Below are 57671 nucleotides of genomic sequence, written 5' to 3'. Positions count from 1 at the left end.
AAAGTAGATAAAATACTTCTAAATGATAGAATAGTCATTTAGAAGTGTTTTTATTTTTTTAATGACAAGACTCATATTAAGAAGCTGAACCCTTTAAACTGCGCGCTTTTTGGGGTATAATATATAGGTGTTGCAAGGAGTCTGGTACTTTGACTATAGATTAGAATTATTATAAACTATAAGAGTATTAGAAAATCTTAAATTTCAATTGGAGGATTAGACATGGCATCTGTTTTAGAAATTAAGAATCTACACGTTGAAATAGACGGTAAAGAAATATTAAAGGGTGTTGATTTAACACTTAAGCAGGGTGAAATCCACGCTGTAATGGGACCAAATGGTACTGGTAAGTCTACACTTGCGCAAGCTATCATGGGTCACCCGAGTTATGACGTTACAGAAGGTGAAGTTCTTCTTGACGGTGAAAACATTCTTGAAATGGAAGTAGACGAGCGTGCTAAAGCTGGTTTATTCCTCGGTATGCAGTATCCATCAGAAATCTCTGGTGTAACTAACTCTGACTTCCTTCGTTCTGCAATTAATGCACAGCGTGAAGAGGGCGACGAGATTAACTTAATGCAGTTCATTAAGAAATTAGATAAAAACATGGAATACCTTGAAATGGATCCGGATATGGCTACACGTTACCTTAACGAAGGATTCTCAGGCGGAGAGAAGAAACGTAACGAAATTCTTCAGTTAATGATGCTCGAGCCTAAATTCGGTATTTTAGATGAGATTGACTCCGGTCTTGACATCGATGCTTTAAGAGTTGTATCTGAAGGTATCAACAAGCTTCGCGGCCAGGAATTCGGTTCTTTAATCATCACTCACTACCAGCGTTTACTTAACTACATTACACCTGACGTTGTTCACGTAATGATGAGAGGTAAAGTAGTTAAATCAGGCGGGAAAGAACTTGCTGAACGCCTTGAGTCTGAAGGTTACGACTGGATTAAAGAAGAACTTGGCATTGACGACGAAACTGTCACTGAAGACAAATAAGACGGGAGGATCACTATGGCTACTGAATTAAATGCATTCGAACTGAACAAGGAAGAGATTATTGCCACTGCAAATAACAGAGGCGAATCTGAGTTCCTGCTCGGTAAAAGAAAAGAAGCAGTAGAACAATTTGATAGTCTTGACATGATTAAACCTGACAAGACTAAGGTAGACAAATGGGATTTCTTTAACGTAACTTCACCAGTTGTTGAGAGCAGTACTTACAACTCTCTTGACGAACTGCCGGAAGCTGTTAAAGGATTAATTGACCTGGATAACAGTAAAAATATATATGTACAGCACAACAACACACCAGCTTACCTTCGTTTAGATGAAAAACTGAAAGCAAAAGGTGTTATTGCTGAAAACATCATCGACGCAGCAAATAATCATCCTGAACTTCTTGAGAAGTACTTTATGACTGAAGGCGTTAAAATTGATGAGAACAAACTAACGGCATATCACGCTGCATTATTAAACGGCGGTATTTTCATTTATGTGCCTAAAGATGTTCACATTGAAGACCCGATTCAGATGGTAGTACTCCACGACGACAAAGATGCTTCATTATTCAACCACGTTCTGATTGTTGCAGATGAAGGTTCTGAAGTAACTTACGTTGAGAACTACTTTACCAACCTTGAAGCGTCAACTGAAAAAATTAATATCGTCTCAGAAGTTATCGCGTTAAATAACTCTAAAATCACTTACGGCTCTGTAGATTTCCTGCCGAAAGAAATGACTGGTTATGTTAACAGACGCGGTGTTGCAGCAGATGATGCAAATATCGACTGGGCTTTAGGGCTGATGAACGATTCAAATATCATTTACGACAACACAACTTATCTGAACGGAGACCGTTCTGAATCAGATCTTAAGATTGTAACTGTAGGCCGCGGTGAAACGAAAGCGAATTTCACTACGCAGATTATTCATTACGGTAAAGATTCAAACGCTCACATTCTTAAGCACGGTGTTATGAAAGACAGCGCTACTAGTATCTTTAATGGGATCGGCTACATTAAGCATGGTGCCACAAGAGCTGACGCACAGCAGGAATCACGTATTCTGATGCTGAGTGAAAAAGCGCGCGGTGATGCTAACCCGATTCTTCTTATTGACGAAGACGACGTTACAGCAGGGCACGCAGCTTCAGTCGGCCGTGTTGATGATCTGCAGCTCTTCTACCTGATGAGCCGGGGTATCGCGAAGAAAGAAGCAGAACGTCTTGTAATTCATGGTTTCTTAGATCCGGTAGTTAAAGCATTGCCTATCGAATCTGTCAGAAAACAACTCAAAGAGATTATCGAGCTTAAGGTACTATCTTAAGGAAGGGAGGGCTCTGACGAATGGATATACAAAAAATCCGTCAGGATTTCCCGATACTTGGTGAACAGGTAAACGGAAAAGACCTCATATATCTAGATACATCAGCAACGAGTCAGACACCATTAAAAGTAATCGAGGCTATGAACGATTATTACAGAGAGTATAACTCAAACGTTCACCGCGGTGTGCATACACTCGGAACGAAAGCGACAGATGCGTATGAAAAAGCGCGTATGAAAGTACGCAGTTTTATCAATGCAAAACGCTTTGAAGAAATCGTTTATACGCGCGGAACTACGGCGGCAATTAATTTGGTTGCCCGCAGCTTCGGCGATTTGGTTATTGAAGAAGGCGATGAAATCGTCGTTAACGAAATGGAACACCACGCTAACATCGTCCCCTGGCAGCAGCTTGCCAAGCGAAAAGGTGCGGAACTTGTCTTTATTCCCCTGGAAGAAGACGGAACGATAGCGCTTGAAAGTGTGAAAAAAGCGATGAGCGACAAAACAAAAATCGTTGCGATTACACATGTATCAAATGTACTCGGCACGATTAATGATATTAAGCCGATTGCTGAAATAGCCCATGCTCACAATGCGTATATTTCTGTTGACGGTGCACAGGCTGTACCTCATATGGCAGTTGACGTGCAGGACTTGGACGTCGACTTCTACGCATTCAGCGGACACAAAATGCTCGGACCGACAGGTATCGGTATTTTATACGGCAAAGCTGAGTTGCTTGATAAAATGGAGCCGATTGAATACGGTGGAGATATGATCGATTATGTTTATAAAACCGAATCGACATGGACGGATCTTCCTGTGAAGTTTGAAGCGGGAACTCCGATGATTGCCGAAGCTGTCGGTTTAAATGCAGCAATCGATTATATTACCGAGCTCGGCCTCGATAATATTTATCAGCATGAGAAAGAGCTTGTTCGCTATGCCTATGACAAAATGTCTGCAATCGAAGGAATTGAAATATATGGTCCCGGCAAGGACGACCGTGCAGGACTTATCACTTTCAATCTTAAAGGCATACACCCTCACGACCTCGCAACTGCGCTGGACTCAGAAGGAATTGCTGTTCGCGCCGGTCATCACTGCGCTCAGCCGCTGATGAAATGGTGCAAGGCATCGTCGACAGCAAGAGCAAGTTTTTATATATACAACACGATTGAAGAAATCGACCAGTTTATTGAAAGTCTGGAAAAAACGAAGGAGTTTTTCTCGTATGAATTTTAACAACCTGAATCAGCTGTATCGCTCAGTTATTATGGACCACTACAAAAATCCCCGGAATAAGGGTGTAATTGAAGATGGTTCGATGACAGTTGAAATGAATAACCCGACTTGCGGTGATGAGATTCAGCTCACATTGAACGTTGAAGAGGGCATCATTAAAGATGTTAAGTTCCAAGGAGAAGGCTGCTCAATTTCCATGTCCAGCGCATCTATGATGACAGAAGCTATTATGAATCAGCCTGCAGACAAAGCGTTAGAAATGGCTGCTGAGTTTTCGAATATGATGCTTGGTGAGGACTACCATATTACTGACGATATGGGCGACATTGAAGCGCTGCAGGGAGTAAGTCAATTCCCTGCACGTATTAAATGTGCAACACTCACTTGGAAAGCACTGGAAAAAGGGTTTAAAGAATCCGATAAAAATTAGTATTGAGGAGCGATCATATATGGTTAAGCAAGCACCGGATATTGGCGATTACAAATATGGTTTCCACGATAAGGACGTTTCTATTTTCCGTTCTGACAGAGGATTAACTGAAGAAATCGTCCGTGAAATATCTAAAATGAAAGAAGAGCCGCAGTGGATGCTGGACTACCGTCTCAAGTCTCTGCAGCACTTCTATGACAGACCAATGCCTTTATGGGGCGGAGATTTATCGGAACTTGATTTCGATGAAATTACGTATTATGTAAAACCGTCTGAACAGACTGAACGTTCATGGGATGAAGTACCTGATGAAATTAAACGTACGTTTGACAAATTAGGTATTCCTGAAGCTGAACAGAAGTACTTAGCAGGGGTTTCTGCTCAGTATGAATCTGAAGTTGTTTATCACAACATGGAGAAAGATCTTGAAGATAAAGGTGTTATCTTTAAAGATACTGACTCCGCATTAAAAGAGAACGAAGAATTATTCAAAGAATATTTCGGTACAGTTGTTCCGTTTTCAGATAATAAATTCTCAGCACTAAACTCGGCTGTATGGTCGGGCGGATCATTTATCTACTGCCCTCCGGGAGTTAAGCTTGATACACCATTACAGGCATACTTCCGTATCAACTCTGAAAACATGGGTCAGTTTGAGCGTACTTTAATCATCTGTGATGAAGGCTCAAGTGTTCATTATGTTGAAGGTTGTACAGCACCGACTTATACGACAAACTCACTGCACTCTGCAGTAGTTGAAATCATCGTTAAACGCGATGCATACTGCCGTTACACGACAATCCAGAACTGGGCAAACAACGTATATAACCTGGTTACAAAACGTACTTTCGTTGATGAAAACGGAACTATGGAATGGGTTGACGGCAACATCGGTTCTAAGATTACAATGAAATACCCGTCAATTTTCCTTAAAGGTGAAGGTTCACGCGGTATGACATTATCTATCGCTTTAGCAGGTAAAGGACAATTGCAGGATGCTGGTGCGAAAATGATTCACCTTGCGCCAAACACATCTTCTACAATTGTTTCTAAATCAATTGCTAAAGGCGGCGGTAAAGTTTCTTACCGCGGTCAGGTTCACTTCGGACGGAAAGCACACGGTGCACGTTCAAACATCGAGTGTGATACGCTGATTATGGATAATGAATCTACTTCGGATACTATTCCGTACAACGAAATTTTAAATGATAACATCTCTCTTGAGCACGAAGCAAAAGTTTCGAAAGTGTCAGAAGAGCAGTTATTCTATCTGATGAGCCGCGGACTTGGTGAAGAGGAAGCGACAGAAATGATCGTAATGGGCTTCATCGAACCGTTTACAAAAGAACTGCCAATGGAATATGCAGTAGAAATGAACCGCTTAATTTCCTTCGAGATGGAAGGTTCAATCGGTTAATAGATTTAAAAATATTGTCAGCCGCCGCATTAATTTGCGGCGGTTTTTTGTGTTATTTTATTTTTTACAGTATTATTTAAAAAATTCAGAAAAAAAGTGTAGATAGTATTTTATAGGGTATTGGTATAAATATAATTCAGGGGGGATTACATGGGAGAAGATACAAAGACAAAAGGAAAAAGTTCAAAAGACATTAGTCAGAAGTTTCCGCATACATATGCGATACTCCTGTTCATCGTTATTTTAGGAGCAGCACTCAGCTACATAATTCCAGCCGGTGAGTACGAACGCGTGGAAGTGGAGGACAGAGTTGAAGTAATCGGAGGCAGTTTCCATTCTGTTGAACAAAATCCTGTATCGTTTATGGATCTGATTATGGCTATTCCGACAGGGTTAAATGAAGCAGCAGATATTATTTTCTACATATTCCTTATCGGAGGTGCATTCGGAGTGATTCGTAAAACCGGTGCACTGGAAGCAATTATTCAAAAAGTGATGAACAATGTTCAAAAAAATGAACTGCTAGTAATTCCGATAATTATGACGGTTTTTTCTATACTTGGTTTTACTACAGGAATGTCGGAAGAGGCAATTATCTTTGTGCCGATCGGTATTATGCTGTCAGTTGCGCTCGGCTACGATGCTCTGGTCGGAACAGCCATGGTAACACTCGGTGCGGCTGCGGGCTTTATCGGCGGGATGTTTAACCCATTCACAGTCGGTATTGCTCACGGAATTGCAGAACTGCCGATATTTTCAGGATGGGCTTTCAGACTGGCAGTTTATTTTGTAGTGTTGCTGATTGGCATTTTATTTGTTATGTCTTATGCTAAAAAAGTTAAGAAAAATCCAAAAAGCAGTCTGGTTTATGAAGAAAGCCAAACAGGCCAGCTCAATTTCACGGAAGATGCGCTTGTCTTGACCGAACTTAGAAAACGGCACATCGTCATTATAGTTTTATTTGCCCTGACGATCGCAATAAACGTTTACGGTATTTTTGTTCATGGATGGTTCTTAACGGAACTGGCAGCGAACTTCTTTATCGTCGGCATCATTATCGGTTTTGTCGGCGGTCTAAAATTGAATACTGTATTTGATGCATTTATTGACGGTATGAAAATTGTTGTTTACGGAGCGATTATTGTCGGCTTTGCAAGAGCGATACTTGTCGTGCTGGAATCGGGATTGATTATTGATACAATTATTTACAGTCTGAGTGCGGTGCTTGATAATGTACCGACTGCCCTGACGGCAATCGGTATGCTCGGGGTCCAGGTAATTATTAACTTCTTTATTCCGTCGGGTTCCGGTCAGGCGATGACGACGATGCCGATTATGGTACCTATTTCCGATCTCCAGGGAATTTCAAGACAGGTGGCTGTACTCGCCTATCAATATGGAGATGCTATAACTAACAGTATTATACCGACCTCGGCTTCACTGATGGGCGTTCTTGCTGTCGCAGGTATTCCCTATATAAAATGGGTTAAATTCGTCTGGAAATTAATTATTATATGGTTAATCATAGCGGCAATTGCACTGGTGATTGCAACGCTGATTAACTTACAGTAAAACATGAATGGGCAGCGTCTGCTGTCCATCTTTTTTATAATACTTAAGACTGATTATTCTGACATTAAATTGACACATTTATATTTAGTGCTAACCTGTAATTATATACAAAAAATGGGAGGCGTATTAAATGGGTCATACGTGGATTAAATTGTCGGTGCTTTATCTTGTGATTGGTATTTCAGTGGGACTGTTTATGTCGTATACGATTCAGCTTAACTGGGCTGCAGGACATGCGCATGTTAACGTAGTCGGGTGGCTGTCAACACTCGGCATCGGTACAGTGTTATCAATCTACCCTCATTTAGCAGAAAACGGTCTCGGAACAGCCACATTTTGGCTGTACCATATCGGCGTTCCTTTATTTCTCTTCAGTACATTTTTCGTACAGGTTAATCCCGGCGTTGCACATATTTTTACATTTATAGGCGGATCGATGTTCCTCGCCGCAATTATTCTCTTCGGCGTCAATCTCTTCCTCAATTTAAAAGAAGAAGATGTCCGGAAATATAAACGCGTGCCTTAATATTTGTATCATTTAACTTTCAAGTCTTATAATAAGAATAACAACTTATAAAGGCAGGGAGATAAATGGATAATTTACAGGTATTTTATGACAATGCTTTAACACCGGATGATTATCGTGAAAAGCTCACAGATTTAAAAGACGGATTCGATAAAATTTATAACGAACATGACATAACGAAAGATAATGAATTTGAGAACTTCAAGAATAGTGAGATGAAGCTGCTCGTTATCGCTGAACCCTGGTGCGGTCACTGCATGCTTAACCTTCCAATTCTGTTTAAGCTCGCAGAAGAAGCTGGCATAGATGTGAAAGTAGCACTGCGTGACGATAATGAAGAACTGATGAACGGTTACTTAACTAACGGCAACAAAGTAATTCCAAAAGTCATTGCGATTAACAAAGAAGAAAAAGAAGCAGCAGTATGGGGCCCGCGTGCACCGATGACGACAGTTATTCAAAAGGATATTATGAAAGATATGCCGGAAAAAGGCACGGAAGAATACGATGCAGCATTTAAATCTGCAATCACAGAAATGAAGGAAAAGTTCAAGACATCACCAGAACTGTGGGATGCTGTAGAAAAAGATTTAAAAGCAACGTTAATTGTACAATAAGATTAGAACTCCTCTAAAGAAGTTTACTTTAGAGGAGTTTTTATGTGCAGAAAAACCGTATAAATCACGAAGTTTTCTGTGTTTCATTTTTTCTCGTACTGATAAACACGCCTACTCCAAGAATAAGAATAATCCCTGCTGTCTGATAGATGCCGAGACCGACATTTAAGAGGACCACGGATGTCAGTACTGCGGATACAGGCTCAAGGAGTCCTAATATTCCCGCTTCCGTTGAACTGATGTATTTCATACTCGTGATATATAAATAGAAGGCGAGTGTTGTCCCGAGCAGTATGGACAGAACCAGTATAATGACCTGCATTGCCGACCAGTCAAATGAGAAATCAAATACCCATATCGGATGAATGAAGTTCATAATAATACCGCCTGCGAGCATCGAGCCGCCGACGAGCTGCAGGGGATGAATTACCTGCAGCAGCACTGGTGCATGAAGCGTGTAATAAGCAAGTGCAACACCGGATGCAAGACCGAACATCAATGCAACGGGCGAGACTGCAAGGTTCGTCAGATTGCCGTTTGTGGCAATTAGAATAACTCCGATAATCATTGCACCGATTATAAAGGCTTCAGTTTTTGTCCAGGGTCTGTATTTTTTCATCACTGCATACAGAATAATGTATATAGGACCGGTACACTGCAGTACAGTTGCAATTGCAGCATTGCCGTAGCCTATTGTCGCCATAAATGTATACTGAACCATCGTCATGCCGAAGATGGAATATATGGAAAACATGAGCACTGTATGTTTATTCCATACAGTACGATGTTTCTTGCGGAAAAATAAAGTGTATATAGATAATAGGATAATACCGCTGATCGTCAGCCTGGCTGTAACGTACCAGTTGACGTCGACCGGTGTCTCGGTAAATATATAATCGGACGCAGTACCTCCGATTCCCCACAGCGAGGCGCCGATAATAACAAAAATTAATCCTTTAGCATGCAGTGAATTTTTCATAGCAGTCCCGCCTTTTATTCATTTTTCAAACCCATATACTGCAGACGGCTGTTAAACAGCTTCGGATACGATAAATACCCCACCATCACGGAAGCTGCAGTTGCGTTTGTAAGTATTAAAAATAATATGAGCAGCTGATACATGACAGCTTCCATCGGCGCCGCGCCACCGATAATCAGTCCGCTCATCATGCCGGGAAGCTGTACGAGCCCGATTGTTTTCTGTGATTCTATTGTCGGTATCATACTCGTTTGAATCGCTGATTTTAAACTGCGGGAAACCGCGTGTTTCGGCTGGCCGCCGAAGGATAAAATAAGCTCTATCATTTCTTCACTGTTCTCAAGTTCATCGGTAAACTTACTGACGAACAATAACGACAGCACCATGCAGTTACCGATAATCATGCCGCTGATTGGAATAATCTGTTCGGGTTCAAAATCGAGAATACCGAACAGCAGCATAATGCTCATTGAAACAGCTTCGACTGCTGTCAGCGTTAAAATAATAATCCATGTTATGCCGGGAATACGCGTGCCTTTCTTAATCACATTCTGACTGGCGGCACCAATCATCACAATAATCATTAAGATCATATAAATACTGCTGTCACTGTCAAAGACGAAGGTGAGTATCACACCGACAATAAGCAGCTGGACAATTGAACGCACTGAAGCGATTACGATATCTTTCGTTAAACCGAGCTTCAGTACAATCGCAATAGCGAGAGGAATGATAACAAAGACGCCGGACAGGAGAAGTTCCTGAAAACCCATCACCGTTCCCCCTTTAAAAATTGCTGTATAAAAGTATTATTTGAATTATATAAACTTTCTATCGGCCCCTGGAGCAGCAGTTCGCCACTGTTTAAGAACCAGATATCATCACTGACGCGTTCAGCCTGGGCAAGGTCATGTGTTACCCAAATAACAGTCAGTCCGTGTTCTTGCTGCAGCTTCATTACGAGCCGTTCAATCTCTCTGACGAGTGTGTAATCAAGGCTTGATGTAATTTCATCAAGCAGCAGTACTTCCGGACGAGAGACAAAGGTCCGGGCTAATGAAATACGGCTTTTCTCTCCTCCGGATAAGGTGTTTATTTTACGGTATAAAAAATCTTCACTAAGTTCTACCATGCTGAGAAGATTTGCCGCACGTTCCTGACTCAGCTTGTCATTAAATATTTGAAGCGGCAGATTTAAATTATCGTATACGGTGCCTGCGAACATCGGTGCGCTTTGAAATGCCATGCCGGCTCTTTTTCTGAGACCGGTAATATCTATATTTTTAATATCTTCACCGCGGTAAAATACACTGCCGGAATCAGGAGAGAGTAAACCGTTAATATGTTTCAGGCAGGTAGTCTTGCCTGCACCGCTCGGGCCGATAAAAGTCGTAATTTTATTTTCTCTGAAAAAACCCGATATATTACGGAGTATTTCCTGATGGCTGACATTTTCAAACTGAATAATCTCCATGATTAATATCCTCCAATGTAAATGTGCTAAAATGAAGTAAGGTGATTTAATGATTTATATAGGACTGACAGGGTGGGGCGACCACGATTCGCTGTACACCGAGCTTTCAAATAAAAAAGATAAGTTAATTACATATGCTTCACATTTTCCAATCGTTGAGCTTGATTCAACATACTACGCAGTACAGCGGCAGTCAACGATAGAAAAATGGTGCGACCAGACACCGGAAACTTTCAAATTCGCAGTAAAAGCCCACCAATTTATGACGGGGCACAGCGATTACAGAGGTCACTATGATTCTATTAAGGATGTCTTTGCCGCGTACAGGGAAATGCTGATGCCTATGTTTCACAGAAACAAACTCGCATTTGTTCTGCTGCAGTTTCCGCCATGGTTTGACTGCGGCAGCAAAAACATCCGCTATGTAAAATTTGCGGCGGACCTGCTGAAACCTTTTAAAGTCGCAGTGGAGTTCCGCAACCAGACATGGTTCAGTGATGAATATAAGGAAGATACACTGGAATTTCTGCACGACAGCGAAGTAATTCACAGTATATGCGATGAGCCGCAAGCAGGAATCGGTTCAGTTCCTTTTATTAACCGCGTCACAGATGATACTGCATTTATCCGTCTGCACGGCCGCAATCTTCATGGCTGGACGCAGCAGAACCGGACTTCGGAAGAGTGGCGGGAGGTCCGTTATTTATATAATTATAACAGACAGGAACTGGAGTGGTTACAAAAACAGGTCAATATACTCCAGCATAAAACAAAGGATATTTATATCGTTTTTAATAATAACTCAGGAGGGCATGCGGCCGGCAACGCAAAACAGCTGATCAGCATGCTGGGTATAGAGTACAGCGGGCTTGCACCGAAGCAACTGAAATTATTCTAAGGGGCTGGAGTCATGGAATTTATCGTTCTTTTACTGATAGGTCTGCTTTCTTCAATACTGGGCTCGCTCGTCGGTATCGGCGGGGGTGTTATTGTTGTTCCGGCCCTGATGTTTTTTGGTCTTGAGCTCGGCCTGCTGCCGGCAATAACACCCCAGACTGCTGTCGGGACATCGAGTATGCTGCTGATATTCACGGGCATGAGTGCGATGATTTCATATGCGCGCAATAAGCAGGTGGATAGAGAGAACGGCATTTTATTTCTGATTGGACTGATGCCGGGGGCGTTCGCGGGATCTTATGCCAGCAGTTTATTTACGGTGGACAGCTTTAATCTGTATTTCGGTGTATTTCTAATTTTTATCAGTATACTTCTCGTTATCAGAAAGAAAATTAAACCGATGAAAGTATTCCAGAATCCTAAGTACTTAAAACCGCACCGTGATAATATGGGTAACATTTACCATTACGGATTTCCGCCTTATCTTGCAATTACGATAACTTTTTTCGTCGGATTTATAACGGGTCTGTTCGGTATAGGAGGCGGGGTTCTGATGACTCCGCTCATGCTGATGGTTTTCAGAATGCCGCCGACAATTGCTATCGGCACGAGCATGATGATGGTATTTTTCTCAGGTGTATCATCAGCCTTCGGCCACGTGCTCCAGAATAACGTCGTTTATACGTATATACTGATGCTCGTTCCTGCTGCTATCATCGGAGCGACTGCCGGAGTTAAAATTAATCAGCGGTTCAATTCGGACGGTTTAGTAGTACTGCTCCGGACCGTCCTGTTTATACTCGGTGCATACTTGATTTTACAAACAATTCTTTAAGGAGTGCTCGTATGGAAGTGAAAATTTATCATACTAATGATATACACAGTGCATTACATAATTATATGAAGTTTACGAGCTTCATAAAAAATAAAAGACGACAGTACAGAAATAATATGTTTTATGTCGATATCGGCGACCATGTTGACCGTTCACATCCTTATACAGAAGCGACGCTCGGAAAGGGCAATATCGAATTGTTGAATAATGCAACGTGCGACGTAGCGACACTCGGGAATAATGAAGGAATCACGCTGACCAAAGAGCAGCTGAAGCATTTATACGATGATGCAGAGTTCGATGTCATCTGTGCCAATCTGCGTGAAGCAGGAAGTAAACAGCCTTATTTTAAACCGTATACTATAAAGGAAACCGGCGGGATAAAAATCGGATTCATTGCAGCAACAGTTGAGTTTACTCCATTTTATCTGGCACTGGATTGGGAAGTGGCAGATGCTTTTGACTGGATAGAAAAATATTTAAGGGAACTCGAACCAAAGGTGGACGTTATTGTTATGATGAGTCATCTCGGTATGTATGACGACGAGACTCTGGCTAATAGATTTCCTGAAATTGATTTAATTTTATCATCCCATACGCATCACTATTTTGAAAAAGGAGAGCGCGTTAATGGTGTGCTGCTTGCAGCAGCCGGGAGATACGGTGAATATATCGGGGAAGTCACTCTCACTTTTGAAAATGGCAGGCTTACCGCGAAAAAAGCTGCGCTGATTGAATCAGATATCTTATCCCAGGTCGAAAACGATTATTATGATATAGGCAAAGCCAAATTAAAAAATACAGTCATTAAAGAAGCGGCACTGCCGATAGACCGGCGACTTTATTCGGTTGGACGCTTCAGCTCGCTCCTTGCGTATATACTTAAAGATTTTACGGCCAGTGATGCAGGGCTCATTCATACGGGACTTATTGCGAGTCCGTTTGAAGGGGGAGCACTGACTGAATATGACTTGCATAAAGTGCTGCCGCACGCCATTAATGCTGTTCAAATAGAGTTGACTGGACGCGAGATGAAAGAAATATTTACCCAGGCGAACCGTCAGGAGTATAAAGATGAAATCGTGCGCGGTCTCGGCTTCAGAGGAGACATTTTCGGCTGTTTTGTAACGAATAATATCCAGTATATCCAATCGGAACGCGAGTATTATATCGATAACGAACTCATCGATGAGAAGAAAAAATATAAGCTTGGAACGCTTGATATGTACACTTTCGGCAGGATTTTCCCGCAGTTCAGATATTCGAAAAAGGAGTATATTATGCCGGACCTGCTGCGCGATCTTGTAAAAAATTATATAGAATGTTTATAGTTTTTTAAAACCGGGATATGCTATAATGTTAAGTAATCAAATAAATAAAGTAGAGGTTGCTCTTTTCAACAGTAAAGTATTTCAGCAGGCATGCGTTTAAGGATACTTGAAAGGGACAAGAGCCGAAGGATGATACCGGCAGGTATTTGTTCTGGGGTTCAGTTTAACAGGCTGGACACTGTCAGTTACATGATGCGCTACATTTAATAGATAAATCATAAATGCGTGCACTGTCAGCGTATTTATGATTTTTTTTATTGAAAAAATTTAGGAGGAAGAAAAATGGAGTCATTTTTAAATTGGGAATATATGCCGCTGATCCCGCCATTAATTACACTCATACTCGTAGTAATAACAAGAAGAGTAGGCATCAGTCTCGGTGCGGGAATTATTACATCAGCCTTCGTTATTGCGAATGGACACTTTGGAGAATTTTTTAAACTGCTGTTCGATTCGTTTCTCGGCATATTTATTGAAGACGGCGGACTGAACACATGGAATGCCTACATATTAATATTTTTAACACTGCTCGGAATTATGACAGCATTTATGAATATGTCAGGCGGCGCGCGAGCGTTTACGAATTGGGCGCTGACAAAAGTTAAAACGCGCCGCGGTGCAGGTTTTATGACTGCAGTGCTTGGAATTATAGTGTTTATCGATGATTACTTCAGTGCTTTAATTGTCGGACAGGTTGCTAAGCCGATCACTGATAAATATAATATTTCGCGGGCAAAACTTGCTTATTTCGTCGATACGACAGCATCACCGGTAGCCGTTATGTCACCGGTATCGAGCTGGGGTGCAGGTATTATGGGAATGACAGCACCGATATTAATCGGTGCTGGAATGACACATATATCACCCTTTCAGAGTTTTATGTATATGATTCCAATGAACTTTTATGTTATCTCGGCACTTGTTATGATGTTTATCGTTATTTCTTTTAAACTGGATATCGGTCCGATGAAGAAACAGGAGGACCTGGCTATTAACGAAGGAATATTACGTGATAAAGTGCCTGAATTTGCAGAACAGGATGAAGACCTGCCTGTGCATGATGGTGCAGGTGCCAGCGCCTTAATTATTCCGATTGCAGGACTTGCTGTCGGAGTAATCGGAGCGATGTATGTGACCGGTGCGATGGAAGCAGGGACCTGGAGTCTGATGCCTGTGCTGGAAAGTACCCTCGTGACACATTCACTGCTTACAGGAGGCATTATCGGTCTCGTGCTTGCACTGTTCTATTACTTCAGACATACGAGAAATGATAATGAATTCAGCAAGAGACATGTCTGGCTCGGTATTAAAACAGGATTTTTCGCGATGTTTCCGGCTATGCTTATACTGACTTTTGCCTGGATGATCGGCGGGTTAATCAGTGAACTCGGCACCGGCGGCGTTCTTGGTTCAATGGTGGAAAACTCAAGCCTTCCAGTAGCGCTGCTGCCGGCAGTAGTATTTATTGTTGGTTGCTTTATGGCACTTGCTACAGGTACAAGCTGGGGTTCTTACGGCATACTGATTCCTGTTGCTGGAGAAATTATTATTGCACTTGGTGCAACGGAATTACTCCTCCCGTCAATCGCAGCTGTACTTGCAGGCGGTGTATTTGGAGACCACTGTTCACCGATTTCCGATTCGACAATTCTGTCTTCTACCGGTTCCGGCAGCGATCATATTGTCCACGTTATGACACAGTTGCCGTATGCTTTAACTTCAGCTTTAATCGGACTGCTCGGCTTTGTTGTGCTCGGATATACAGCTAACGTATACTTTGGTTTGCTGAGCGTTATAATCGGCTTGCTTGTAGTTTATATTATTGCTAAATTTATCTACCGCCCGGTAGCTAAACAAAACGCATAATGGTAAAAATTGTGATATCATGAATGTATCAGTTTGATTAAAGGGTGTGCGTCTATGATTACAATTGATCATATGAACTTTGAACTCGTGGAGAACTACCGCGATGCATTTAATGAAGAGCTTTTTATCGAAAAATACAGCGAGCTATTGAACAAGTACGATTATATTGTCGGTGATGTCGGTTATGAAAAACTAAGACTTGCCGGTTTTTATAAAAATTCAAAACGTAAAGTGGAACCTGACAAGCGGGTAAATGCCATCCAGGAGTATCTGAATGAATACTGCAACTTTGGATGTGCATACTTTATTTTAAGGAAGGTTTCAAAGCATGAGTTAAAAGAGCAGGCTGAAGAGTCTGGCGAAGAAATTAAAGAAGAGGCGGGGTCGTAAAACCCGGCTTCTTTTTTGTATGATATGATAAGAAAGAATAATAATGATGAGGTGTAGAAATGTATTTTGTGGATAAAAATCTTTTAAACACGCGTCTCGACTACATTGAGGGACTGGCAGAAACGATTGATACCGATAATAACCTGGCGCTCGAGCGGGCATGTCATATGCTTATAGAAGCGACGGTGGATGTAGGCAATATGATTATCGATGCATTTATTTTAAGAGATCCGGGAAACTATCAGGATGTGCTGGATATTCTGGCCCAGGAAAAAGTTATAGGACCAAAAGATGCTGAGAAGTTTAAGAATACACTGAAGTGGAGAAAAGAGCTGACGAGAAATTACCAGTCGGTAGATCATGCCGCAATGCGCGCAGATTTCAAAGAGAATATCAGCGCCTATAAAAACTTTAAGGCGAGTATTGAGCACTTTTATAAAAATGACCCGCAAGCAGTCACAGCTTTCAGCAGTGATACAGATGTATAAAGGGTACTTAATAGATCTTGATGGTACAATGTTTAATGGTGATAAAGTTATTGAGGGCGCCGTGAACTTTATCGACCGTTTAAATAAGGCTGGTATACCCTATTTATTTCTGACAAATAATGCGACAAGACAGCCGTCTGAAATTCTGGAAAAATTTGAAAGTATGGGGTTTACGACGGCAATAAATCATATATATACTTCAGCTGACGCTATGAAAGCTTATCTGCAAGAGGCCTTTGACACACCGTCTGTATATATAATCGGCACGGAAAGTTTTAAAAATACACTGACGTATGATGGAACTGCTGTTTTTAATGATTATGCACCGGATGCTGTTGTAATGGGGCTCGACACATCGATTACTTTCGAGAAAATCCTTACCGCCTGCCGGCTGATCCAAAACGGAGCGCAGTTTCTCGCAACAAATCCTGATATAAAAATTAAAACATCTTACGGCTTCTCTCCGGGCAACGGATCATTCGCTAAACTGGTCAGCGAAGTGACGGGAGTAAGCCCGGTTATCACCGGGAAACCGAACAGCTATATTTTAACCGGGGCTTTAGCGCGTCTCAGCATGCTTAAAGAAGAAGTGGCGATGATCGGCGATAATTACGATACTGATATTATGACTGGAATTAATGGCGGTATCGATACAATTCACGTTAGCACCGGCGTTCATTCAAAAGAAGAAGTGATGAGTAAAAGAGTGCCGCCCGCGTATACGATTAGTACGCTTAACGACTGGAAGCTGTAAACTTATGAACCTTCATGTTAACCTTTAAATTTTTATGGTTAACATGAAGGTGCTTTCCTGTTATGATATAACTAAACTAAATAACAGGAGAAAAGATATGAAAACTAAACACCTTGTTTTTGCTGCTTTATTTACCGCGCTGATTGCAATTGGTGCGCAGATTAGAATACCGCTTGGACCGGTGCCATTTACAATGCAGATGCCGATGGTGCTGCTGGCCGGTATGCTGCTCGGAAAAAAACTGGGCCTCATTTCCATTATAGCTTATATCGGAATCGGCCTGATCGGCATTCCTGTTTTTGCAGGATCAGGCGGGCTTGGTTCTCTCGTTTCACCGTCTTTCGGATTTGTGCTTGGATTCATACCAGGGGTGGTAATCACTGCCATGGGCGGAAGTGAAGATATTAAAAGAATGATTGTTTTTACCCTGCTCGGCATGAGTGCGATATTTATATGCGGCGTATTGTACTTCTCGTTTATTATGAGTGCTGTAATTGGAACTCCGATGTCCTTAACTCAAATACTGATGGCTGCTGTCGTTCCGTTTATAATTAAGGACATTATTCTTGCAGTGCTGACTGTTATGTTTGCAAGGACTTTAATGGGAAGAGGACTGGTTCTGGCGTAAAAATAAGACTTTCAAATGATGGATTTTTAAGTGTCTTTCTATTATAATGTACTGTATACGAAGTAATGCTCATAAATTGATTGGAGTGAACTAAATATGGCAGTCAGTCAGGATACAATGTACGAACAAGTTGAAGAAGTATTAGATAAATTACGTCCGTTCCTTCTGCGTGATGGCGGAGACGTTGAACTCGTTGATGTTGAAGACGGTATTGTAAAGCTCAGACTTCTCGGAGCATGCGGAACATGCCCAAGTTCAACGATTACTCTTAAAGCCGGTATAGAACGTGCACTTCTTGAAGAAGTACCGGGTTTTGTTGAAATCGAGCAGGTATTTTAAATCGCAACTAGAGACAGACTGTCTCTAGTTTTTTTATTTTCAGAGGAGGAGAATGACCAATGTACACAATTGTAGAGTTTTGCAACGCTAATATGCAAAAAGGGACTCACGATGTGTATGCTCAGCTGGATGAAAATCCGGCAATCGATGTCGTCGATTATGAATGCACAAATAATTGCGGTTTGTGCAGCAAAAGTTATTTTGTTCTCGTAGACGGTGAAATCGTGGCTGCTAAAAACAGCGAGCAGCTGCTTGAAAAAACTTATAAGCGAATCGACAAAAATAATCAGGCATTAGATGAGTGAACTCATCGTTGGTGCTAACGTTTTTCGTGTAGTATAATTATGATATTGAGAATTTTGTAACAAAGTATTAAGAACAGGAGTGATTTTTATGTCATCAGTAACACTGACAGAAAGTGCGGCGTATGAAGTTAAAGATATGCTGGAAGCGAATGACATGGCAGAAGGCTTCCTGCGTTTTAAAGTACAGGGCGGAGGCTGCACAGGGTTAACGTACGGCATGGCAGCCGAGCATGAAGCAGCGGAACGGGATGAAGTTTTTGAATTCCACGGTGTTAAAGTGCTTGTTGATAAGTACGACCTCCCTGTCGTAGACGGTACTGTAATTGATTTTAAACAGTCGCTGATCGGCGGCGGTTTTACGATTGAAAATCCGAATGCAAGTCTGTCCTGCGGCTGCGGTTCATCATTTAGAACAAAGGAAAATGCGGGTGCGCCGGGAGACTGTTAAAATTAGTGAAAACGCTTGAAATATTAACATATAGTGCTAATATAATACTTGGTATAGAAACTGAAAGAACAATCTATAATTATATAAATTACATTAGCAGGAAGGGAAATAAATTATGAGCTATGAAAGAAAAAAGGTCTTAGTACTTGGTGCCGGTTATGCAGGCTTATCCACAGTCAGTAAACTGCAGAAAATTATCGGCGTACAAGAAGCGGATATTACTTTAATTAACAAAAATGAATATCATTATGAAGCTACATGGCTGCATGAAACAGCAGCAGGTTCAATGAACTGGGAAGAAGGCGTTTATCCGATTGCCAAAGTAGTGGATAACATGAAAGTCCGCTTTATCCCGGCTGAAGTAACTAAAATTGACCGCGATGCACAAGTGGTTGAAACAACTCAGGGTGAATTCAGCTTCGATACGCTTGTAGTGGCACTAGGTTTTGAAAGTGAGTCATTTGGTATTAAAGGGATGGATGAATTCGCAACGACAATCGTCAGCCCGGAAACTGCTGTAAGAACCCGTGAAGAAATTGAACAGAACTTTATCAATTACAAAACCTCCAAAGATTCTAAAGACCTGTCAATTCTTGTCGGCGGAGCAGGTTTTACAGGGGTGGAATTCCTCGGTGAACTTGTTGAAACACTTCCTGAGCTCTGCAAAGTGCACGGTATAGACTACAATCAAGTTAAAATCACTTGTGTAGAAGCAATGCCGACAATGCTGCCTATGTTCTCTGAGGAGCTAACTCAGCATGCAGTTAACTTCCTGGAATCACGCGGTGTAGAATTCATGCTTGGAACAGCTATTGTTGCTGCTAATGAAAACGGCTTTGTTGTTAAGGTGAACGATGAAGAAAAACAGCTTGAAGCTTCAAGTGTAGTATGGACAGCGGGTGTACGCGGCTCACGTCTGATGGAAGAATCTTTTGAAGGCGTTAAACGCGGACGCATTGTCGTTAAAGATGATTTAACGATTGATGGTTATCCGAATATCTTTGCTATCGGTGACGTAGCAGCTGTGATGAACGGAACAGGAGAAAACGCACGTCCATATCCGACAACGGCTCAAATTGCAATGCAGTTAGGCGAGCACACTGCTAAAAATATTAAGCTTAAGCTAAACGGTGAGAAAATGGAGCCGTTTGCCTATGACGACAAGGGAACTGTATGTTCACTTGGAGCAAAAGATGGCATCGGTGTAGTCTTAGGCCGTGAAATTAAAGGTAAGCCGGCAGCATTTATGAAGAAAGTCATCGATACGCGTGCAGTTCTGAAAATCGGCGGCGCAGTATTAGGTGTAACAAAAGGTAAATTCCTGTAATTTTAAAATTCAGCATTATGCATGGGTATATATAATGCCCATGCTTTTATTTTTTTGGAGGAAACAATTATGGCAATGAATATTGTTCAGCTTTTTATTTCTGTGCTGCTGTATTTTGTTTTATTTTATGGAATCAGTTTTATTTTGAACATGATTTTAAAAATGACATGGATTATGGCGTTCGTTTATCCGGTGATTGTCCTATGGATTATCGGAAGAGTTTCATTATTTGATTACATAGCAAGCCCTGGTGAATCATTCGGTATTTTATGGGAGAACACCGTTGGAATTTCAATTTATGATATTGTTATTTTAGGCAGCGGATTTATCGGAATCATTTTAGCGGGTATGACAATACGCTACTTAAGAAAAGCAGGTTATCAAATGTTTTAGGGGGAAGGCATTTTGAAAATTAAATTTGAAGAAAAATACGTTGCCGATGATTCGGCAATTGTTATCGGGTTACCTGAGAATATAAAAGAGTTAAAGAATTTTGATGAACTGGATACGTTATTAAATGGTCTGACAGAAGAAATGATTTCTGCCGGTGTACTGTCTCATGAATACGGTAAAGTTACGACGACAGGTGTTACTATCCAGCGGGGTTACCGTAAAGTAATAGCGGTCGGATTAGGTGACCCCGGGGAACTAACTGCCTTGAAAATACAAAAGGCTTTGGGTAAGTTATTCCAGTATATGGCTCTTGAGAAAGAAAATAAAGGTCAGTTTATTTTAGATACTTTTGCATTTGAAGCAGAAGAAACTGCTGATGCAGTCGGTATGATGTCCGCTGTCAGCAATCACGAGCTGACAGGTTACGATACATCTGACAACACGCAGTTTTACGATAAATTAGACGTTACTTTAGTGACAAAAGCAGACGTAAAAGAAAGCTTTAACCACGGAGCAGCACTCGGCAGCAGTATAGCACTTGCAAGAGATTACGCAACAATGCCGCCGAATCATTTATATCCGGAAAGTTTTGCCGATCAGCTCGCAATCAACTTCAAAGATCGTCCGTACATCAAAGGTGAAGTAAAAGATTTTGATACGCTGGTGCAGGAAGGATTCGGACTCCTGGCAGCAGTTGGCAAAGCATCTGTCAGAAAACCGCGCCTCGTGACGATTGAATATAAGCATCCCGATGCAGCCGATGATGCACCGATTGCATTAATAGGCAAAGGGATTACGTATGACTCCGGCGGTTATTCTCTTAAAACACGCACAGGAATGCGGTCTATGAAATACGATATGAGCGGAGCAGCGAACGTCGCAGGTATGATGGATGCAGTGTCGAAACTGGAACTGCCTGTGCATGTTGTTGCAGTGCTGGCGCTTGCTGAAAATATGGTGGACGGCAATGGCATGCGTCCAGATGATGTATATCAGTCACTGTCAGGAAAAACTGTTGAGGTATCAAATACAGATGCCGAAGGCAGACTTGTGCTGGCAGATGCTGTATACTATGCATCAACAAAATACAGTCCAAAAGTAATGCTGGATTTTGCTACGCTGACAGGTGCAGTGATACAGGCAATTGGCGAAGACCGCACCGGCGTATTTACAAATCAGGGCAGGAAGTTTATCAACAACCTTTTAATCAGCAGCAAAGTGACAGGTGAAGATATCTGGCATCTGCCGATATCGGATCTTGAAGATAATAGAGTAAAACAATCCGATATCGCCGACTTAATAAATGCGGACTTTAAACCGGGCGGAGCATCTTTTGCGGCTGCATTTATTAACCAGTTTACAGAAGATACACCATGGGTTCATTTTGATATTGCAGGAACGAGCAATACATCAGCTGCCACTCCGTTTGCTAAAAAAGGCTCTACGGGAGTAATGATCCGTACCATTATCGATTTAATAGAATCAGGTACACTGTATGAATAAGGGACTCCTTAAAACACTCGGTATATCTTTGACGGTCGATGAAATAGGGAAATGCGCAGTCGAAATGCCGATTACAGAAAAAGTACTGCAGCCATTCGGCTACGTACACGGCGGAGTGAATGTTGTTCTGGCCGAGACAGCCGCAAGCTTAGGCGCCTTTAAAATGATTGCCGAAGATGAGATTGCCTTTGGCATGGAGATTAATGCAAATCACCTGAAAGCAAAGCGCGAAGGTATACTGACAGCTACAGCGCTGCTTAAGCACGGCGGTTCAACATCACAAGTATGGGAAATTGAAGTGACGGATGAACAGGGTGAACTGATTGCACTCAGCAGATGTACTGTCGCGATAAGAAAAAAAAGATAGAATAAATAGAGATGAAGAGGGAATCCGGTTTCGGGTTCCTTTTTTTGTGTGCGGGAATTTAGTGTGTGGGGTTGGCATGATCGGGCTTCATATGTATCCGGCGGGGGTGCCAGATATAAATAAAACAAAAAAAGACCGGGACGGAAATGTTTCCGTCCCGGTCATAAATATATTAGTCGTCTAATTCTTTGTTTTTACTGCGTTCGATTTTTAATCTTGTAGTTTCTTCCGTTTCTACTTCAGATCCCGTTTCATCACGTTTCAATTCATTAAGAATTGTCAGCTGATACGGTTCAACATCAGAGTGGAAGGCACTTCTCGCGATAAGGTGTGCACCAACAGGTGCTGAAATGAAAATGAAAAGAACGGCCAGCAGCAGCTGTGTATCAAATGCTGCCTGATAGTATGCAAAGTATATAAATACTCCGATTAAAGTCATACCAACTCCAAGTGTCGAGCTCTTTGATGCTGCATGCAGTCTTGTGTATGTATCCGGCAGACGGATAACACCAATTGCAGCAACAAGTGTGAAGAAGGCGCCGGCGAGTAAGAACAGTGCGATAAGACTAACTATTATTATCTCTGTCATTTTCAATAATCACACCTTTCTCGAGGAATTTGGCGAAGCCGATTGTAGCGATAAATCCAATCATACCGATGAGCATAATAACCACCAGCATGTATGATGTATCAAGCGCCATAGATACGAGACCGATCATTCCCATCAGCGTGACACCAAATGCATCGAGTGTAATTACTCTGTCATGCAGGGTCGGCCCCTTTATAACTCTGTATATCATGCCGAGCATTGCAAATGCGAAGATAATAATACTAATGATTACGACTATATTGATAAAGTTTGTCATGGTTTAGCCACCTCTTTGATAACATTTTCAAAAGAAGTTTTAATGTTTTCAATTTCCGCATCTGCATCTTCCATATCCAGACCGTGAATGTAAATAATTGAGTAATCTTCTGAAATCGCTACAACTACTGTACCAGGTGTCAGTGTAATTAAGGTTGACAGCAGTGCAACTTCCCATTCTTCTTCCAAGTCATTCGGGTAAGCATAGAACCCCGGATGAATATCAATTTTAGGAGATACTACAATACGTACCACTTCAAGATTTGCTTTTATCAATTCGATAATAAAAACAAAGAGGAGACGAATCATCCAGTACAGCCGTTTTAAGTAAAAACGACCCGGCAGGAAGTTGCGGAGAATGTAAACAGCAACCAGACCGATAATATAACCAGTAACAAATGTTCCTATAGTGAATTCGGCATTCATAAACACCCATAAAAATGCCAGGACAATATTAATTAAGAGTTGAAATGACAATTATTCCACCCCCATCAAATAGTTAGAATACGATGACGGATTGTAGAATGCTTCAGCCGCCATTTCAAAGGCCGGGAATAAAAAGTCAGCTGAAAGCCCAAAGACAGTTGAAACGATAACGAGACCAATAGCTGAGAACAGCAATTTATCCGATTTAATATCTTTAAGTTCAATCGGCTCTGACGGTTCTCCCCAGAATACTTTAATGAATACTTTCATAATACTGTATAAAACAATCAAACTCGACAGCAGCACGATTATTGCTGAAAAAGTATGGCCGTTGTCAAAAGCAGATTCTACGATATACAGTTTACCGAAGAATCCCGGAAACGGCGGTACCCCTGCCAGGGACAGGCCGGCGATAAAGAATGTCCAGCCCACGACAGGATGCTGTTTTATAAGTCCGCCGAGATCTGCAGCATCGTTCTTCCCTGTACGGTAAATTATAAAACCGACGAGCAGGAACAGCGCTGCTTTAATGATCATATCGTGGATTAAATAATACATGCCGCCGATAGTTCCGGCGTAATCCATCATCGAGAAACCGACGATAATGACTCCGATTGCAATCATAATGTTATAAATAATAACTTTTTTCATATCCGTATATGCTAGTGCTCCTATACAGCCGGCGACAATAGTGAGGAGCGCAAGCAGCAGCAGCACCTGATGGGTATAAGCTGTATCGCTGGTAAAGAACAGTGAAAATGTTCTTGCAATCGCGTAAACTCCTACTTTAGTCAGCAGAGCGCCAAACAGTGCAATGACCGGCATCGGAGGAGCACTGTAAGAACCCGGCATCCAGAAATAAAGCGGGAACAGTCCGGCTTTTGTAGCAAAAACGAATATAAAGACAACTGCAACAAGTGTCATAATAGCGAGGCTGCCATCGTAATTGGATAGTTTAATATGAATATCAGCCATATTTAACGAACCTGTAACTGAATACAGGTAGGCAAGTCCTATAAGAAAGAAGTTTGATGACACGATGTTTACAACGAGATATTTAAAACCTTCCTGAAGCTGGATTTTCCGGCTTCCGAGAGTAATTAAAACATAGGAGGCAAGAAGGAATACTTCGAAAAATACGAACATATTAAAAATGTCTCCTGTTGTAAAAGCACCGTTTATCCCGGTAATCATAAACATGACCATAGGATAATAGTAATATCTTTCTCTCTCGTATCCGATGGACTGGAATGAGTAGATAACAACGAAAAACATTACGAGTGATGTTGTAAAGACAAGCAGCGCGGCAACCATATCATAAACGACACTGATACCGAATGGTGCCGACCAGTTACTGATGAATGTTACCATCGCTCCGTTCTTGTATACATAATAGATGTTAAATGCTGCAATACCAACCATCATGAGTCCGGTGACAGCCGACACCATACGGTGAGGTATCGGACGCTTTCCGATAAACAGCATGATGACGCCGGCTATAAACGGAAGAATGATAGGGAGCATGGGTAATATGTTAGTCGTCATGTGGAACTCCTTTCATATCTTCAGTGTTATCTGTGCCGAGTTCTTTATAATTTCTGAGCAGCAGTACAAGACTGTAAGCAGTCAGTGCGAATGAAATAACAATCGCTGTCAGAATCAAGGCCTGGGGCAGGGGATCTGAATACGTACTTACGGTATCATCCAGAACCGGCACGTTGCCGCGTTTTAGCTGTCCCATTGTCAGAATCATCAAATGTACACCATGTGACAAAATGGATACACCGACGATAACTCTGAGAACACTCTTTGAGAGAATTAAATAGGTCGCACTGGCGATTAAGATGCCCGATAAAATAATAGTGACGAGTTCCATTATTTCTCTGTCCCCCCAACCAATGTGACAATCAGGAGCGATGTGCCCGCAACAGTAAGGAAGACACCAACATCAAAAATTACGGCTGTGTGCAGGGCAACTTCACCAAATACCGGCACGGTTACATAGGTGTGCTGGTGGGTGAAGAAGGGTGCACCGAAGAGAAACAGCAAGGTCGGCACTACAATTGCCAGCGCGAGTCCGAGACTTATCATTAAATGAAAGTTTACCGGAATCATTTTCTTAACTGTTTCATAATCATATGCCATGAGCAGAAGTATAATGGCGGAGGCAGCAAGCAGACCGCCGACAAAACCGCCGCCCGGTGTGTAGTGCCCTGCCAAAAATAAGTTTACCGAGAACAGCAGGATGATGAGAAAAATCACTTTAGAAGTGAACTGGATAAACACATCATTCATCTGGCGCTGTACTTTGTTGTAACCGGCTCTTTTAAGCGTGCTCTTCATTTTCATCATCCTTTCTTGATACTTTAGCTTTCATTAATGCATAAATTCCAATTCCAGCGATTCCGAAGACCAGAGTTTCCATTAAGGTATCGTAACCACGGAAGTCAACGAGTATAACGTTAACCATATTTCCCCCGGCTGCGAGATCGTAGACATGATCGATATGATACTGACTGATGGAATCGAACAGCCTGTTTGAATATGCCGCGAGTCCGAAAAGTATAACGATTGCGCCGACACCGGCAGAAACGATAAAGTTCGTAAATTTAAATTTGATACTTTCTTCGTGTTTTGATTTCTTCGGCAGATGATAGAAACATACAAGGAATAAAGTAGTTGTTACTGTTTCTATAGCAAGCTGAGTCAAAGCAAGGTCCGGTGCCCTGAAGAATGCAAAAAACAAGGCTACTGAAAATCCTATAGCTCCGAGCATAATTATGGAAACCATGCGTGAGCGGGTCATCATTATTATTGCAAGCGAGACGAGGATAATCAGTACAAGAGCCATATCCTGAATACCGACATCAGCGAAATCACCGAATGTAATCGGCAGTCCTGTGTAGAAAGTGGTAACTATGCCGAAGATGACAAAGAATCCGAAAATATAAACCATGTAATCTCTCAGGAAACCAGTCATTACGTTTTCTTCTGCTTTAGCAGAACCAAGCTGGCTGTAGATGAGACCCTGGTCGTATAAATGATTCAGGGTAAATTGTTCTTTATGGTACTCGTAGATAAACATCCAGCTGTTTCTGAATATATAAAGTGCTGTACCGATAACGACTATTGCAACTGTAGCCCACAGGGCAGGATTATTCCATCCGTGCCAGTGTGAAATTTCAGTATTCAGCGCTGTATCCGTTCCCAATATACTCATTGCTGCAGGATCGATAATAGTGCCTGAGAGAATATTAGGGAACAGCCCAAAAATAATCACGAGTGCTGATAAAATAATTGGTGATGCAAGCATCAGCTTCGGTGCTTCATGCGGTTCTTTTGGTGTTTTGTGAGTGCGTTTACCGAAGAAGACCCCGTGAATTAATTTAATAGAATAAACAAATGTAAATACACTGCCGATAATAGCGAGAACTGGGAACAGTATGCTCCAGTCAGCTAAAGCGCTGAAATTTGCCTGGCTAATTTCAAACATAGCTTCTAAAAACAGTTCTTTCGACAGGAAACCGTTAAACGGAGGAATACCCGCCATCGATAAGGCTGTAATCAGCGTCATCGTAAATGAAATAGGCATAAGTGTCATGAGGCCGCCGAGTTTACGCATGCTGCGTGTTCCCGTTTCGTGGTCTAGAATACCCGCAACCATGAACAAGGCGCCTTTAAAAGTGGCGTGGTTAATAATATGAAACACTGCCGCAACCACTGCAACTGTAAAAATCTGTTCGTCCGCGCCTGTTGCAACTGCAAGAGCGCCGACACCGAGAAGACTCATTATCATACCGAGCTGAGACACGGTGGAGAAGGCAAGTATACCTTTTAAGTCATCCTGCTTCACCGCGTTAAATGAAGCCCACAGCAAGGTGACCAGACCGACGGTTAAAATCAGCCATACCCATAATTCGCTGAAGGCGAAAACAGGTGTAAATCTGGCAACCAGGTACAGTCCTGCTTTAACCATTGTAGCGGAGTGCAAGTACGCACTGACCGGTGTAGGAGCTTCCATAGCATCCGGCAGCCAGATGTAGAAAGGGAACTGTGCCGACTTCGTAAATGCTCCGAGCAGCACTAAGATAACCGCGATTGGAGCAAGCGGACTTGCCGTAATTAAATCAACATTGGCAATTATTTCTCTAATGCTGAATGTTCCTGTAATCAGATATAAAATGATAAATCCGCCGAGCATCATAAATCCGCCGAAGAAAGTAATCAGCATTGATTTTTGTGCACCGTATATCGATTTCTCTTTAGTAAACCAGAAAGCGATTAAGAGGAAACTGGAAATTGATGTCAGTTCCCAGAAGAAATACAGCATTAGAATATTATCGCTTAAAACTAAGCCGAGCATAGCAGTCATAAAAATAAGCAGATAGACATAAAAATTGCCAAGTTCTTCTTCTTTGGATAGGTAACTGATAGAATATAAAACTACCAGTGAGCCAATACCAGAAATCAGTATTGCAAATAGTAAGCCGAGACCATCTATGTAAACGTCAAAATTCAACCCGATACGGGGCATTAAATTTAATGTATGATGGAAAACTTGATTATTGGCAATAGAGGGTATTAAGCTAAATAAGTATGCGACTATCACAGTCGGAATAGGCAAAACAAACCAACCGAGATGTACATCTTTAACATACCTGTATATTATTGCGATAGCGACCGCAGCAATAACAGGCAAAAATATTGCTAAATGTATCAATGTCAAAGTGTATCCTCCTCTAACGTTATTATATTTAACCATTATACATTAATATTAATTGTAAATAAACGCTTAGGGTTTGAAATTTTCGACTATTCTCGTATACTGTATATATGGTAGCAAGTGGTATGAGAATTAAAATGTTTAAGTTTTAATTTCAATATTACTGGTGCTTATATGAAATTAATAAAATTTTTCAGGAGGCCAAATTTATGGCATATTCACAATTAACAACTGAGCTTTTAGAAGGCGAAACAAAAGCGGTAATCAAGACTAATATGGGTGACGTAACAGTTAAACTTTTAAATAATGTCGCACCTAAAACTGTAGAAAACTTTGTTACACATGCGAAAAATAAGTATTATGATGGTTTAATTTTCCACAGAGTCATTAAAGATTTCATGATTCAGGGCGGAGATCCGACAGGCACAGGCATGGGCGGAGAAAGTATCTGGGGCCAGGCTTTTGAAGATGAATTTTCAACAGATGCATTCAACCTCTACGGTGCTTTGTCTATGGCAAACGCAGGACCGAATACTAACGGTTCACAGTTCTTTATTGTTCAGCTGAAAGACGTACCATCAGATATGGTATCGCAGCTTGAAGGCGCGGGCTACCCGGCTGAAATTATTGAAAGCTATAAAAAACACGGCGGCACGCCTTGGCTCGATCAGAGACACACTGTATTCGGCCAGGTTATCGAGGGCATGGATATTATTGAAAAGATTGCTGATGTTAAGACGGGAAGACAGGATAAGCCTGTTGAAGATGTAATTATCGAAACAATTGAAGTAACAGAATAATATATAAATGAAAGTGCACAGTCTGGTAATAATGAAGGCTGTGCACTTTTTTCTTAAAAAGTATCACAAATTAGTCATTATTATATTATTTAAATCAGAAAACACTCTGATATACTTATCTGTGTAAAGGTGAGTGATTTAAAAATGATGCCATTCCTTTATTTCCCGGAAGATAAAACGGAATATATTCCAGCGCTTATCATGTTACTTCTTTTTATATTACTTGCGTTTATCGTGTATAAACTTATTAAAAAATATTCGCGCAACGAAGAAGAGAAGATGAGAGATTTCGAAGAAAAAGTTCTCGAAAGACTCGAACATGAGCATAAGGATGACTCCACACGGAAATAGTGATTCAATTAATATAAACGATCTATTATTTCTGTGTGCGACCTTAGAGTCCTGCAGATTTACATAACTTATATGAAAAATACGCGCACATATGCCAGCCTGGTATGTGTGTTTTGCTGTGTGATTTTTTTGGCTACTTGATTCATTTATGTTAAAATGGTGTTGGATTTAACAAAGAAGTAAATAAGTAGGGATAACATGGCAAAAAAATACCGGATCGGCCAGTTCGTCAAGGTTAAAATTACTGGTATTCAGTCGTACGGTGCTTTTGTCAAAACTCCTGATAATCGTGATGGTCTGATCCATATTTCCGAAGTGATGAACGATTACGTTCACGATGTGAACCAATATTTATCCAAAGGCCAAATAGTAAAGGCTAAAATTGTCAGCATTGATGAAAACGGTAAAATCAGCTTATCATTGAAAGAAAATGAATACTTCAAGAACGAAGAGAAGAAAAGAGATAAGCGTTCTGTATTAGAAAAGATCAAAGATACCGAAAAATACGGTTTCCAGACTCTGGCAGAAAGAATGCCTGTCTGGATAGAAGAGGCAAAAGAACGTATGAAAGATTAATACCAGTAGCAGAACCTGTGAATTTCACAGGTTTTTTGTTTTTTCTTGGATGAATTTATATTCATATTAAATTCGTAAATTCCAATGAAAATGTAGTCTGAAAAGTATAAATCACCGCTTATTTGTATACGTTTTCAAATATGATAAACCCCATTGTAAAGCACTCTAATAAAATTCTTGAAAATAAAGTTGATTACAGGCATGATGGATATGAATACATATTTAATAATGTATATTTAAATAGTTTTTTAAACATAAAAAGGGGGAGAATGAAATGAAAAGTGAAGAAATCATCAAAGAGACAGAACGGTATGATACGAATATATACAAACCGCTGCCGATTGTAATTTCAGAAGCAGAAGGGGTGTGGGTGAAAGATCCGGAAGGCAATAAGTATATGGATATGCTGAGTGCATATTCTGCCGTTAACCAGGGACACCGTCATCCGAAAATTATCCAGGCGCTGAAAGATCAGGCAGATAAAGTAACACTGACGTCGAGATCATTCCATGTCGACTGCCTTGGAGACTGGTTCGAAAAGCTCAGTGAAATATCAGGGAAAGCCCGGGTTCTGCCCATGAATACAGGGGCTGAAGCTGTCGAGTCGGCAATTAAAGCTGCCAGACGCTGGGCATATGAAGTTAAAGGAGTACCTGATAATCAGGCTGAAGTTATAGCGATGAAAAATAATTTCCACGGCAGAACGATGATTCCTATGTCGATGTCATCAGAGCCGGAATACCGGAGAGGGTTTGGGCCGCTTGGGGACGGATTCCAAATTGTTAATTACGGTGATGCGGAAGCGCTGGAAGATGCGATTAATGATAATACAGCAGCTGTGATTTTAGAACCGATTCAGGGGGAAGCGGGTGTCAATATTCCGCCGTCAGGCTACCTGAAAGAAGTCAGGGAAATTTGTGACCGCAATAATGTGCTGTTTATCTCTGATGAAATTCAGGCAGGACTCGGCAGGGCTGGAAAAATGTTTGCGACAGACTGGGATGAAGTTGTTCCGGATATGTATATTTTAGGAAAAGCACTTGGCGGCGGAGTATTCCCTGTGTCTGTTGTGCTTGGTGACGACGAAGTGCTCGGAGTGCTGAATGAAGGATCACACGGATCAACTTTTGGCGGCAATCCTTTGGCAGCCCGAGTATCGGAAGCAGCGCTCGATGTTATTATAGATGAAAAACTTTCAGAACGTTCCCTGGAACTTGGAGAGTACCTGCTTAGTGAATTGAAAAAAATAGAACACGAGTCTATTGTAGATATACGCGGCAAAGGGCTGTTTATCGGCCTCGAACTGAATAAAAGTGCGCGCAGATTCTGCGAGCAGCTGAAAGATGAAGGCGTCCTCTGCAAAGAAACTCACGGCACGGTAGTAAGATTCGCACCGCCGCTTATCGTAACCAAAGATGAACTCGACTGGGCCCTTAACAGAGTTAAAAAAGTTTTTAACAAAGATACTTTCTAAAAAATTTCTTTATGATACAATATTAATTGAAAACAGTTACAAAAAGAGGCGGATAAAATGTCAGAAGAAATTAGTTTAGTTGAATCTACCCAGCGAATCATCAAAGAGGCGCTGGATAAGCTTGGTTATAATGATGATATGTATCAGTTGATTAAAGAGCCGTTGCGTTCATTAAAAGTGCGTATTCCAGTAAAAATGGATGACGGATCAGTTAAAGTATTTACAGGCTTCCGTGCACAGCATAACGATGCAGTGGGTCCTACCAAGGGCGGAGTGCGTTTCCACCCGAGCGTTTCAGAAGATGAAGTTGTAGCGTTATCTATGTGGATGACACTAAAAGCAGGTATTGTTAATCTGCCTTACGGCGGAGGTAAAGGCGGGATTATCTGTGACCCGCGCGAAATGAGCATGGATGAAGTTGAAAGATTGTCACGCGGCTACGTTCGTGCGATATCTCAAATCGTTGGACCGACTAAAGATATTCCTGCACCTGACGTATTCACAAACTCGCAGATTATGGCGTGGATGATGGATGAATACAGCGCAATTGACCAGTTCAACTCACCTGGTTTTATTACCGGTAAACCATTGGTGCTCGGCGGTTCGGAAGGCCGCGACAGAGCGACAGCACTCGGTGTTGTAATCTGTCTTGAAGAAGCACTTAAGAAACGCGATATGAAGATAGAAGATATTCGCATTGTCATTCAGGGATTCGGTAACGCAGGAAGTTTCCTGTCTAAATTCCTCTTTGACAAAGGTGCGAAAATCGTAGGTATTTCAGATGCTAACGGTGCACTTCACGATCCAGAAGGTCTGGATATTGACTATCTATTAGAACGCCGCGACAGTTTTGGTATGGTGACAAATCTGTTTGACGATGTGTTATCGAACGATGAGTTATTCTCATTAGACTGCGATGTTATTATTCCGGCAGCAATTGAAAATCAGATTACTGAGGAAAATGCTCCGAATATTAAAGCGCAGATTCTGTGTGAAGCAGCTAATGGACCGACTACTACTGAAGCGACACGCATCCTGACTGAAAGAAACGTTCTGATTGTACCGGACGTACTTGCATCAGCAGGCGGAGTAACAGTATCTTACTTTGAGTGGGTACAAAACAACCAGGGTTATTACTGGAGTGAAGATGAAGTAAACGAGAAAATGGAACAAAAACTCGTTGCTGCATTTAACGAAATCTATGACCTTCACGAAAACCGTCAAATCGATATGAGACTTGCAGCATTTATCGTAGGTCTTAAACGTACCGCAGAAGCTTCACGCTACCGCGGATGGGCGTAAAAAATTATTTTAAAGACAAAACCTTTTTATGGGTTTTGTCTTTTTTTATTGGAGATTGCCGGCCTTATCTCATCAAAGAGCGTTTTTCATTGCAGGCTTCTCTCAACTAAGCCTCAGAACTAAAAAAATTTAAAAGCTTTGTTATCCCCGGTAAATGTTGTGATATAAAGGCTTCAACCTATTGGTTAAGATTTAATTTTCAGACAAATTAAATTTAACGCTTGCATTTTTATTTTTATCTTGTTAGTATTAAAATCAATTCGAAAGAAGAGTAGTACCATATATTGATTTCAAAGAGAGCCGGTGGCGCTGTGAACCGGTATTTCATATATGTGAATGGACTTCTTTATAAACAATTAATTAAATATAATTTTCATGAGCGGACCGGTTTTAACCGGTCAATACAGGTGGCACCGCGGATTCCCGTCCTTAATATTTTATATTAAGCACGGGAATTTTTTTACGTTAATTTAATATCAGCAGAGGGATATAGTAGCAGCAGTTTTACGTTTCACAGAGAGCCGGATTTGGTGGGAGCCGGCAGCGTGTTCTGCAGTGAATTGGGTTCCAGTTTTAAATTCTGCCCGGGTAATGCCGTTATACATTAGAGTGAAGCGAAAGTTTCAACAGAGGTGGTACCGCGGTTAACATCGTCCTCCATGACAATAAGTCATGGAGGATTTTTAATTTTAAGGAGGAATATATTATGACATTAAATATTACGACGGTAACTGAAGCAGCGACAGCGAAAGTGGAAAATGGAAAAGATTTAACATATAAAGAAATGCACGAGTTTTTTACTGAAGTTCTGGATGGCGGAGTAACAGATGACGAGCTGCGGGAATTTATCGTCGCTCTAAGTGATAAAGGTGAAACAGTGGATGAAATTACAGCGATTGCCGAAGTGCTGAAGTCATATGCGAAAGATATTCCGGACGTAAATGATAAAGTCATGGATAACTGCGGCACGGGCGGAGACCGCTCACAGAGTTTCAATATATCGACGACCTCTGCTTTTGTCCTTGCAAGCTGCGGTGTAACAATTGCGAAACACGGCAACAAGAGTGTGACGAGCAAGACTGGAAGTTCAGATGTACTGCAGTCGCTCGGTGTGAATTTAAACTTTGATGCTAAAAGAGTGGCACACGAACTTAACGAATCAAATATTACATTTTTAAGCGCACCGCATGTACATCCGAAGATGGGACAAATTATGAGAGTAAGACAGACACTGAAACGTCCGACAGTATTTAATTTTATCGGACCGTGCATCAGCCCGCTGAATCTTGATTATCAGTTTTTAGGCATATACGATCGTAAAAAACTGCTTACGATTACACAGGTGCTGAAGCGTCTCGGACGTGAAAATGCCGTTGTATTGAACGGTGCGGGGCATATGGATGAAGCGACTCTGCTCGGTGACAATCACCTCGTATTTTTACGAGGCGGGGAAATAGAAGAAGTTGTGATTGATCCGACGGACTACGGCTTAACACTGTGCGACAAAAGCGATATTGCAGGCGGGGACGGCCGGGAGAATAAGGAAATTCTGGAAGCAGTGCTGCAGGGCACAGCGACCCGCGCACAGCTGGAAACTGTACTGTTAAACGCAGGTATCGGACTCTTTGTGGCTGACAAAGCAAAATCTGTCAGCAAGGGTATTCAGGCAGCAAGAGAAGCAGTGGAATCCGGCAGAGCATACGCTAAGCTGCAGGAAGTAATTAAAAACAATGAGGAGGCAGACAAATGACGATACTTGATGACATTGTGGAAGTAAAAAAAGAAGAGCTGCTCAGATATCCGGCTGAAGTCGATTTGATTACAAGAGAAAAACCGAGGAACTTTACGGCGAGCCTTAACCGGAATAACGGCATCGCTCTGATCAGCGAAGTAAAACGCGCCTCTCCTTCACAAGGCGATATCAATGCAGTCATGGATCCTCTCACACAGGCGGAATCATACGTCAGAGGCGGTGCAGATGCCGTCAGTGTCCTGACAGAAAGCCGGTTTTTTAAAGGGAGCTTTGATGACTTGGAAGCCATTGCACAAACAGTCGATGTTCCGGTGCTGAACAAGGATTTTATTATCGATAAAAGGCAGATTAGCCGGGCTTATAATCACGGTGCGGATATCATTCTGTTAATCGTGACCATCCTCGATGATGATGCTCTATCGAAACTTTACAATTACGCGAGTTCACTTGATTTAAACGTTATCGTTGAAGTGCACAACGAAGAGGAATTGAAACGGGCACTCAAAATTTCACCTGAAATTATCGGTATCAACAATAGAGACTTAAAAACGTTTACTGTCGATATTGGCAATACAGAGGATCTGCTACGGAAATACGGCACAAATGATATTCATTTCATCGCCGAAAGCGGCATTCATGCTGGAGAAGACGCAGAGCGCATGAAGCATGCGGGCGCGTCGGGCATGCTGGTGGGGGAATCATTAATGCGTGCAGCGAGCATCGAAGAAAAAATTAGGGAACTGAAAGCGGGTAAAGTATATGAAAGTTAAAATCTGCGGTATTAAAACCGTCGAAGAAGCACAGCTTGTTGCTCAGGAAAGACCGGACTTTATCGGCATGGTGCTGGCACCGAGTAAACGCCGGATCAGTCTTGATACAGTTAAAGAAATTACAGACAGTCTGGAAGGAACAGGTATTAAAACGGTCGGCGTTTTCGTTAATCCGGCGAAAGAAGAAGTGGATGAGGCTTTAAACGATGCGGGACTCGACTATATACAGTTTCACGGAGATGAGGATAAAGATTTTGTCGGACAGTATCAAAGCCGTGCTATCAAAGCCTTTCCTTCAAACTCAAAATTATCATACAAAGAACGCTTCGATTTCCCTGCGGAATATATACTGATCGACAGCCCTAGAGAAAAGTACTACGGCGGCAGCGGTGTTGCCTTTAACTGGTCCGAACTGCCGTTTAGTGAGATTGAGGAATCAAGGCTCGCTCTCGCAGGCGGTTTAAATCCCGGCAACGTCGGCAAGGCTGCAGCTGCGGTAGCACCTGCTTTAATTGACGTCTCCAGCGGAGTTGAAACAGACGGTTTCAAAGATTCAAAAAAAATTGCAGATTTTATAAAAATTATCAGAGGTGAAGAATAATGATAGAAACATATAAATATCCCGACACAGACGGGAAGTTCGGCGAGTTCGGCGGCACTTACGTTGCAGAATCGTTAATTGCCACTTTAGAAGAATTAAAAGAAGCATATAAAAATGCACAGGAAGATCCAGAATTTAAGCGTGAATTTGATTACCTGATGAAAGAATACGTCGGCCGGGAGAATCCGCTGTATTATGCAGAACGGCTGACCGAAAAACTTGGCGGTGCGAAAATATATTTAAAACGCGAAGATTTAAACCACACCGGTGCTCATAAAATTAACAATGCAATCGGCCAGGGACTCCTGACTAAATATATGGGTAAAACGAAGGTCATCGCAGAAACAGGCGCAGGCCAGCACGGTGTAGCAACCGCAACAATCGCAGCCCTGCTCGGGCTGGAGTGCAAAGTATTCATGGGTGCAAAAGATGCTGCACGCCAGGAACTGAATGTATTCAGAATGGAGCTGCTCGGTGCAGAAGTGATTACAGTCGACCAGGGGACAGCGACCCTTAAGGATGCGGTGAACGAAGCGATGAGATACTGGGTTCAGCATATGGAAGATACACATTATGTTATTGGCTCGGCGCTCGGTCCGCATCCCTTCCCTCAAATAGTGCGTGACTTCCAGAGTATTATTTCTAAAGAAGCAAAAGCGCAAATATTAGACAAAGAAGGTCGCCTGCCGGATAAAGTCGTTGCTTGTATCGGCGGAGGCAGCAATGCGATGGGAATGTTTTTTAATTTTATTGAAGATAAAGATGTTGAATTAATCGGCGTCGAGGCAGCAGGGAACGGTATTGACAGCGGTAAAGTCGCAGCTGCAATCAACCGAGGTTCTGTAGGTATTGCCCACGGTGCAAAAATGCATATGCTGCAGGATGACAACGGCCAGCTGCAGGGGACGCACTCAATTTCTGCCGGTCTTGATTATCCCGGTATTGGGCCAGAGCACAGTTTCCTGTTCGATACGAAACGTGCGAGTTATGAATACGCTTCTGATAAAGAAGCGCTGAAAGCGTTCCAGGAATTATCGAGAACCGAAGGTATCATTCCGGCGCTTGAAAGTTCTCATGCGCTTGCCTATGTAATGAAAATTGCGCCTGAGCTTCCTGAAGATGAGATTATTGTCGTATCACTGTCAGGCAGAGGCGATAAGGATGTTGAAATGGTTAAAGCAGAACTGGAGGCGGGAAAAAATGACTAAAAAGCGTATAGAAAAAATGTTTGCGAAGCTGAAGGGAACGGATGATAAAGCGTTTATTGCTTATATTATGGCAGGAGACGGCGGCCTCGATACACTTCCGTACAAGATTAAAACGCTGATAGACGCAGGGGTGGATCTGATTGAAATCGGCATTCCTTTCAGTGATCCGGCAGCAGACGGTCCTGTTATTCAAAAGGCGGGCATCCGTGCTTTGGAAGAAAACGTCAGCCTCCGTCAGATTCTCAAAAAGCTTCGCGAAATTAAAGATGATATCAAGGTGCCGTATGTGCTGATGACTTATTATAATCCAGTATTTCATTATGGCCTCCGGGAGTTCACAAAAGATGCAGAAGCATCCGGTGTCAGCGGAGTAATCGTGCCGGATGTTCCTCTCGAAGAAGAGCCGGAGCTCAAAAATGAACTTGACGCTGCCGGTATTGCAATTATCCGTCTCGCGACCTTAACGACGTCAGACGAGAGGCTCGAACATATTCTAGACGAAGCGGAAGGTTTTATATATGCGGTAACAGTTAACGGAGTGACCGGCAAAAGAGCCGGCTACAGCGGAGAAGTATTTGATAATTTGAAACGCATTAAAAGTAAATCCGGGGTGCCTGTCTGTGCAGGTTTCGGCATTACTTCTGCAGATGCTGCCAAAGCGCTCGGTGAACATTGTGACGGAGTGATTGTCGGATCAGAAATTGTGGAAATGTTTCACCGCTGCGAAGAAGAAAAAATTAAAAATCTGATCCCGAAAAAGCATGCGGGTCATGCTAAATAACGATAAATCGTCATTAATCGTGTTATAATAAGTGAAAATAATTTGATATTCTATACTAAAAGACTATATTACGAATATAGTCTTTTAGTATTTTTACAGTGAGGGAAAACACTTGAATGAATTAATTGATCTTTTGACGACTGAACAGGGAATAGAAATGTTATTTCAAAAATTTGAAGACCTGGGTTTTATCATCGGTTTTCTGCTCGTATTTATCGAGTCTTTTCTGCCGTTTTTGCCGCTGGTAGTCATCGTGATTTTAAATATTAACTCCTACGGTGTTATTATCGGTTTTCTTGTCAGTTATACTGCGAGTGTTGCCGGCAGTTACTTAGTGTTTCTGTCAGTCCGCAGCTTGTTCAGAAAGCCGGCTCAGAGATATATAGAAAAACATGAAAAACTTAACCGCATGCTTAAATTTATCGATGAGCGCGGATTTACATTTTTATTTATTCTGCTGTCGCTGCCGTTTACACCGTCATCGGTCGTGAACGTTATCACAGCTTTATCTAATGTCAGAAGACATGTATACTTATATATATTATTAGCGTCGAAATTTATTATGATATTATCGATGACACTCGTCGGTTATGACATAACTTCGTTTTTTGACTCACCGGTAAAACTTATACTCTCATTGGTATTTTTAGCAGTACTTTATCTTCTGTCCAAATGGTATCAGAAGTACCTGGAAAGAAAAATGAAAAAATAAGAGGTGTCGTAATTGGCAAAAGAAATCCGCGAATGGGCAGTTGCTATAATAATCGCAATCGCTGTAATTGCTGTAATCAGAATATTTCTCTTCGTTTCATTTTCAGTCGACGGGCTCAGTATGGATCCGACGCTGGAAGACGGCGACAGAGTCGTCGTTAACAAATTTATATATGATCTAACAGATATCGAACAGGATGATGTTATCGTCTTCAACTCAGGGGAAGATTCAGCTTATGTTAAACGTGTTATGGGCGTACCCGGCGACACTGTTGAGATGATTGACAGAACAGTTTATTTAAACGGCGAACCGCTGCAGGAAGATTACGTGGTGCATCAGGGTGAATCGTATATGGATAACTTTACTCTCAGTGATCTCGGCGTTGAAGGAGACACCATTCCTGAAGGGCATTATCTTGTACTCGGGGATAACCGTCCGATAAGCCGTGACTCAAGAGACTTCGGTTTAATTACAGAGGATGCAATTATCGGTGAAGTACAGCTGAGATTCTGGCCGCTGAATGAGATTGCTATTGATTTTTAATTATAAATATTATCAAAAGGAGATATTAGAGAATCTAATATCTCCTTTATTCAAGCGGGGAGGCATAATGGATGGGGATTACCATATGGACCGGTACGAGCGGTACCGGTAAAACAAGCAGTATGTTTGATGAAATAAAAGAACTGACGAAAGATTCACCGCTCGGTTCGAATATATATATCGTTACGCCGACGCAGAACACGCTGAGCTATGAGCAGCTGATTACCCAGCCGGAAGATGGTCTGGTTACCGGCAGTATGCGGACAAGCGTCTTCAGTTTTACGCGTCTGATGTGGCATGTTTACAACGAACTCGGACAGCCCGAGAAAGAATCTCTGTCCGAGGCGGGCCATGTTATGTTCATGCATAAGCTGATGAACGATATGAAAGAATTTTTAAATTACTATCAGACATCCGGCGGCTATATAAAATTTTCAGAAAAAGTACTGGAGCAGATTACAGAATTCAGAGCTTACAACGTTAATCCTGAAGATTTAAATAACCTGCAGTTTGAGAGAGGCAGAACGACGGAAAAATATGAAGATTTAAATAAAATATATTCCAGATGGAGTGAACAGATTGCGGAATATAATATAGAAGATTTAAATATGATTCAGAATTTTATCGATGATATCAGCCGGACAGACAATATACGCACCTTAAATAAAGCGACGATATATATCGACGGCTTTCATAACTTTACCGAAAGTGAATTTGCTTTAATCTATGCGCTTGAAAAGAAAGTGGCTCAGATTAACCTGCTTTTAACGCACCGTAAATCAGATGACAGCGAGCAGGGGGTAAGGGATGTTCTCCTGTTCAGAAAAACTGAAGCGGTGGTAACCCGGCTGCAGGAACTGTTCGGTGAGCATTATGTAGAATTCCGGCATTTCGATGACGAATTTCTGAGAGCAAAACGCACCGGCCTGACCCAGCTTGAGAAATATATTACAACTGGTAAAAAGATGACAAACTTCGATGGGATTACTATTACTGAAGCACCGTCTGTGCAGGAGGAAGTCATTGAAACCGCAAGAAATATTGAAACGCTGGTCCGGGAAAGAGGCGCTAAATATTCCGATATCGGTATTCTTTACCGGGATGCGGCTTATGAGGAATATATAAAAACAACATTTAAGAGATTTGACATTTCTTATCATATGGATGCCGATCATTATATGCACTGCAACCCTTTTACCCAGCTTATTATTGCTCTGCTTGAATGTTATAAAAGCCGTTTTCAGAGTTCGTCATTCCTGAATGTTCTGAAAACCGGCTACTTAAACAGCGGAGACGACGATAAACTGCTCGCCCATCTCGAGAATATTATTATCGAGCGCGGTCTGACGGGTACTGAACTGTTCGACGATGAACGCTTTCAGATTGAATACCGTCTGGATGCAGAAGGCATGATTGACCGGATTGATAATTCTGAATCTCTGAGCGAAATGATCGATTATAAAAATAAACAAATCAGCCGGCTCAGGGAATTTTTCAAGTCTCTGGATGCGGGAACAACGGTAAAAGATTACATTACGGCAATCTACAGCTTTATCGTGGATAACGGTATATTAATTAAACTGGAAGATGAAATACATGAGCTCGAAGAAACCGACGTCCGTCTGAGAAACGAAACTGAGCAGTCTTATAATTTATTCATCCGTCTGCTGGATGACAGTTATACAGTTTTCAAAGATAAGGAAACCGAGTTCTTCCTGTTTTATGAAACGTTTATAGACGGCTTGAAAACTGCCACATTTAATACGAGACCTGCAACGATAGACCAGGTAATTGTCGGTTTGCTCGACCTTGCTAAAGTGGAAAATAAAAAATATATTTTTATAATAGGTATGAACTATAATGTAATGCCCCAGGAATCCCGCAGCACGACGATAGTGACAGATGAAGAAAAACTCGTTCTCGGAACGAGGGGCATTACGCTGTCACCAAGCGCAAGAACACTTGCACAGGATGAACGCTTTGTCTTTTATCTCGGTGTCACACGTCCGACAGAAGGACTGTTTATCAGCTGGTCATCGACTCTGCAAAACAAAGAAGCGACTAAAATCAGCCCGTTTGTTGCAGAATTTCTGCCTGCTGTGGATGAACGGGTCTTGAACTTTACTTACAGGAAAACAGCGCATTACGACGTGGAAAATTCAATCCGGCTGATTTCAAGCTTGCGCAGCATGGAAGCACTGGAACATTTTAAACTCCGCCAGCTAATGTCAACCGGCAAAGAATATCTTCATGATTTAAGCAGTGTGCCGCAGTACAGACACTTTATCTCTGTCTATCAGCTGCTTAAATCTGGAGACAGACAGGCGGTAATTAACCGTCTGACCAGAAACCTGACTTATGATAATAAAGCGCGGGAAATTAACAGCGCGACCGCAGAAGCGCTGTACGGCTCAGAAATGAAAGCCAGTGTGTCGCGCTTTCAGTCATATTTCAATTGTAATTTCCAGCATTTTTCAAATTACGGCCTGAAGCTCAATGTCAGACAGAATCATACGGTAAGACCGCTTGAAATCGGTAACCTTTATCATAATGCATTGGAAAAAGTTGCAGCAGATCTCGGGATGACGCTGCAGCACGATGATGACATTATTAAAAGTACGGTAAAAAATGCGGTGGACACGGTACTCAGAACGATCAGTTACGGCATATTTGAACGCTCGGAATACTATTTATCGCTGAAGGAAAAAGCAGTGCAGGCGATTACGACCACCCTGCTCTTTATGAAAGATATTGAAAAGCTCGGAAATTATAAAATGACGCTGATCGAAGCGGTATTCGGCAAAAAATCAGATGAACTGGGCGAGCTGATTCTCACCAGTCCAAATGGTAAGAAAATTATTCTGCGCGGTAAAATAGACCGGGTGGATACGTATAAAAAAGACGGCAGAGTGTATGTCAATATTATCGATTATAAATCGAGCGCCCGGGATTTAAGAAAGGCGGATGTGCTGAACGGCGTCGAACTGCAGATTATTACGTATATGTACGTGCTGATGGAGCGAGCAGAAGAGCTGCTCGGCGGTGAGATTTTCCCGAACTCGATGCTCTTTTACCATGTTAACGAACCGAAAGTTAAAGCAGAAGATGCTGATGAAGCACACAAAGAACGCCAGAGTGCCTTGAAACCGAAAGGTCTGTTCGTTGCAGACAGTACTGTATCGAATATTGACGGCAACAAAGGGCTTGAAAATTTAATTGAAGAGACTGAAAATATTAATGAATACTTTCCGCTGCAGGAGAAAAAAGACGGTACTTTTAACAGTCATTCTAAAAAACGGGTGCTGTCGGAAGAAATATTCAAACATTATTCTCTTTACGTGATGGAGAAGTTTAAAACTGCGACAGATGAAATCTACGATGGGCACACGCTTGCGAACCCAATCGATACAAACGGCGGCCTGCCTTGCCAGTTTTGTGATTTTAAAGCAGCCTGCCATATAGATAAATTAATCAATGCAGAAGATTACCGGACGAACCGTATTACGGACGAGGATATCGAAGCATTTGAAAGCGAGGTTCACGATGGTTAAATTTACCGAAGCTCAAACTAAAGCGATCGAGACAAAAGGCTCGGATGTCTTAGTATCCGCAGCTGCGGGATCAGGGAAAACAGCAGTGCTCGTTGAACGCATTAAACAGAATATTATCGAAGGTAATTATTCTATAGATGAAGTATTCGTTTCAACGTTTACTAATAAGAGCGCAAAAGATATGAAGGATAAAATCGAACGGGCGCTCCGCGAGACTTATAATGAAACGCCTGATCCGCGCTTAAAAGAAGAGATTATTAAACTGAACGATGCGCATATATCGACCTTGCACAGTTTCTGTCTGTACTTAATCCAGACGCATTATAATGCAATCGGGCTGCCCCCTGATATGCGTACACTCGGCCAGGTCGAGTCGGAAATCCGTCTGCAGAGAGTAATTACGAATGTGCTGGAGCAATTTTACGTTAATGCTGATGAGGACTTTTTAAAGCTTGATCAGTTTGTGACCAGCAATAAGGATAACGCTGCTCTTCATAAGCTTGTCTCAGACCTTTATCATGTTGCAGTCGCCACGAAGGAGCCCGATCTTTTTCTAAGAAGCATGTTTGACCAGTATATATCAGAAGATAAACTGACGGAGATTCTGGACAGCTATAGAGCAGTTATCGGCCGTAAATTAAAGAAATTGGATGAGGATCTTTATACGCTTAAAGCGGAGTATGATAATGCCGAACGCGATGAGGATTTAAAAGAGAAAGCGGTTGATGATGCCTACGAAAAACTGGCTGTGATGCACAAGTATGTGCTGCAGGCGCTCGAGTCTTTCAGCCGTGAAGGGTACTTTAAACTTCCGCCGGCAAAGCTTGTCACAGGCACAAATGCATTTATTAAAGGTGCTGCAGCTTTCGGCAATGATTTAAATGAACGCTATAATAAACCTGCAAACGCTTTGTATCAGGAACTCGGCAAGCTGAAGCAGTACACGCTTTTAGATGTGAGAGCGGAACTCAGTCCGCTGAACGGCATGAATAATCAGCTGATCAGCATTGCCATGGACGTAATTAGCGAGTACAAGAAAGATAAGCAGTCGGCAGGGGAGATGGATTTCAACGACTATGAACATTATGCGCTTGATATTTTAACTGCGGATGACAGAGAAATTGCGAACCGCTACAAAGAGCAGTTCAAAGAAATTATGATTGATGAATACCAGGACATTAACCGGGTGCAGGAAGCGATTATCCAGCTCTTAAAGTCCGGGGGAGAAGAGAATGGCAATCTGTTTATGGTCGGTGACGTTAAACAGTCTATTTACCGTTTCAGACAGGCTGCCCCGGATTTATTTATCGACAAAAGCGAACGTTTTAGTAAAGATGGCAGCGGTACACTCATTCAGCTGAACAGAAACTTCCGTTCACGCGCAGAAATCCTCGATGCCACAAATCTAATATTTGAAAATATTATGGATAAAGATCTTGGGGAAATTGATTACACGGATGAAGAAAAACTGATTAAGGGTATCGAGGCAGCAGAACCCGAATCGCCTGTTGAGGTGCTGCCGGTTATATACGATAAGAGTTTAAAATCCGGAGAAGCGGATGAGCTTGAAATTAAACAGATTGTTAAACTCGTGCAGGATCTGTATAAAAGGGGCGCGGCTTATCAGGATATCGTTATTTTAAACAGAAACCGCTTCGCGCCTGACGTCATGCGCCATGAATTCCAGAAGGCGGATATTCCTGTCAGCATCGACATTAATAAAGGATATTTTGAAACGTTTGAAATTTTAACGATGCGGAGCATATTATCACTTATAGACAACCCGCTGCAGGATGATCATCTGGCAGGTGTGATGCGGCTGCCGATGTTCGGTTTCAGCGAGGAGGAAATTGCTCAAATCCGCATTTCTTCCGAAGAAAAATATTTATACGAGGCTTTGACTGAATACAGCGGTGACGAAAATATATTAAGGAAAACCGAAGAATTCATCAGTACATTTAGTGAACTTAAACTTCATGCCAAATATTTAAGTGTGCCGGAACTCATTTCGGAAATATTTTTTGAGCTGAATATACTTGAATTTTTCAGCGGTCTGGCCGGCGGTTCAGCAAGACGGGCTAACCTGAATGGACTGATTGACAGAGCACTGGAATTTCAGTCGATGAATAATACAAGCTTATATCAGTTTATCAGCTACATTGATTTCTTAATTTCCGAAGGCAAGGATTTTGGTGAAGAAGGTTCGCTTGAGAATACAGATGATGCGGTACGTGTGATGACCATTCACAGCTCCAAGGGACTCGAGTTTAAACATGTTATTTATGCCGATTTGAAACAGAACTATACGCTCACTAAAGTGACGCGTGTTTATGTTCATCCGAAACTTGGAATTGTTTTTAACAATTTTAATGATGAACTGAACTACCATTACGACAGTATTCACGGCTTCGCTGCTAATGATTTCCTGAATATTGAGCAGCTGAGTGAAGAATTAAGGCTGATTTACGTTGCGCTGACAAGAGCGGAGGAGAAATTGTATCTGCCGCTCATGTTTAAAGGTGAGGCGGAATATAAATATGATTTCAGCAGCATGGAAAAACCTTCTTTTGAAAGACGCGCGGAGCTGAAATCGGCCATGGACTTTTTAGCGCCTGTCGTTATGCAGGCACAGGTTCCATATATTGAAGTTAAGGAAACAGAATTTCGGGCCGGAGAAGAAAATGAGCGGACGGAATACGCAAATCTCGAAGATATCGATGCGCTTAAAGCAGATATTATCCCGGAAGTACGGGAACGGTTATTTTATACTTACCCCGATCCTGATGATACCGAAGTAACCACTAAGGAATCGGTCACTTCTATTAAACGCAGAAATGAAACGATTCCGGATGACGCGGAGTTTATCAGCCATACAAGTGAAGTAAATCTGCGCGAGCCGAATTTTCTTCAGAATTCACTGGAAGCGCCGGTTTTCGGGACGATTATGCACGAAATGATGATGCATATTATACACCAGTGGCAGACGCTCAGCGTCATGGAGGACAGTGCAAAAACCGCCTATATTGATGCGCTCATCGATAACTATAGTGAAAATTATGAACTTCTCAGTACGGTGCATATTAAAAAGATGAAGGAAAATGCAGTGCGGTTCTTCAATGATAAGATGATGAATGATCTTTTGAATGAACAAGAGGGGATTTATACGGAGCTGCCATTTATAATGAGTCAAGAAGCAATCGGCTATGCGGAGCATCCCGAGCAGATTGTTCAAGGTATTATAGATTGTCTTTTAGAATATGAAGATCATTACATTATTATCGATTACAAGACAGACCGTGTTAAAGGAACGAATTTAACAAAGGGAGATCTTCGTGAAAGATACAGCACACAGATGGATATTTACACGAAATCAGCAATGGCATCACTTAACAAGCCGGTAACAGCCGTGCTTTACTTTTTTGATTATGGGGCGATTCCAGTTGAATAATTCAAATAGAAACATTTATTTTATCGGCGGAGTGTCGCTGTTCTTACTATTTATACACAGCGGGCAGTATTTTATGATGCCGCTTAATGAAATCAATCCGTTCGAATATTTCTTCGGCGGGGATCTGAACGTTTTTAATATCGTCGATATTATTACTGGCGGTTCTGTTATACCGCTTATCAGTATTATAATCGGCTATCTTCTCAGCCAGTACGGCTATACAGGCAAAAAACATCTGGTTAAGGTACTTGTTATTGCGTTTGTACTCTTGAGTCTGAATGCTGGCCTGATCTTTGGTTTTGACCAGCTGCCTTTTGTAATACTAATGGCATTTATCGGTTTAATATTTGTGGGACGCCACTGGATTATAACACTTGCCGCATCGCTTATATTATTTGCGCTGCATTTAATGTTTAATGTTGTGCTTGAAATTATTACAGGACTGAACTCCAATATTCAGCACATGTATTCAGGTATTCAGCAGGTGAATGAATTTATCAGCACCTACAGGAGCACGGATTATCTGGCAATGGTCAATATGAATATTGATATACTGACAGGAATCGGTACAGACGGAATATTTAACGCAGTTTTTGTAATTCTGCCGTCAGTGCTTCTCGGCATTGCCTTAAAAGAATTGAATTTTACGGGCTTTATTAAAGACAGTCCGTATATAAGCGGCGGCATCATTATGGTGCTCCTCGCCGGCGGTATCGCTGTAAAGCTTCTGCAGGTGCTTTCTCTCGGTACAATTACAGGAAAAACCCTCGGTGAAGGCTTCGGCGGTCCTGTTACAGCGATCGGTTATTTTATGATACTTGTCTATATTGCTGACGCTGTTCCAAAACCGGTGTTTACGCTGTTTTACAATCTGGGTAAATACGGATTAACTTCCTATATATTATTCAATATTCTGATGATGTTCGTATTTTATGGTTTTGGTATAGCGATGTACGGACAGATTTCAATCCAAATGCTGCTGTTCATCGTTTCGGCAATTTATATACTGCTTATTATCTTTGCAAATCTGATGGCTGCCTATAATATTCAGGCGCTAGAACAGACTTTTCAGACAAATAAGAAAATGAAGCGGGAATAATTAAATAATATTTGTTATACTGTATGAAAGAAAACAAAGGAGATTGTCCAATGAAATTTTTAACTTTTGAATATGAAGACAAGAATTATTATGGTGTCAAAGTAAAACGTGAAGACAGTGCATGGATTATTCCGCTCTTATTCCAGGATTTCAGTGATGTTAAAGATTATCCGGGAACATTGCTCGAAGGTATTACTGAGTACCACACATTGGATTTTCAGGAACTTGTCAGAAAGCTTGTTGAAAGTGCAGAAGCGTCTGATAATGCAGATAAGTACAAGGCACCGTTTGAAGATATTAATATTATGGCGCCGGTTAAACCGCCGAATAACACAATCGGCTTTGGCCGCAACTTTAAAGCGCACACTGAAGAGATGAAAAGTGAAGTTGAATTGTATGTTTTCACAAAAGCAAACTCAAGTCTCGTCGGTGATGAGGATACAATATCTTCGTACAGCGATGTGACTGAACAGCTGGATTATGAAGGGGAACTCGGTATCGTTATCGGGAAAGAAGCAAAAAACATAGACAGCTCGATGGCTTATGATTATATTTACGGCTACACGATTGTCAATGACATTTCAGCGAGGGAATTGCAGAAATCACACAAACAGGCATTCTTATCGAAAAGTCTGGCTACTCCAATGGGGCCTTATATCGTTACTAAAGATGAAATTCCAAACCCGCAGGATACAACAATTGTTACTAAAGTGAACGATGAAATCCGTCAGGACGGCAGTACTTCATTAATGGTAAGAAAGATTGATGAACTCGTTGCAGAATTATCGAAATATGTGACACTGCAGCCGGGAGACGTTATTGCATCAGGTACACCTGCAGGAGTCGGGGCGGGCATGGATCCGGCAGGCTTCTTAAAAGCGGGAGATACAGTACGTGTTTCAATTGACGGAATTGGAACATTAACGACACACATTAAGTAAACATTCCATGATATACTACTACAGGAAACATTAATGTAGAGGGGGAATCAGACGATGTTACATTTACACCTGACAGCTATTATTGTTTCATTTATATTATTTATAGCTGTTTACGCTATGTACAAAAAGAATAATACTGCTGAAAACAAACCGGCGTTTATTCTGCACATGGTGCTGAGAGTGTTCTATCTGCTTGTATTGTTCAGCGGAATCATGGTTTACGTCGGTAATATGGAAGGCATCAGCAATGCAGGTTCGCACATGCAGTATGGTATTAAAGCACTGCTTGGTATTCTTTCAGTTGGATTTATGGAAATGGCAATTGTAAGACTGAAGAAAAATTCCAGAAAAGCGACCGGCCTTTTAATTGTTTGTCTTGTACTTATTATTGCGACAGTTATTATGGGTGCGATGCTGCCTCTAGGCATGCTGAGCTTCTAAAACAAAAGAATAATCTTAATGCCGGCCTGTTAAATTTTAACGGGCCGGTATTTTATATGTTCTGTGTTAAAATAAAATTTATGAACAATTAGTGAAACGGAGTCTTAAAGAACTGAAATTTAGTATACTGATTACTATACGAATAAAAGGTAGGATAAAATTATGAAGAGAATACTAGCGCTTGTGAGCATGATTTTGGCAGTGCTGTTTATGAGCAGTCATACAGTATCAGCCGAAGAGAATACATATGACAGAATTTATATGATTACTGTCGACCGCTTTTTAAATAATAATACGTCAAATGACATCGGCGTAACAGAAGACGGAGACCCTTTTTATCCGTATGGCGGGGATTTTGACGGCATCGTTCCATATCTCGAGTATATTAAGGATATGGGCTTTAATACAATTATGCTGTCACCGGTAACAGAGCGCGGCGAAGATGATTATCTCGGGTATGACGTTACAGATTACGGCTCTATTTCCGAAGCCTACGGCAGCCCGGAAGATTTTGAAAAACTGCTTGCCGAAGCTCATGAACTTGAGTTAAAAGTCATTGTCGATATGCCTGCTGTTGCAACAGATGATTATACAGCACTGGAAACACCGGCATTTAATAATATCCAGGAAGAATATTATGAAGATATTGGGCGGGAGATTATCGACCTGAATGATGCCGGCAACCAGGAAACATACCGTGCAATGGTTCAGGAATTTACAAATACTTACGATGTTGACGGTATCAGCATGTTTGTGAATCAGGATGGACTGAATGCTGAAGAATTTTTACCTGAAAATATTGATACTTACGGGATTTTATCGACTGAAGAATTAACGGCTGAAGGATTTGACACTATAGCAAGAGAAGGATTCAGAGCTGATCTCGCACAGACATACGGCGGCATTGATCAGGAAATTCCTGAATTTCCGGAAGATGAACAGCTGATTATGGCAGACCACTGGTTCTCAGAAAGGTTCACGCACAGTGCTGCTGAACAAAATATGTTTCCGGGTACAAGAATACAGCAGCTGGCGAACTATTTATACGCCTACCGCGGCCCGAGTGCGATGACCTACGGCACAGAAGTTGCATTTAACGGAAGCAGCTATCCGGAAGTGCATCCGCAAATGGATTTCAGAAGTGATAAGGAAGTTATTGAGTATCTTGAGAACATCGCTGTAGTTTACAGGAATCACGAAATTATGCTGGCACCGGAATCAGAAACTGAGACGATATTAAACGAAGACGGACAATATTTGGTTAAATATTATACAGCTGATGTTGATTACATATTGAATGTAAACAATACGGCTGAAACAAAAAGTAATACGATAGAACAGACAGCTGAAGAAGAAGGGAAAGTACTGAGCGGTATGCTCATTGGAGATATGATTCGCCCGCATGACGGAGAATATATCACCGTGCTCGACAGAGAAGAAACAGAATTGTATTCGATTATTGAAGAAGCAGGCTTTAACAATGGATACTTATACGCAGCAGTTTTAATCTTTGGTATATTTGCAGTCTTTGTCTGGGTGGCAGCGAGCCGCAGCAGAAAAAATAAAGCAAAAAGAATGAAAGACAGAGAATAATAAATAACAATAAAGCCGCATTCCTTTGAAGGAGTGCGGCTTTTAATATTTATAAGTCTTCAGCTTTTTCAATCGCTTTATAACCGACCATATTAATTACATCTTTCGGACTGGAGAAAGGCGGTGAATATCCGACTTCGATATTAATTAAGTCGTATACCGTGCCGCCGAGACGGGTATGGGCTGATAAGACATCGATACGTTTATCAGCGCCCTCTGTCCCGACGACTGCAGCTCTTAGTATAAGTCCACTGTCTTTTGAGACATAGACTCGTATATGAATCGGTGAGGCATCCTTCATATAGCCGGATTTATTTTTCTGTTTCTGATCGACTGTAAAGTGAGGAATTTCAGCGATATCTTTTTCCGATAAACCGAAAGTTGCGATATTATAATCGAAAAACTTCACAATGTTTGTGCCGAGCAGGCCTTCGTGGGTAATCGAACGGTCTCCAGCAAGCTGGTTTGCAATAATATGGGCCAGTCTGTGAGCAGGCCAGGCCAGGGCGGACTGGATAGTCATCTCAGGTACATGCTGGAAGTGAGTCATCACAGCGTCGCCGAGCGCATATATATTATCGATATTCGTCTGGCCGTTTTTATTAATAGGAATAAGACCGTCTTTTAAAGTAATGTTTGAGCTGTTTAAAAACTCCGTGTTCGGTGTGATGCCGACACCTGTAATAATAAGCGGTGCATCGATCGTTTCACCATTTGATAATACTGCTTTACCGCCATCAACATAGTCAATTTCCGTATTCAGTTTCAGCGTGACTCCTTTTTCGGTCATCGCTTCATAGAGTACTCCGTTCATATCCGCTTCGATATTTTTATAAATCCGTTCATCGCGCTGAAGCATTGTGACCTTAATGCCCCGCTTCGTTAAGTTCTCGGTAACTTCGAGTCCAATATATCCTGAACCGACAAGGACAGCTTCTTTAATATTATTCTCTTTTATAAACTTCACGATATAATCCAGATCTGCCAGTTTATGCAGTGAAAATGTCTGTGCTGCATCTTTTACTGCAGGCAGTTTTTTAGGTGAGCCCCCGGGAGATAAAATTAGATAATCATACGAATCGGTAAACTCTGTATCGCTGTTTTTATCGTATACAGTAACTGTATTTTCTTTAGAATTTACAGCAGTGATTTCGTGTTCCGTCTTCACAAAAATATTTCTATCTCTAAATTTCTCAGGTGTCATATTCGTAAGGCTGTCCCATTTTTCAACATCGCCGCCGATATAATACGGCATGCCGCAGGAACCGTAACTGATGTCACGGTAGCGTTCGTAAATAACAATTTCTATATCGGGATTTAAACGGCGGAGTTGAGATGCAGCAGTGGCACCGCCTGCTACACCTCCAACTACTATAACTCTAGTCATATTATTTACCGTCTTTAAAATAGAAAAGGGCGATGGTGCCGTCGCCTGTATGTGAACTGATTGTCGGTCCAATACTGGAAATATCAATTGTTTCCAGACCGGTCTTTTCAAGCAGCTGCTTTTTTAAATCATTTGCAGATTTTTCTGCATCAGCATGAACGATATGGCCATGGCCGGAAGCACCTTCTTCATTTGCAAGTTCGACCATGCGTTTGAATACTTTTTTAATACCGCGGTGCTTTTCTACAGGAACCAGTTTGCCTTCTTCGATATGAAGCAGCGGTTTAATATTTAACAATCCGCCAAGAAAGGCTGAGCCTTTAGATAAACGGCCGCCTTCAGCTAAATAGTTCAAATCGTTAACTGTAAACAGATGTCTGATATATTCAAGGTCCGACTTAACTTTCTTGATAATCGTTTCCTTGTCATCTCCCTCGGCAATATATTCGGCTGTCCGCTCGACAATCAGTCCTGCACCGTAGCTCGCAGATTGCGTGTCGATAACTGTAATATCGGCGTCAGGTGTTTCTTCAAGCACTAGATCACGGCCGATTACAGCACTTTGGAATGTCCCTGACAGATTGCTTGAAAACCCGATGTAAATAACACTTTCACCCTGGTCAGTATATTTTTTGAAAAGTTTTTCAAATGCATCCGGATTCGGCTGGCTGGTCATCGGACGCTTGCCGTCTTTGATAGCCTGAATCACTTCCTCGCTCGTAATTTCAAACTGGTCAAGGTAGCTTTTATCATCAATCTGTATCGTTAAAGGTAAAACGTCAGCACCAAGTTCCTGTGCTTTACTGAGAGACAGATCTGAACAGCTGTCGATTATAAGTTTCATAACTATTTCCCCCTTAAGATTTCAGGCGCAGGTCAAAAAAGTCATTCAGGAAATGACCAATGCCGTCATTGTTGTTGTTTGTTTCAGTAACGTAGTTTGCAATTCCTTTGATGTCGTCGATGGCATTCTTCATAGCAACACCGTGCTCAACATACTGAAGCATTTCAGTATCGTTATCCTCATCACCGAAAGCGATAGTGCGGTTCGCCGGAATATTTAAAAACTCTCTGGCGTAGTCGACACCGACAGCTTTATTGATACCTTTTTTAATGATTTCAAGGACTGGATAAGGTGCACCCCAGCGGCGCTGTTCGATAACTTCCGCAAACAGTTCATCAAGCGTTTGCCGTATGTGAGGCATTTCAGATTCTTCAGCCTGTACGAGAATACTTGTGACATCTTCATTTACAGTTTCGTATAAATTGCCGACGCTGATTTTAGGATCGCCCATTTTAAAAGCATCAAACAGTACGCTGTCGTGATAGTGTATATATATATTATCCTTAACTTCGGCAACAATATTTTTTATATTGAGTTCCGGTACTTTTTTTGCAATTTCTTTAGTAACATCAAGATCGAGAGTTTCATGTTTTATCTTGAAATTGAAATCGGTCGGATGGTGAACAAATGCACCGTTAAAGTTAACGACTGGAGTCGTCATTTTTAATTCTTTATAGTATGGAACACTTGCCCGGTAGGGACGCCCGGTAGAGATCATCAGTTCGTGCCCTTGTTGCTTAAGTGTTGTAAGCACTTCTTTTGTGAACGGAGTAATTGTCTTTTCATCCGTCAGCAAAGTGCCGTCTAAATCTAAACAGATTAAATGCTTGTCCATATAAATCTCCCTTTTGTATGTGTTTAATTAAAATGATTCTTCTTAATAATAGCATTTATATTTATTGAATGTATAATTTTTGTTATAGTTATGGTACATACACAACAGTAAGGAGTGATAAGTTTGGATAAAGCAATGGAAGAAAGCATGTACGGTGCGTTAGAGAATGTTATTGACCCCGAACTTGGTATAGATATAGTGAACCTTGGTTTAGTTTATGGTGTAAACCTTGATGACGAAGGTAACGCAGGTGTGGAAATGACTTTAACTTCAATGGGCTGCCCGATGGGACCGCAAATTATGGGACAGGTAGAACACTCGCTGCTCGAACTGCCTGAAGTCAAAGATGTGCAGATAGCAATCGTCTGGAACCCGCCATGGGATAAGGACAAAATGACACGCTATGCAAAAATCGCACTTGGTGTCAGCTAAATCTATTTACAAAAGGAAAGACCGCGAAGATATTCTTCGCGGTCTTTTTTATGCCCATATTAACTGATACAGTATTGAAAATGCGCCGAGTGCAAAACAATAATAAGCAAAGTAAATCAGGTTGCCGTTCTGCATGATATTCTGCAGCCATTTTACTGCAAAGTACGTTGCGATAACCGTCACGATAAAGGCAAGCAGATATGCGAGCCATAATGTATTCATGTTCGGGTCGTTAACAATATCTCCAACAGAAATTAATGCTGTACCGAGAGAAACCGGAATATATAAAAGGAATACAAAACGCAGTGCATTCTTCTGGCTTAAACCGACCGCGATAGAACCGACAAGTGTCGCTCCGCTGCGGCTGATCCCGGGTGTCAAGGCAATACATTGTGAGAGACCCACAATAATTGAGTCTTTAACAGTGATGTCACCGTCGCGTTTTTCTCCGCGTTTATTTTTAATAAACCAGAGCGCAAGACCGGTAAATAACAGCATAACACCGACGAAACCAACAGAAATATTGTCGCCGATTACATCTTTTAATAACAGACCCGCAACGCCGACCGGAATCGTAGCAATAATAAGACAAATTGTATATTTAAAATCGGTCACTGCATCGTTATCTCTTGCACCTTTAAAAACAAATCTCCATAAATTTTGAAGAATACTGATAATATCTTTTCGGTAAACAGCGAGTATTGCAATCAGCGAAGCTGTATTCAAAAATATTTCGAACGAAAGACCAGTCGCTTCTATGCCGAACAGTTCACGTGCAATGACCAGGTGTCCGCTCGATGAAACTGGAATCGGTTCAGTAAGCCCCTGCAGCAAACCTAAAAATACATATTTAATAGTAGTGATAATATCCAACTTTAAAATTCCTCCTTAAATACCCATCAATAAATATATGATAAATTCCTCAATATTGCTATTAATTACTTGATTTAAAGAAGAAAAAGAGTATAATTAAATTATGGTCAAAAAAGGTCAAACATATATGACCTTAATTTTACTTAGCTGAGGTGAAGTAAATTGGATATTAATAAAATGACTTTAAAAGTACAAAACATTATCGAACGTGCACAGCAGTATGCAGTTGAGCTTAAACTGCAGTCCATTGAACTGGAAGCAGTATTAAAAGCTATGCTGACAGCAGATGAAAGCATGAGTGCAGATATACTGGAACGTGCCAACATTAATACAGCAAATATTATTAAAGAATACGACAGGAAATTAAAAACTTATAATGCAGTAACCGGAGACGGCGTTGAATACGGTGTCTATATGTCTAATAGTTTTTCGCGGCTCTACAGCACAGCAGAAAAACAGATGACTGCCATGGAAGATTCCTTTATCTCACAGGAGCACCTGCTTTTAGCAGCTCTTGAAGAAGATAATATATTAAAAGAAGCAGTTGGAAATAAAGCGGACATTATTAAAGAAATCATTAAGAAAATCAGAGGAGGAAATCATGTGACGACACAAAATCCAGAAAACCAATATGAAGTACTTGAAAAATACGGACGCGACCTTGTCGAAGAGGTGAAAAACGGCAATGTAGACCCGGTAATCGGCCGGGATGAAGAAATCCGCGATACGATTCGGATACTGAGCCGTAAACGCAAGAATAATCCGGTTTTAATCGGGGAGCCGGGTGTTGGTAAAACAGCAATCGTCGAAGGACTTGCTCAGCGCATAGTGCGTAAAGATGTGCCAGAAAGCCTGCTCGACAAAACAGTATTTGAACTCGATTTAACATCACTTGTAGCGGGAGCGAAATACCGCGGTGAATTTGAAGAAAGATTAAAAGCAGTATTAAAAGAAGTTAAAGAATCCGACGGCAGAATTATTCTCTTTATCGATGAAATACACATGCTCGTCGGTGCCGGTAAAACAGACGGCGCGATGGATGCCGGGAATATGCTGAAACCAATGCTTGCAAGAGGTGAGCTGCACTGTATCGGTGCGACAACGATTAATGAATACCGGGAGTATATTGAAAAAGATTCGGCTCTTGAGAGACGTTTCCAGAAAGTTCAGGTGCCTGAACCGGACGTCGAAGATACGATTTCAATTCTCCGCGGACTGAAAGAACGTTATGAAGTGCACCACGGTGTAAGAATTACCGACCGTGCGCTTGTTGCGGCAGCAGAATTATCAGACCGTTATATTACCGACCGTTTTTTACCGGATAAGGCAATCGATTTAATGGACCAGGCAAGTGCGACAATCCGCACTGAGATGGGCTCTAATCCGACTGAACTGGATCAGATTAACCGCCGCGTAATGCAGCTCGAAATAGAAGAGCAGGCTTTAAAAGGCGAGAAAGATACAGTGTCGGCCAGCCGTCTGGCAGAACTGCAGACAGAACTCAGCGATATTAAAGAAGAGCAGACAGCACTGCAGAACAAAGTAGAGAAAGAAAAAGAACAAATCGGCAGAGTAAATGACAAGCGTGCCGAAGTCGATAAAGTACGTCAGGAACTGGAAGAAGCGGAAAATAACTATGAGCTGGAACGGGCCGCCGAACTCCGTCACGGCAAACTGCCGCAGCTTGAAAAAGAACTCGCTGAATACGAAACAGAGATGGAAAATTCAGTCGATGAAGATCGTATTATCAGAGAAGTCGTAACCGAAGAAGAAATCGGATTTATCGTCAGCCAATGGACAGGTATCCCGGTAACGAAACTCGTCGAAACAGAAAAAGATAAGCTGCTTAAATTATCGGATATACTTCACGAGCGTGTGGTCGGCCAGGACGAAGCGGTTGATCTCGTTGCCGATGCTGTTATCAGAGCTCGTGCGGGTATTAAAGACCCGGACAGACCAATCGGAAGCTTCCTGTTCTTAGGACCGACAGGCGTCGGGAAAACGGAACTGGCGAAAGCACTTGCAGCAACGATGTTCGATTCAGAAAAACATATGATTCGCATCGATATGAGTGAGTATATGGAAAAACATTCGGTCTCAAGACTAATTGGAGCACCGCCGGGATATGTCGGCCACGAAGAAGGCGGACAGTTAACAGAAGCAATCCGCCGCCAGCCTTATTCAGTTATTCTTCTGGACGAAGTGGAAAAAGCACACTCTGATGTGTTTAATATTCTGCTCCAGCTCCTTGATGAAGGCCGCCTGACTGACTCCAAAGGCCGGAGTATCAACTTTAAAAACACAATCATTATCATGACATCAAATATCGGGTCACAGCACCTGCTCGATACAGTAGTTGTCGACGGTGAACTGAGCGATGAAACGAAAGATATCGTCATGAGTGAAGTGCATCAGTACTTTAAACCTGAAATTATAAACCGGATGGATGATATTGTTATGTTCAGTCCACTAACTCAGAAAAATATGGGTGCAATTGTCGACCGTCTGATTGCAGACTTAAACAGACGACTTGCTGCACAGCATATGTCCCTAGAAGTAACTGAGAGCGTTAAAAATTGGATAGCTGAAAGCGCCTATGAACCGCAGTTTGGCGCACGTCCGCTGAAACGATTTATACAAAAACATATCGAAACACCGCTCGCAAGAAAACTCATTGCAGCCGATATGACAGAAGGACTGCATATTAAAGCAGACTATATAAACGATGAATTAGTATTCGATATCGAGTAAATAAAATGAAACCCTCCTGAAACTTTGATTGATATGCTCCCCCTAAAGTAGACACTTAAAAAAGTAAACTACTTTAGGGGGAGTTTTCTCTTGAAATCAAACATAAGGTATTCAACGAATGAAC

At 41.6% G+C, this 57671-nt stretch carries 57 protein-coding genes and 1 riboswitch; of the genes, 43 read left to right on the top strand and 14 right to left on the bottom strand.

Translation table 11 applies throughout. The annotated features are described in order from the left end of the window. Positions 1-222: 222 nt before the first annotated feature. The 8 genes from sufC to DFR63_RS10940 all read left to right on the top strand — a co-directional run bounded on the left by sufC (position 223) and on the right by DFR63_RS10940 (position 8143). Positions 223-1005 carry a Fe-S cluster assembly ATPase SufC gene (sufC, locus tag DFR63_RS10975; protein ID WP_115885990.1) on the top strand — a complete coding sequence of 261 codons (783 nt, stop codon included), beginning with the start codon at positions 223-225 and terminating at the stop codon, positions 1003-1005. A gap of 15 nt (positions 1006-1020) precedes the next feature. Continuing rightward, a complete protein-coding gene (gene sufD / locus DFR63_RS10970) occupies positions 1021-2334 on the top strand; it encodes a Fe-S cluster assembly protein SufD (protein WP_115885989.1) in 1314 nt (437 codons plus the stop codon). A 20-nt stretch (positions 2335-2354) separates the two neighbouring features. Continuing rightward, positions 2355-3581, top strand: a complete 1227-nt coding sequence (locus DFR63_RS10965) for an aminotransferase class V-fold PLP-dependent enzyme (protein WP_115885988.1) — start codon at positions 2355-2357, stop codon at positions 3579-3581. Further along, positions 3571-4011: a Fe-S cluster assembly sulfur transfer protein SufU gene (sufU, locus tag DFR63_RS10960; RefSeq protein WP_115885987.1), complete on the top strand. Its 441-nt coding sequence runs from the start codon at positions 3571-3573 to the stop codon at positions 4009-4011. Before DFR63_RS10965 ends, sufU begins: the two co-directional genes overlap by 11 nt. 19 nt (positions 4012-4030) lie before the next feature. Then, positions 4031-5428: a Fe-S cluster assembly protein SufB gene (gene sufB / locus DFR63_RS10955; RefSeq protein ID WP_115885986.1), complete on the top strand. Its 1398-nt coding sequence runs from the start codon at positions 4031-4033 to the stop codon at positions 5426-5428. 150 nt (positions 5429-5578) lie between these two features. Continuing rightward, positions 5579-7000, top strand: a complete 1422-nt coding sequence (locus DFR63_RS10950) for a YfcC family protein (protein ID WP_115885985.1) — start codon at positions 5579-5581, stop codon at positions 6998-7000. 130 nt (positions 7001-7130) lie between these two features. Beyond that, positions 7131-7526, top strand: a complete 396-nt coding sequence (locus DFR63_RS10945) for a hypothetical protein (protein ID WP_115885984.1) — start codon at positions 7131-7133, stop codon at positions 7524-7526. A gap of 65 nt (positions 7527-7591) precedes the next feature. Next, complete coding sequence (locus DFR63_RS10940) at positions 7592-8143, top strand: thioredoxin family protein (protein ID WP_115885983.1); 552 nt, start codon at positions 7592-7594, stop codon at positions 8141-8143. 64 nt (positions 8144-8207) lie between these two features. Here DFR63_RS10940 and DFR63_RS10935 read toward each other — a convergent pair whose 3' ends face one another. From DFR63_RS10935 to DFR63_RS10925, 3 genes are read right to left on the bottom strand one after another with little or no spacing between them, the layout of a single operon-like run. Beyond that, entirely contained in the window at positions 8208-9122 is a 915-nt protein-coding gene (locus DFR63_RS10935; RefSeq protein WP_115885982.1) for a DMT family transporter, read from the bottom strand. A 14-nt stretch (positions 9123-9136) separates the two neighbouring features. After that, entirely contained in the window at positions 9137-9895 is a 759-nt protein-coding gene (locus DFR63_RS10930; protein WP_115885981.1) for an ABC transporter permease, read from the bottom strand. Then, positions 9895-10596 carry an ABC transporter ATP-binding protein gene (locus DFR63_RS10925; protein WP_115885980.1) on the bottom strand — a complete coding sequence of 234 codons (702 nt, stop codon included), beginning with the start codon at positions 10594-10596 and terminating at the stop codon, positions 9895-9897. Before DFR63_RS10925 ends, DFR63_RS10930 begins: the two co-directional genes overlap by 1 nt. Positions 10597-10645: 49 nt before the next feature. Between DFR63_RS10925 and DFR63_RS10920 the strand changes: the two genes are divergently transcribed. From DFR63_RS10920 to DFR63_RS10850, 15 genes are all read left to right on the top strand, one after another. Further along, positions 10646-11494 (top strand): DUF72 domain-containing protein, encoded by an 849-nt coding sequence (locus DFR63_RS10920; RefSeq protein WP_115885979.1) that lies wholly within the window; start codon positions 10646-10648, stop codon positions 11492-11494. 12 nt (positions 11495-11506) lie between these two features. Beyond that, positions 11507-12328 (top strand): sulfite exporter TauE/SafE family protein, encoded by an 822-nt coding sequence (locus tag DFR63_RS10915; protein WP_115885978.1) that lies wholly within the window; start codon positions 11507-11509, stop codon positions 12326-12328. 11 nt (positions 12329-12339) lie between these two features. Then, positions 12340-13659: a bifunctional metallophosphatase/5'-nucleotidase gene (locus DFR63_RS10910; RefSeq protein ID WP_115885977.1), complete on the top strand. Its 1320-nt coding sequence runs from the start codon at positions 12340-12342 to the stop codon at positions 13657-13659. Between the two features lie 42 nt (positions 13660-13701). Beyond that, a riboswitch (Lysine riboswitch) is annotated at positions 13702-13867 on the top strand. A 74-nt stretch (positions 13868-13941) separates the two neighbouring features. After that, a complete protein-coding gene (locus DFR63_RS10905) occupies positions 13942-15525 on the top strand; it encodes a Na+/H+ antiporter NhaC family protein (RefSeq protein ID WP_115885976.1) in 1584 nt (527 codons plus the stop codon). Positions 15526-15579: 54 nt separating this feature from the next. Further along, positions 15580-15915: a YutD family protein gene (locus DFR63_RS10900; protein ID WP_115885975.1), complete on the top strand. Its 336-nt coding sequence runs from the start codon at positions 15580-15582 to the stop codon at positions 15913-15915. Positions 15916-15974: 59 nt separating this feature from the next. Further along, positions 15975-16403, top strand: coding sequence for a DUF86 domain-containing protein (locus DFR63_RS10895; RefSeq protein ID WP_115885974.1), 429 nt, complete (start codon positions 15975-15977; stop codon positions 16401-16403). Then, positions 16396-17157, top strand: coding sequence for a TIGR01457 family HAD-type hydrolase (locus tag DFR63_RS10890; protein ID WP_115885973.1), 762 nt, complete (start codon positions 16396-16398; stop codon positions 17155-17157). Before DFR63_RS10895 ends, DFR63_RS10890 begins: the two co-directional genes overlap by 8 nt. Positions 17158-17254: 97 nt before the next feature. Beyond that, the gene (locus tag DFR63_RS10885) at positions 17255-17785 is read left to right on the top strand and encodes a biotin transporter BioY (protein ID WP_115885972.1); all 531 of its coding nucleotides are present in this window, start codon (positions 17255-17257) and stop codon (positions 17783-17785) included. A 96-nt stretch (positions 17786-17881) separates the two neighbouring features. After that, positions 17882-18124 (top strand): NifU family protein, encoded by a 243-nt coding sequence (locus DFR63_RS10880; RefSeq protein ID WP_026859969.1) that lies wholly within the window; start codon positions 17882-17884, stop codon positions 18122-18124. A gap of 59 nt (positions 18125-18183) precedes the next feature. Then, entirely contained in the window at positions 18184-18429 is a 246-nt protein-coding gene (locus DFR63_RS10875; RefSeq protein ID WP_115885971.1) for a DUF1450 domain-containing protein, read from the top strand. An 88-nt stretch (positions 18430-18517) separates the two neighbouring features. Continuing rightward, entirely contained in the window at positions 18518-18877 is a 360-nt protein-coding gene (locus DFR63_RS10870) for a HesB/IscA family protein (RefSeq protein WP_115885970.1), read from the top strand. 115 nt (positions 18878-18992) lie between these two features. Beyond that, positions 18993-20204, top strand: coding sequence for an NAD(P)/FAD-dependent oxidoreductase (locus DFR63_RS10865; protein ID WP_115885969.1), 1212 nt, complete (start codon positions 18993-18995; stop codon positions 20202-20204). A gap of 75 nt (positions 20205-20279) precedes the next feature. After that, positions 20280-20597, top strand: coding sequence for a YuiB family protein (locus DFR63_RS10860; RefSeq protein ID WP_115886038.1), 318 nt, complete (start codon positions 20280-20282; stop codon positions 20595-20597). A gap of 12 nt (positions 20598-20609) precedes the next feature. Beyond that, complete coding sequence (locus tag DFR63_RS10855) at positions 20610-22100, top strand: leucyl aminopeptidase family protein (RefSeq protein WP_115885968.1); 1491 nt, start codon at positions 20610-20612, stop codon at positions 22098-22100. Further along, a complete protein-coding gene (locus tag DFR63_RS10850; protein ID WP_115885967.1) occupies positions 22093-22467 on the top strand; it encodes a PaaI family thioesterase in 375 nt (124 codons plus the stop codon). Before DFR63_RS10855 ends, DFR63_RS10850 begins: the two co-directional genes overlap by 8 nt. Positions 22468-22639: 172 nt before the next feature. On the opposite strand, the gene mnhG is transcribed toward DFR63_RS10850, so the two are convergent. The 7 genes from mnhG to DFR63_RS10815 are packed head-to-tail and all read right to left on the bottom strand — an operon-like array spanning position 22640 to position 28484. Next, positions 22640-23056 (bottom strand): monovalent cation/H(+) antiporter subunit G, encoded by a 417-nt coding sequence (gene mnhG / locus DFR63_RS10845; protein WP_115885966.1) that lies wholly within the window; start codon positions 23054-23056, stop codon positions 22640-22642. Next, complete coding sequence (locus DFR63_RS10840; RefSeq protein ID WP_115885965.1) at positions 23034-23333, bottom strand: Na(+)/H(+) antiporter subunit F1; 300 nt, start codon at positions 23331-23333, stop codon at positions 23034-23036. The genes mnhG and DFR63_RS10840 overlap by 23 nt, the downstream gene beginning before the upstream one ends. Next, entirely contained in the window at positions 23330-23809 is a 480-nt protein-coding gene (locus DFR63_RS10835; protein WP_115885964.1) for a Na+/H+ antiporter subunit E, read from the bottom strand. Before DFR63_RS10835 ends, DFR63_RS10840 begins: the two co-directional genes overlap by 4 nt. Beyond that, complete coding sequence (locus DFR63_RS10830) at positions 23810-25303, bottom strand: Na+/H+ antiporter subunit D (protein ID WP_115885963.1); 1494 nt, start codon at positions 25301-25303, stop codon at positions 23810-23812. It lies immediately after the preceding gene. Next, positions 25293-25634, bottom strand: coding sequence for a Na(+)/H(+) antiporter subunit C (locus DFR63_RS10825; protein WP_115885962.1), 342 nt, complete (start codon positions 25632-25634; stop codon positions 25293-25295). Before DFR63_RS10825 ends, DFR63_RS10830 begins: the two co-directional genes overlap by 11 nt. Next, on the bottom strand, positions 25634-26101 hold the full coding sequence (locus DFR63_RS10820; protein WP_115885961.1) for a Na(+)/H(+) antiporter subunit B: 468 nt from the start codon (positions 26099-26101) through the stop codon (positions 25634-25636). The genes DFR63_RS10825 and DFR63_RS10820 overlap by 1 nt, the downstream gene beginning before the upstream one ends. Beyond that, positions 26085-28484, bottom strand: coding sequence for a Na+/H+ antiporter subunit A (locus DFR63_RS10815; protein ID WP_115885960.1), 2400 nt, complete (start codon positions 28482-28484; stop codon positions 26085-26087). Before DFR63_RS10815 ends, DFR63_RS10820 begins: the two co-directional genes overlap by 17 nt. 206 nt (positions 28485-28690) lie before the next feature. Here DFR63_RS10815 and DFR63_RS10810 point away from each other — a divergent pair, with 206 nt between their 5' ends. From DFR63_RS10810 to DFR63_RS10725, 18 genes are all read left to right on the top strand, one after another. Continuing rightward, a complete protein-coding gene (locus DFR63_RS10810; RefSeq protein WP_115885959.1) occupies positions 28691-29281 on the top strand; it encodes a peptidylprolyl isomerase in 591 nt (196 codons plus the stop codon). 144 nt (positions 29282-29425) lie between these two features. Then, positions 29426-29632, top strand: coding sequence for a hypothetical protein (locus tag DFR63_RS10805; protein WP_115885958.1), 207 nt, complete (start codon positions 29426-29428; stop codon positions 29630-29632). Between the two features lie 198 nt (positions 29633-29830). Next, positions 29831-30208 carry a S1 domain-containing post-transcriptional regulator Ygs gene (ygs, locus tag DFR63_RS10800; protein ID WP_115885957.1) on the top strand — a complete coding sequence of 126 codons (378 nt, stop codon included), beginning with the start codon at positions 29831-29833 and terminating at the stop codon, positions 30206-30208. 274 nt (positions 30209-30482) lie between these two features. After that, positions 30483-31682 carry an ornithine--oxo-acid transaminase gene (locus DFR63_RS10795; RefSeq protein WP_115885956.1) on the top strand — a complete coding sequence of 400 codons (1200 nt, stop codon included), beginning with the start codon at positions 30483-30485 and terminating at the stop codon, positions 31680-31682. A gap of 57 nt (positions 31683-31739) precedes the next feature. Further along, positions 31740-32984 (top strand): Glu/Leu/Phe/Val family dehydrogenase, encoded by a 1245-nt coding sequence (locus tag DFR63_RS10790; RefSeq protein WP_115885955.1) that lies wholly within the window; start codon positions 31740-31742, stop codon positions 32982-32984. A 706-nt stretch (positions 32985-33690) separates the two neighbouring features. Next, positions 33691-34734, top strand: coding sequence for an anthranilate phosphoribosyltransferase (gene trpD, locus DFR63_RS10785; protein ID WP_115885954.1), 1044 nt, complete (start codon positions 33691-33693; stop codon positions 34732-34734). Continuing rightward, positions 34731-35507, top strand: coding sequence for an indole-3-glycerol phosphate synthase TrpC (gene trpC, locus DFR63_RS10780; protein ID WP_115885953.1), 777 nt, complete (start codon positions 34731-34733; stop codon positions 35505-35507). Before trpD ends, trpC begins: the two co-directional genes overlap by 4 nt. After that, positions 35497-36108 carry a phosphoribosylanthranilate isomerase gene (locus DFR63_RS10775; RefSeq protein WP_115885952.1) on the top strand — a complete coding sequence of 204 codons (612 nt, stop codon included), beginning with the start codon at positions 35497-35499 and terminating at the stop codon, positions 36106-36108. The genes trpC and DFR63_RS10775 overlap by 11 nt, the downstream gene beginning before the upstream one ends. After that, complete coding sequence (gene trpB / locus DFR63_RS10770; protein ID WP_115885951.1) at positions 36108-37316, top strand: tryptophan synthase subunit beta; 1209 nt, start codon at positions 36108-36110, stop codon at positions 37314-37316. The genes DFR63_RS10775 and trpB overlap by 1 nt, the downstream gene beginning before the upstream one ends. Beyond that, positions 37309-38097, top strand: coding sequence for a tryptophan synthase subunit alpha (gene trpA, locus DFR63_RS10765; RefSeq protein WP_115885950.1), 789 nt, complete (start codon positions 37309-37311; stop codon positions 38095-38097). Before trpB ends, trpA begins: the two co-directional genes overlap by 8 nt. Before the next feature lie 112 nt (positions 38098-38209). After that, positions 38210-38809 (top strand): TVP38/TMEM64 family protein, encoded by a 600-nt coding sequence (locus DFR63_RS10760; protein ID WP_115885949.1) that lies wholly within the window; start codon positions 38210-38212, stop codon positions 38807-38809. 12 nt (positions 38810-38821) lie between these two features. Further along, on the top strand, positions 38822-39352 hold the full coding sequence (gene lepB / locus DFR63_RS10755; protein ID WP_115885948.1) for a signal peptidase I: 531 nt from the start codon (positions 38822-38824) through the stop codon (positions 39350-39352). Between the two features lie 71 nt (positions 39353-39423). Continuing rightward, on the top strand, positions 39424-42903 hold the full coding sequence (locus DFR63_RS10750; protein WP_115885947.1) for a PD-(D/E)XK nuclease family protein: 3480 nt from the start codon (positions 39424-39426) through the stop codon (positions 42901-42903). Beyond that, complete coding sequence (addA, locus tag DFR63_RS10745) at positions 42896-46351, top strand: helicase-exonuclease AddAB subunit AddA (RefSeq protein ID WP_115885946.1); 3456 nt, start codon at positions 42896-42898, stop codon at positions 46349-46351. Before DFR63_RS10750 ends, addA begins: the two co-directional genes overlap by 8 nt. Further along, positions 46344-47450, top strand: a complete 1107-nt coding sequence (locus DFR63_RS10740) for a DUF418 domain-containing protein (RefSeq protein ID WP_162842346.1) — start codon at positions 46344-46346, stop codon at positions 47448-47450. Before addA ends, DFR63_RS10740 begins: the two co-directional genes overlap by 8 nt. A 50-nt stretch (positions 47451-47500) precedes the next feature. Continuing rightward, the gene (locus DFR63_RS10735) at positions 47501-48391 is read left to right on the top strand and encodes a fumarylacetoacetate hydrolase family protein (RefSeq protein ID WP_115885944.1); all 891 of its coding nucleotides are present in this window, start codon (positions 47501-47503) and stop codon (positions 48389-48391) included. A 54-nt stretch (positions 48392-48445) separates the two neighbouring features. Then, positions 48446-48832, top strand: coding sequence for a DUF1516 family protein (locus tag DFR63_RS10730; protein WP_115885943.1), 387 nt, complete (start codon positions 48446-48448; stop codon positions 48830-48832). Between the two features lie 162 nt (positions 48833-48994). Beyond that, on the top strand, positions 48995-50425 hold the full coding sequence (locus DFR63_RS10725; protein ID WP_115885942.1) for an alpha-amylase family glycosyl hydrolase: 1431 nt from the start codon (positions 48995-48997) through the stop codon (positions 50423-50425). A 49-nt stretch (positions 50426-50474) separates the two neighbouring features. Here DFR63_RS10725 and DFR63_RS10720 read toward each other — a convergent pair whose 3' ends face one another. Genes DFR63_RS10720 through DFR63_RS10710 form a run of 3 tightly spaced genes read right to left on the bottom strand, consistent with a single transcriptional unit; the run spans position 50475 to position 53491 of the window. Then, positions 50475-51812, bottom strand: a complete 1338-nt coding sequence (locus tag DFR63_RS10720; RefSeq protein ID WP_115885941.1) for a CoA-disulfide reductase — start codon at positions 51810-51812, stop codon at positions 50475-50477. Position 51813: 1 nt separating this feature from the next. Then, complete coding sequence (locus DFR63_RS10715; protein ID WP_115885940.1) at positions 51814-52656, bottom strand: DegV family protein; 843 nt, start codon at positions 52654-52656, stop codon at positions 51814-51816. A 13-nt stretch (positions 52657-52669) separates the two neighbouring features. After that, positions 52670-53491, bottom strand: coding sequence for a Cof-type HAD-IIB family hydrolase (locus DFR63_RS10710; protein ID WP_115885939.1), 822 nt, complete (start codon positions 53489-53491; stop codon positions 52670-52672). A 135-nt stretch (positions 53492-53626) separates the two neighbouring features. Here DFR63_RS10710 and DFR63_RS10705 point away from each other — a divergent pair, with 135 nt between their 5' ends. Next, positions 53627-53923, top strand: coding sequence for a metal-sulfur cluster assembly factor (locus DFR63_RS10705; protein ID WP_213810032.1), 297 nt, complete (start codon positions 53627-53629; stop codon positions 53921-53923). Positions 53924-53971: 48 nt separating this feature from the next. On the opposite strand, the gene DFR63_RS10700 is transcribed toward DFR63_RS10705, so the two are convergent. Then, on the bottom strand, positions 53972-54796 hold the full coding sequence (locus DFR63_RS10700) for an undecaprenyl-diphosphate phosphatase (RefSeq protein ID WP_115885938.1): 825 nt from the start codon (positions 54794-54796) through the stop codon (positions 53972-53974). A 162-nt stretch (positions 54797-54958) separates the two neighbouring features. On the opposite strand from DFR63_RS10700, the gene clpB reads away from it, so the two are divergent. Then, positions 54959-57547 carry an ATP-dependent chaperone ClpB gene (gene clpB, locus DFR63_RS10695; protein WP_115885937.1) on the top strand — a complete coding sequence of 863 codons (2589 nt, stop codon included), beginning with the start codon at positions 54959-54961 and terminating at the stop codon, positions 57545-57547. Positions 57548-57671 lie beyond the last annotated feature (124 nt).

It is taken from the genome of Jeotgalicoccus halotolerans (assembly GCF_003387165.1).
Classification (GTDB): domain Bacteria; phylum Bacillota; class Bacilli; order Staphylococcales; family Salinicoccaceae; genus Jeotgalicoccus; species Jeotgalicoccus halotolerans.
This window is presented reverse-complemented; position numbering and strand designations above follow the sequence as displayed.

Excerpts from the sequence above, each read along its gene's own strand:
- DFR63_RS10710 (WP_115885939.1), bottom strand. The coding sequence starts at position 53,491 with ATGGACAAGCATTTAATCTGTTTAGATTTAGACGGCACTTTGCTGACG.
- DFR63_RS10725 (WP_115885942.1), top strand. The coding sequence starts at position 48,995 with ATGAAGAGAATACTAGCGCTTGTGAGCATGATTTTGGCAGTGCTGTTT.
- DFR63_RS10875 (WP_115885971.1), top strand. The coding sequence starts at position 18,184 with ATGTACACAATTGTAGAGTTTTGCAACGCTAATATGCAAAAAGGGACT.
- sufU (WP_115885987.1), top strand. The coding sequence starts at position 3,571 with ATGAATTTTAACAACCTGAATCAGCTGTATCGCTCAGTTATTATGGAC.
- trpB (WP_115885951.1), top strand. The coding sequence starts at position 36,108 with ATGATAGAAACATATAAATATCCCGACACAGACGGGAAGTTCGGCGAG.
- DFR63_RS10885 (WP_115885972.1), top strand. The coding sequence starts at position 17,255 with ATGAAAACTAAACACCTTGTTTTTGCTGCTTTATTTACCGCGCTGATT.
- trpC (WP_115885953.1), top strand. The coding sequence starts at position 34,731 with ATGACGATACTTGATGACATTGTGGAAGTAAAAAAAGAAGAGCTGCTC.
- DFR63_RS10900 (WP_115885975.1), top strand. The coding sequence starts at position 15,580 with ATGATTACAATTGATCATATGAACTTTGAACTCGTGGAGAACTACCGC.
- DFR63_RS10895 (WP_115885974.1), top strand. The coding sequence starts at position 15,975 with ATGTATTTTGTGGATAAAAATCTTTTAAACACGCGTCTCGACTACATT.
- addA (WP_115885946.1), top strand. The coding sequence starts at position 42,896 with ATGGTTAAATTTACCGAAGCTCAAACTAAAGCGATCGAGACAAAAGGC.
- DFR63_RS10925 (WP_115885980.1), bottom strand. The coding sequence starts at position 10,596 with ATGGAGATTATTCAGTTTGAAAATGTCAGCCATCAGGAAATACTCCGT.
- DFR63_RS10840 (WP_115885965.1), bottom strand. The coding sequence starts at position 23,333 with ATGACAAACTTTATCAATATAGTCGTAATCATTAGTATTATTATCTTC.
- DFR63_RS10920 (WP_115885979.1), top strand. The coding sequence starts at position 10,646 with ATGATTTATATAGGACTGACAGGGTGGGGCGACCACGATTCGCTGTAC.
- DFR63_RS10940 (WP_115885983.1), top strand. The coding sequence starts at position 7,592 with ATGGATAATTTACAGGTATTTTATGACAATGCTTTAACACCGGATGAT.
- DFR63_RS10825 (WP_115885962.1), bottom strand. The coding sequence starts at position 25,634 with ATGGAACTCGTCACTATTATTTTATCGGGCATCTTAATCGCCAGTGCG.
- DFR63_RS10950 (WP_115885985.1), top strand. The coding sequence starts at position 5,579 with ATGGGAGAAGATACAAAGACAAAAGGAAAAAGTTCAAAAGACATTAGT.
- DFR63_RS10750 (WP_115885947.1), top strand. The coding sequence starts at position 39,424 with ATGGGGATTACCATATGGACCGGTACGAGCGGTACCGGTAAAACAAGC.
- DFR63_RS10935 (WP_115885982.1), bottom strand. The coding sequence starts at position 9,122 with ATGAAAAATTCACTGCATGCTAAAGGATTAATTTTTGTTATTATCGGC.
- DFR63_RS10820 (WP_115885961.1), bottom strand. The coding sequence starts at position 26,101 with ATGAAGAGCACGCTTAAAAGAGCCGGTTACAACAAAGTACAGCGCCAG.
- DFR63_RS10880 (WP_026859969.1), top strand. The coding sequence starts at position 17,882 with ATGGCAGTCAGTCAGGATACAATGTACGAACAAGTTGAAGAAGTATTA.
- DFR63_RS10930 (WP_115885981.1), bottom strand. The coding sequence starts at position 9,895 with ATGGGTTTTCAGGAACTTCTCCTGTCCGGCGTCTTTGTTATCATTCCT.
- mnhG (WP_115885966.1), bottom strand. The coding sequence starts at position 23,056 with ATGACAGAGATAATAATAGTTAGTCTTATCGCACTGTTCTTACTCGCC.
- DFR63_RS10860 (WP_115886038.1), top strand. The coding sequence starts at position 20,280 with ATGAATATTGTTCAGCTTTTTATTTCTGTGCTGCTGTATTTTGTTTTA.
- sufC (WP_115885990.1), top strand. The coding sequence starts at position 223 with ATGGCATCTGTTTTAGAAATTAAGAATCTACACGTTGAAATAGACGGT.
- DFR63_RS10805 (WP_115885958.1), top strand. The coding sequence starts at position 29,426 with ATGATGCCATTCCTTTATTTCCCGGAAGATAAAACGGAATATATTCCA.
- DFR63_RS10705 (WP_213810032.1), top strand. The coding sequence starts at position 53,627 with ATGGAAGAAAGCATGTACGGTGCGTTAGAGAATGTTATTGACCCCGAA.
- DFR63_RS10915 (WP_115885978.1), top strand. The coding sequence starts at position 11,507 with ATGGAATTTATCGTTCTTTTACTGATAGGTCTGCTTTCTTCAATACTG.
- DFR63_RS10775 (WP_115885952.1), top strand. The coding sequence starts at position 35,497 with ATGAAAGTTAAAATCTGCGGTATTAAAACCGTCGAAGAAGCACAGCTT.
- DFR63_RS10810 (WP_115885959.1), top strand. The coding sequence starts at position 28,691 with ATGGCATATTCACAATTAACAACTGAGCTTTTAGAAGGCGAAACAAAA.
- DFR63_RS10905 (WP_115885976.1), top strand. The coding sequence starts at position 13,942 with ATGGAGTCATTTTTAAATTGGGAATATATGCCGCTGATCCCGCCATTA.
- sufB (WP_115885986.1), top strand. The coding sequence starts at position 4,031 with ATGGTTAAGCAAGCACCGGATATTGGCGATTACAAATATGGTTTCCAC.
- DFR63_RS10790 (WP_115885955.1), top strand. The coding sequence starts at position 31,740 with ATGTCAGAAGAAATTAGTTTAGTTGAATCTACCCAGCGAATCATCAAA.
- DFR63_RS10730 (WP_115885943.1), top strand. The coding sequence starts at position 48,446 with ATGTTACATTTACACCTGACAGCTATTATTGTTTCATTTATATTATTT.
- sufD (WP_115885989.1), top strand. The coding sequence starts at position 1,021 with ATGGCTACTGAATTAAATGCATTCGAACTGAACAAGGAAGAGATTATT.
- DFR63_RS10715 (WP_115885940.1), bottom strand. The coding sequence starts at position 52,656 with ATGAAACTTATAATCGACAGCTGTTCAGATCTGTCTCTCAGTAAAGCA.
- DFR63_RS10965 (WP_115885988.1), top strand. The coding sequence starts at position 2,355 with ATGGATATACAAAAAATCCGTCAGGATTTCCCGATACTTGGTGAACAG.
- DFR63_RS10795 (WP_115885956.1), top strand. The coding sequence starts at position 30,483 with ATGAAAAGTGAAGAAATCATCAAAGAGACAGAACGGTATGATACGAAT.
- DFR63_RS10945 (WP_115885984.1), top strand. The coding sequence starts at position 7,131 with ATGGGTCATACGTGGATTAAATTGTCGGTGCTTTATCTTGTGATTGGT.
- ygs (WP_115885957.1), top strand. The coding sequence starts at position 29,831 with ATGGCAAAAAAATACCGGATCGGCCAGTTCGTCAAGGTTAAAATTACT.
- DFR63_RS10865 (WP_115885969.1), top strand. The coding sequence starts at position 18,993 with ATGAGCTATGAAAGAAAAAAGGTCTTAGTACTTGGTGCCGGTTATGCA.
- trpA (WP_115885950.1), top strand. The coding sequence starts at position 37,309 with ATGACTAAAAAGCGTATAGAAAAAATGTTTGCGAAGCTGAAGGGAACG.
- trpD (WP_115885954.1), top strand. The coding sequence starts at position 33,691 with ATGACATTAAATATTACGACGGTAACTGAAGCAGCGACAGCGAAAGTG.
- DFR63_RS10720 (WP_115885941.1), bottom strand. The coding sequence starts at position 51,812 with ATGACTAGAGTTATAGTAGTTGGAGGTGTAGCAGGCGGTGCCACTGCT.
- DFR63_RS10830 (WP_115885963.1), bottom strand. The coding sequence starts at position 25,303 with ATGACGACTAACATATTACCCATGCTCCCTATCATTCTTCCGTTTATA.
- DFR63_RS10870 (WP_115885970.1), top strand. The coding sequence starts at position 18,518 with ATGTCATCAGTAACACTGACAGAAAGTGCGGCGTATGAAGTTAAAGAT.
- DFR63_RS10850 (WP_115885967.1), top strand. The coding sequence starts at position 22,093 with ATGAATAAGGGACTCCTTAAAACACTCGGTATATCTTTGACGGTCGAT.
- DFR63_RS10735 (WP_115885944.1), top strand. The coding sequence starts at position 47,501 with ATGAAATTTTTAACTTTTGAATATGAAGACAAGAATTATTATGGTGTC.
- DFR63_RS10910 (WP_115885977.1), top strand. The coding sequence starts at position 12,340 with ATGGAAGTGAAAATTTATCATACTAATGATATACACAGTGCATTACAT.
- DFR63_RS10890 (WP_115885973.1), top strand. The coding sequence starts at position 16,396 with ATGTATAAAGGGTACTTAATAGATCTTGATGGTACAATGTTTAATGGT.